Raw genomic sequence first — 57,671 nt, 5'->3', positions numbered from 1 at the left:
CATGATTACCAGCGCTTGCACAAACAATTCCCCGTTGTTTTTCATCCGAAGTTAAAGAAGACATTTTATTGTAGGCTCCTCTAATTTTATAAGAACGTACTACTTGTAAATCTTCTCTCTTAAACAGAATTGTTGCTTCTAATTCTTTTGATAAGTTAAAGTTTTTGCTCAACGGAGTTTCAAAAGCAACTCCTTTTAAGTTTTTTGCAGCTGTTTTTACGCTTTCTAAACTTGGATAATAATTTGACTTTGTTTGCATGGGTCGAATATAAAAAGAAAACCTGTCAGACAATTAAATCTGACAGGTTTTTATAAAAAAAATCTTTAGTTAATTATGCCGTTTTTACAACTTTCATTGCTGTCATAGAAGCTCTTAATTGCTCTCCTACTTTTTCTACCGGATGATTTCTAATAATTTTGTTAATTCTAATTAATTCTTGGTTATCAACTCCGTTTTCTGAGCTAAAAGATTTACCAATAACGTTTGTAGAAACTGCTTTCATAAAATCAGTTAATAAAGGCTTACAAGCATGGTCAAATAAGTAACAACCATATTCTGCAGTATCAGAAATTACACGGTTCATTTCTGCCAATTTCATTCTTGCAATTGTATTAGCAATTAATGGCGTTTCGTGTAAAGACTCGTAATAAGCAGAAGCTGCAATAATACCAGATTCTGTCATTGCCTCAAAAGCCAATTCTACACCAGCTCTTACAAAAGCAACTAATAAAGTTCCATGGTCAAAATATTCTTGTTCAGAAATTTCTTGATCTGTAACTTGTTGTTTTTCAAAAGCAGTTTCTCCTGTTGCAGCTCTCCAAGTTAATAAGTTTTTATCATCATTTGCCCAGTCTTCCATCATTGTTTTAGAGAAATGACCAGTCATAATATCGTCCATATGTTTTTGGAACAATGGACGCATAATTTCTTTTAATTCTTCAGAAATTCTAAAAGCTTCTACTTTTGCAGGATTAGACAATCTGTCCATCATATTGGTGATTCCTCCATGTTTTAAAGCTTCTGTTACAGTTTCCCAACCATATTGAATTAATTTAGCTGCATAACCTGGCTCAATACCTTCTTCTACCATTTTATCAAAAGATAAAATTGCTCCTGTTTGCAACAAACCACATAAAATAGTTTGCTCACCCATTAAATCAGACTTTACCTCAGCAACAAAAGAAGATTGTAACACACCTGCTTTATGACCACCTGTTGCAACTGCATACGCTTTTGCTTGTGCCCAACCTTTTCCTTCTGGATCATTTTCTGGGTGAACCGCAATTAATGTTGGTACACCAAATCCTCTTTTATATTCTTCTCTAACTTCTGATCCTGGAGACTTTGGCGCCACCATAATTACAGTTAAATCTTTACGAACTTGCATTCCTTCTTCAACAATATTAAAACCATGTGAATAAGATAATGTAGCTCCTTTTTTCATTAAAGGCATTACTGCATTTACAACATTTGTATGTTGTTTATCTGGCGTTAAATTAATAACCACATCTGCACTTGGTAACATATCTTCGTAACTACCAACTTCAAAATTATTTGAAGATGCGTTAATATATGACTGTCTTTTTTGATCGATAGCAGCTTGTCTTAAGGTATAAGAAATATCTAAACCAGACTCTCTCATATTTAAACCTTGGTTTAAACCTTGTGCTCCACAACCTACAATAACAATTTTTTTCCCTTTCAACGCTTCTACTCCGTCTTCAAATTCTGAAGCGTCCATAAAACGACATTTTCCTAATTGCTCTAATTTTTCTCTTAATGTTAATGTGTTAAAATAATTTGACATTTTTATTGTTTTTGTTTGTTGGTTTTAGAGTAAAGATGATAGAAAAAAGAAGATAGACAAATCTTACTTGTAATAGATTTATTTCTTGTCTCTTCTCTTTTTTCTCTTCTCTTTTTTCTTTGACTTATTTTTAGTTGTTGTATGTTTCTAATAATGCTGATATCTTCATTTCTTCTTTAGTAACCGCAATTAAACCAGAACGGGTATATTGCATAATACCAAATACGCTTAACTGGTTGTATAACGCTACAATTTCATCTTTCTTGCCCGATTTTTCTAAAACAAAAAACTCTTTATTAACCGTTACAATTCTTGCGTTGCTTTCTTTAATTATATTCTGAATTTGACGCTCTTCGAACAACAATTCTGATTTTATTTTAAATAAGCCCGAAATTTGATAGATAATCTCATCCTGATCATGGTAGTAAGCTTTTATTACCTCTACTTGTTTTTCTATCTGACCAATTATCTTTTTAACATTAACTTCGATCATATTTACAACAATCGTAAATTTAGCCACTCCTACAATTTCTGATGGAGAAATATTTAAACTTTCTATGTTGATGTGTCTTCTTTGAAAAATTGCTGAAATTCTATTCAACAATCCAACATTATTTTCTGTATAAACAGATATTGTAAATAATTGTTTTTCTGTACTCATGCTTTTAAGTTCAAGGTTTAAAGTTTAAAGTTTCAAAGTTGCCACTCTTCTCTTTAATCTTTGTTCTTTATTCTCTTTTCTTAATTCTCTTTTACTCTAATCTTATATCAGAAACACTTGCACCTGTAGGAATCATAGGAAATACATTATCCTCTTTTTCTACACAAACTTCTAAAAAATAAGCTTCTTTACTTTCCATCATTTCCTTAACAGCATCTGCTAATTCTTCTCTTTTAGTAACTTTTCTTGCTTTTATATAATACCCTTCTGCAATGGCTACAAAATTTGGATTTACCATTTCTGTTGATGCATATCGTTTCTCAAAAAATAACTGTTGCCACTGGCGCACCATTCCTAAGAAATCGTTATTTAAAACCACCACTTTTACAGCCGCTTTTTGCTGAAAAATAGTTCCTAGTTCCTGAATCGTCATTTGGTAACCTCCATCTCCAGAAATAGATACTACTTCTCTATCTGGCGCTGCCATTTTTGCTCCAATTGCAGCAGGCAAACCAAAGCCCATTGTACCCAAACCACCAGAAGTAATATTACTTTTAGTTTTATTAAATTCAGCATACCTACAAGCAATCATTTGATGCTGACCAACATCTGAAACGATGGCTGCATTACCTTTACTTTGTATGTTTATTTGATTTAAAACCTCACCCATTGTTAACCCTTCTTTGGTTGGATGTATATCGTTTTTTATCACTCTTTCATATTCAATAGCATATAAATCTTTAAATTTCTGATGCCATTCTGTATGAGAATTTTTATTTATTAATGGTAAAATTGCTTCTAAGCTAGCTTTTGCATCACCTAAAACTGCAACATCTGTTTTAACGTTTTTATCTACTTCTGCAGGATCTATTTCAAAATGAATCACTTTTGCTTGTGTAGCATACTCATCTAACTTTCCTGTAACCCTATCATCAAAACGCATTCCGATTGCAATTAAAACATCACATTCGTTTGTTAACACATTTGGCGCATAATTACCATGCATACCAACCATACCAACATTTAAAGGATGTTTTGTAGGAATTGCAGAAGCTCCTAAAATTGTCCATGCAGAAGGAATTCCTGCTTTTTCAATTACTGCTTTAAATGCTTCTTCTGCTTTACTTAAAATAACTCCCTGACCCCAAACTACTAATGGTTTCTTTGCTGCATTTATTAATTCTGCTGCAGCTTCTAAAGACTTAACATCTGTTTTAGGAACAGGAACATAACTCCTTACTTTTGTACATTTTTCATAAGAAAAATCAAATTTTTCTAATTGAGCATCTTTGGTAATATCAATTAAAACAGGTCCTGGTCTTCCGCTTCTAGCAATATAAAATGCTTTTGCAATAGCTTCTGGAATATCCGATGCCTTTGTTACTTGACAGTTCCATTTGGTAACTGGTGTAGAAATACCAACAATATCGGTTTCTTGAAATGCATCACTTCCTAATAAATGAGAAAAAACCTGACCTGTAATACACACCATTGGTGTAGAGTCTATTTGTGCATCTGCAATACCCGTAATTAAATTGGTTGCTCCAGGTCCTGAAGTTGCCATAGCAACCCCAACTTCACCAGAAATACGCGCATAACCTTGAGCAGAATGTGTTGCACCTTGCTCATGACGTGTTAATACGTGATGAATTTTATCTTGATACTTATACAACTCATCGTAAACAGGCATAATTGCCCCTCCAGGATAACCGTATAAAATCTTAACTCCTTCTTCTATAAGGCATCTAACAATTGCCTCACTACCAGAAATCCTTTCTGTAGTTTTAGTTGTGCTTTGCTTATTTTTTATGGTTTGTGTTTCCATAGTTTTATCTTTTAAATACCTACAAGGTTATTAAAGCCTTGCAGGATATCTTGTCTCTTTTTTTATCTTGATTCTTGATTCTATTGTAAAACTACAAATCAGTTACACACCCTTTAGATGCAGATGCTACTGTTTTTGCATATTTATACAAAATACCTTTTGTATGTTTTAATGCTGGTGCAACCCATTTAGCTTTTCTTTCTGCGAGTTCTTCATCAGAAATTAACACATTTATTGAATTGTCTTCTGCGCTAATTCTAATTTTATCTCCCGTTTCTAAAATTCCGATTGTTCCTCCAGATTGTGCTTCTGGTGTAATATGTCCAACCACAAAACCATGGGTTCCTCCAGAAAAACGACCATCTGTAATTAACGCTACAGATTTCCCTAAACCTGCTCCCATAATTAAAGAAGTTGGTTTTAACATTTCTGGCATTCCTGGTCCTCCTTTAGGTCCAACATACCTAATGACGACTACATCTCCTCTTTCTACTTCTCCGTTAGAAATACCTGTGTTTGCTGCTTGTTCACCATCGTAAACAACTGCTTTTCCTTCAAAAAGCAATCCTTCGTTTCCAGAAATTTTTGCAACAGCTCCTTCTGTGGCAAGATTTCCATAAATAATTTGAATATTTCCTGATGATTTTAATGCTTTATCTTTTGGATGAATTACATCTTGATCTTCGAATTCGATTGCCTCTACATCTGCCAAATTTTCGGCCAATGTTTTACCTGTTACGGTCATACAATCTCCATGTAAATATCCATTCTCTAATAAATATTTCATCACAGCAGGCGTACCTCCAATTCCGTGTACATCTTCCATTAAGTATTTACCAGATGGTTTTAAATCTGCAATTAACGGAGTTCTGTCCGAAACTCTTTGAAAATCTGCCAATGTAAACTCAATATCAGCTGCATGTGCAATTGCTAAAAAGTGTAACACTGCATTTGTAGATCCACCTAAAGCATTTACAATTGCAATGGCATTTTCTAAAGACTTTTTAGTGATAATATCTAAAGGCTTTAAATCTAATTCTAATAAATTTTTAATAGCTAAAGCAGTTCTTTCTGCTTCTGATAATTTATTAGGATTTTCTGCTGGTATTGATGAGTTATAAGGTAAAGAGAACCCCATACATTCTATTGCAGAAGCCATTGTGTTTGCAGTATACATACCACCACATGCTCCAGCCCCTGGAATGGCTCTTTTTATAATTTCTCTATATTCATCTTCTTCTATTTCTCCTGCTACTTTTTGACCTAAAGCCTCAAAAGCAGAAACAATATTTAATTTTCTTCCTTTGTAATTTCCTGATGCAATGGTACCACCATACATCATAATTGATGGACGATTTAAACGCAACATTGCTATAACAGCTCCTGGCATATTTTTATCACATCCAACTACAGAAACTAAAGCATCATAACTTTGAGCGTTTACAACTGTTTCTATAGAATCTGCAATAATATCTCTAGAAGCTAATGAGTAATTCATACCAGAAGTTCCCATAGAAATACCATCTGAAACTCCAATTGTATTGAATCCTAAACCGACTAAACCTGCAATATTGCTTTCTACCTTGACTTCTGCCGCCAAATTATTTAAATGCATGTTACACGGGTTACCGTCATAACCTGTACTTGCAATACCTACTTGTGCCTTTTGCATGTCTTCATCCGTTAAACCTACTGCATATAACATTGCTTGTGATGCAGGTTGAGATTCATCTTGCGTTAATCTGCTACTGTGTTTGTTTAGTTTCATTATTGTTTTCTTCAATTTGTTGTCTAAATTACTATGTTTCTCTGTTTTTATTGAATAATATTCAATAGTATTCTTTAAATTCAGGTGTTAAAAAAACACCATAAATAACTGATATAAAGATTATTAACCCTATTTAATTATGATATTCAATCATTGAAATAAATTCATAAAAAAAACCTTCCGTTTAAATGGAAGGTTTGTTTATAAAAAATATAAATAGCACTTCCTTATCATGTCGTAATAATTACGATGACGATGATAATAGAAATAATATTTAATATCTGTTTTTTCACGTGTTCAAATATTGTAATTTTATTTTAAATATACAACTACTTTTATTCTTAATAACAAAATTAAGCAAATTAGGCTAGCCCAGATTGAATGGTTTGTTTGAGCTCTTTTTTGTTTTTTTCACAAAAAAAGCGAGTAATGAAAGCTGGAAATAGCTTCTAAATAATAGTGCTTTGTCCCATATGAATGTTTTGAAAATTCATATTACTGTCTTCTTGATTTGCAATATAATCGGCAATAAAATCGCCTACTTTTGCGGTAGACGCCGAGTACTGATTTTTACCTTTTAAATCTGGAGTTGTAATGCCTAAATCTAACGATTTTTCTACAGCTCTTTGTATTGCATCTGCTTCATCATGCAAGCCTAAATATTCTAACATTGTAGCTGCTGATAAAATGGACGCTAAAGGATTGGCAATATCTTTTCCGGTTGCTTGTGGGTATGATCCGTGAATTGGCTCGAATAATGCATTTTTTTCGCCTATTGAACTCGATGCTAAAATTCCTATAGAACCTCCAATAACGCAAGCTACATCAGAAATAACATCTCCAAAAAGGTTTTCTGTTAAAATTACATCAAACTTTTTAGGGTTTAGAACAATTTGCATTGCAGCATTGTCTATAAACATAAAATCTAAGGTAACATCTTTGTATTCTTTTGCAATTTCTGCAACGGTTTTTCTCCATAAACGAGAGGTTGCTAAGACATTTGCTTTATCTACTAAGGTTACTTTTTTCTTTCTATCTTGAGCTGCTTTAAATGCTAAATGTGTAATTCTAGAAATTTCTTCTACGGTATATGAACATACGTCATAAGCAGACAACCCATCTTTACTTACTTCTTTTTTTCCGAAATAAATTCCGCCAGTTAATTCTCTATAAATAACAATATCTGTTCCCGAAATAATATCTTTTTTAAGAGGTGAATTCTTTAATAGCTTCGGATATGATTTTATAGGTCTTACGTTACAGAATAAATCTAATTCTTGTCTTAATTGCAAAAGACCTTGTTCTGGTCTTATTTTTAAGGATGGATCATTATCGTATTTAGATTCTCCAATTGCTCCAAATAAAATGGCATCTGCTTTTCTACAGATGTCAATAGTTTCTTGCGGCAAAGGAGTACCTGTTTTATCAATTGCACAAGCGCCCATTTGAGCTTCTTTATATAAAAAAATATGGTCGTACACCTCTGCAACTGCGTCTAATGCTTTTTTTGCTTGCGTAGTTACTGCTGGTCCTATACCATCTCCGGGAATTACTGCAATTGTATATTTCATTCTGTACTTGTAATCTAAAAATTAATTTGTAATCAAAGGTAGTTGATTCTTTTAAATAGTGCACTTAAAATTTACAACTACCTATGAAGACAAAGTTTATTTTTATATTGTTGTAACTTTAGAGGTTTTACTTACTTCTTTCATAATTGCATGAATATCCTCGTCTTTTACTTCTTTTTGTTTATCGGCAGTGTTTAAGAAAGCTTCATAAGCAACATCTAATTGTACTTTTGTTAACTCATAACCTACCTTTTTTGCTCTGTACGCTAAAGCAGCTCTACCGCTTCTTGCCGTTAATACAATAGCACTTTCTGTAACACCAACATCTTCAGGATCCATAATTTCGTATGTTTCTCTGTTTTTTATAACCCCGTCTTGATGAATACCAGAACTATGCGCAAATGCATTTGCACCCACAATAGCTTTGTTTGGTTGCACAGGCATCCCCATACTTTCTCTAACCATAATACTTGTATCGTACAATAATTTTGTATTAATACTTGTTTCTAGGTTTAAATATGGATGTTGTTTTAACACCATTACTACTTCTTCTAAAGCTGTATTTCCCGCTCTTTCTCCGATACCGTTAATAGTACACTCTATTTGACGCGCTCCATTTATAACACCTGCAATAGAATTTGCAGTTGCCATACCTAAATCGTTATGACAGTGACAAGAAAGAATAACATTATCTATTCCTTTTACGTTTTCTCGCAAATACTTAATTTTAGCCCCATATTCTTCTGGCAAACAATATCCGGTTGTATCAGGAATATTTAATACCGTAGCTCCTGCTTTAATAACTGCTTCGCAAACTCTTGCTAAAAACTCATTATCTGTTCTACCGGCATCTTCTGCATAAAACTCTACGTCTTCTACAAAAGATTTAGAATAAGAAACTGCTTTTACTGCACGTTCTATTACTTTTTCTCTCGTTGAATTAAATTTAAATTGAATATGAGAATCACTTGTACCAATACCTGTATGGATTCTTGGATACTTAGCATATTCAAGTGCTTGTGCCGCCACTTTAATATCATTTTCTACAGCTCTGGTTAAACCACAAACTGATGCATTTTTTACAATTTTTGCAATTTCTGAAACCGAAATAAAATCACCAGGACTTGAAACCGGAAAACCAGCTTCAATAACATTAACACCTAATAAATCTAATCTCTCAGCAATTACTAATTTCTGTCTTGTATCTAACTTGCACCCAGGGACTTGCTCCCCATCTCTTAATGTTGTATCAAAAATTTGAACCTTGTTATCTTGCATAATTTCTGTAAAGATTATCTTATTTAAACTCAAATGTATATATTGAACTTAAAATAAATAGTTATTTTTACCATTCCGTACGATTTCTAATATCATTTACAAAAACTTAAATTATTAATAATCAGTTTTTTATGAGTAAAAATGTTACATCAGCCAATCAACAAAATGATGCTCTTTTTGTTTTAATTAAGTCTTTAACTAAATCAGAAAAGAGGCAATTTAATTTATATGTAGGTAGATTAGGTGGAAACATCGATGCTAAGTTTTTCTCTTTATTTAAATTTTTAGAAAAACTGAAAATTTATGATGAAAAAGTAATTATTGGAAGTGGAATTGTTTCTAAACAACAACTTTCTAATTTAAAAGCGCATTTATACAAGCAAATTTTAATTAGCCTTCGTTTAAACCCTGCTCATAAAAATGTTCGAATTCAAATTAGAGAACAATTAGATTTTGCAACTGTTTTATATCAAAAAGGACTATACAAACAAAGTTTAAAACTGCTAGAAAAAGCCAAACACATGGCTTTAGATACAGAAGAAAAAAATATTGCTTACGAAATTGTAGAACTAGAAAAAGTAATTGAAACACAATACATAACCAGAAGTTTAAGCAACAGAGCAAACCAACTTTCTATTGAAGCAAAATCACTAAGTCAAGACAATGTAATTGCCAGTAAACTATCTAACCTATCATTACAACTATATAGTCATTTAATACAAAATGGGTATGTAAAAAACATCGAAGAACTGCAATTTGTAGACAAATACTTTAATGACAGAATGCCTAAGTATAACTATAAAAAACTAGGTTTTAGAGAAAAACTATGGTTATACAAAGCACATTTATGGCATAGTTTTTTGGTACAGGATTTTTTATTGAGCTATAAATACGCTAAAAAATGTGTCGATTTATTTGACTCTCCAAAATTAATAAACACACACCCTGTTTTTTACTTAAAATCTAAAAACTACCTATTAGAAGCGTCTTTTTTAGTTAAAAAAGTATCTACATTTAAAAAAGAATTAACTCTTTTTGAATCTGAAATAGATCAAAAAGAAATACCGATGAATACTAACACAGAGTTGTTAATATTTTTATATCTGTATTCTAACAAGTTACACTTTCATTTTTTAGAGGGATCTTTTGAAAAAGGAGAATACTTAGTTGATATTATCAATAATAAAATTGATAAATACAAAAACAGACTAGACAACCATTACATTGTTCTATTGTATTACAAAATTGCCTGTTTGTATTTTGGAATGGGCAAAAACAAGCTATGTATTATCTACTTGCAAAAAATTATTAAATCTAAAAACATAGGTTCCGCAGAAGATTTACAATGTTTTGCTCGTATATTAAACTTAATTGCACATTATGAATGCGGTTTAGACTACGACCTAGAAAGACAGTTTGTAGATACTTATAAATTTTTATTAAAAATGGAAAACCTACAAGAAGTTCAAAAGGTTTTTTTAACTTCTATTAGAGATTTAAGTGATGTTTTTCCGCATGAAATTAAAAATGAATTCAAAAAAATTCATGCCAAGTTAAAGACCTTCGAAAATCATCCGTATGAAAAAAGAGCATTTTTATATCTAGACATATTATCTTGGCTAGAAAGTAAAATACAGAACAAACCTATCGCTTTAATTATTAAAGAAAAAACAAAACAAATCGTCAAATAATAGGAAAACAATATTTGAAATAGCTTAATTTTAATAATTCTATATAAATTGATTAAAAACAAGAAATAATCTCTACTAGAAGGCTAAAAATTAAATAATACTCCTATTTTTGTCTTGTGAATTTATCGTATACACATACTAATTCTTCTAAAACTACAAATGTAGTTTATACTTCTATGCGCACAATTATCCGCACAACTACAACAATTACCCTTTAGGGGTTCTACTATATTCATATCACCACAGGTTATATATTGTTTCGAATAACAACGAAACAAACTCAATAAAATATTAAATTACTCAAACTATTCATTAGAAATGAAAGTATTAAAATTTGGCGGCTCATCTGTCGCAAACACAGAAAACATACAAAAGGTCTTAGCTATTGTTAAGGAAGCGTCTAAAAACCAAAAAGTTGCAGTAGTAGTTTCTGCTTTTGGCAAAACAACCAACAATCTTTTAGCAGGTGCTAATTTAGCTTTAAACAATATTGATTCTGCAAAACAAATTATTAATAGCCTTAAAGAATTGCATTTTAATGTTATTGATGATTTAGTTATTAAAAACAAACAAGAAGTTTCTGAAGAAGTTACCTTATTATTTAATAGACTAACCTCTATTTATGAAGGAATCTTTTTATTACAAGAATTGTCTGACAAAACGTTGGCAAAAGTTTCTAGTTTTGGCGAAAGACTTTCTTCTTACATCATAGCAAATGCTGCTAAGGAGTTATTTGATGCAACACATAAAGAAAGTAGAGATTTAGTAATTACTAATGACGAATTTTTAAATGCACAAGTTAACTTTAAAGTTACAAATAAAAATATTGTTTCATTCTTTGAAGAAAACAATCATCAGGTTACTGTTTTAGGTGGCTTTATTTCTTCTAATGTTTTTAATGAAACAACTACATTAGGAAGAGGTGGTTCTGATTTTACTGCTGCTATTTATGCTGCCGCTTTAAATGCGGATGAATTACAAATATGGACAGATGTTAGTGGTATGTTTACTGCAAACCCTAGAGTTGTAAAACAAGCATATCCAATTTCAGAAATTTCTTACGAAGAAGCAATGGAACTATCTCATTTTGGAGCAAAAGTTTTGTATCCGCCAACCATACAGCCTGCCTTAAGAAAAGAAATTCCTATCAGAATTAAAAATACATTTGAACCAGAAAGTGCCGGAACCTTAATCTGTAAACATCCTAAAAACGGAAATGAAGTAAAAGGAATTTCGCATATAGAAGATATTAGTTTAATCACTTTAGAAGGTGGTGGAATGATTGGTATTCCTGGTTTTTCTAAGCGTTTGTTCGAAACACTTTCTGTAGCAAAAATAAATGTTGTTTTTATTACTCAAGCTTCATCAGAACACTCAATTTGTGTTGGTGTTTATGAAAACGATGCTGCAAAAGCAAAAGAGCTTTTAGATGAAACTTTTAGCATAGAAATAGATAAGAAAAAAATAAAACCAATTATTGTAGAAAATAATTTGGCAATTATAGCTGTTGTTGGAGAGAGCATGAAAAATTACCAAGGTTTAAGCGGACAAATGTTTAGCGCCTTAGGTAGAAATAATGTAAATGTTAGAGCAATTGCTCAAGGTTCATCAGAAAAAAATATCTCTGCAGTTATTAATAAATACGATGCAAAAAAGGCATTAAACACCCTACACGAGCAATTTTTTGAAGAAAAAACAAAACAATTAAACTTATTTGTAACAGGTGTTGGTAATGTTGGTGAGCGCTTTTTGGCACAAATTCATCAACAAAAGAAATTTTTAAGAGAAAACTTAAAATTAAGTATTAAAGTTATTGGAATTGCCAATTCTAGAAAAATGTTTTTTGATGATAATGGTATCGATCTAGATAACTGGAAAGAAGCATTAGAAAACGGAGAACCAACAACTTTAGACAGTTTTCATAAAAAAGTAAAAGAAAGTAATCATATTAATAGTGTTTTTATAGACAATACTGCAAACCAGCAAGTATCAGAAATCTATGAAAAATATTTACGCGATAGTATTTCTGTAGTAACTTGTAACAAAATTGCATGTGCTTCTAGTTTTGATAATTATAAAACTTTAAAACAAGTTTCTAGAAAATACAATGCTTCTTTCTTATTTGAAACAAACGTTGGTGCAGGTCTACCAATTATAGATACTTTAAAGAATTTAGTAAACTCTGGCGACAGCGTCAATAAAATTCAAGCGGTTTTGTCTGGAAGTTTAAATTTTGTGTTTAATAACTTTAATGCAGATTCAACGTTTCATGATGTGGTTGCTGCAGCTCAAAAAGAAGGTTATACAGAACCAGATCCAAAAATTGATTTAAGCGGTGTTGATGTTGCTCGTAAAATTTTAATTTTAGCTAGAGAAAGTGGTTATAAAATGGAATTAGAAGACATTGCAAAAAATGCCTTTTTACCTGAAGAAAGCTTAAAAACAACTAACAATGATGATTTTTACGCTTCATTAACTAAAAACGAAGCACATTTTCAAAATATATTTAAAGAAGCAAATGACAAAGATTGTCGCTTAAAATATGTTGCAGAATTTGCTGACGGAAAAGCAAATGTTGGTTTACAACACATTCCATCAGATCATCCTTTTTATAATTTAGAAGGAAGTGATAATATTGTATTATTCTTTACAGACAGATATCCAGAAAACCCTTTAATTATAAAAGGTGCTGGTGCTGGTGCAGATGTTACTGCTTCTGGTATTTTTGCTGATGTAATTAGAATAGCAAATAAATAAAAAAGCATTCAGTTGGCAGTAGCAGTTTTCAGTTAGCAACTGACTGAAACCTGAGGCTAAAAACTGCAAACTAAAAAATATGGATTATTTAAAAATTTTTGCTCCCGCTACTGTTGCTAATGTTTCCTGCGGATTCGATTCTCTAGGTTTTGCTGTTGACGAAATTGGAGATGAAATGACCTTTACAAAAACAACTGAAAAAGGCGTTAAAATAACAAATATTACAGGCGCAAATTTAACCTATGATGTTGATGAAAACGCGGCAAGTGCTGTTGTTAAAAAAATACTGAATGAAGCAAATGCAGATTTTGGAATTGAATTAACAATTCACAAAGGCTTTTCTCCAGGAAGTGGATTAGGAAGTTCTGCCGCTAGTGCTGCAGGTGCTGCTTTTGGTGCAAATCAGTTATTAGGGAACATTTATTCGGACTTAGAGCTAACTAAATTTGCCATGTTTGGTGAAGAAGTTGCTTGCGGAACTCCAATTGCAGACAATGTTTCTGCAGCTATATATGGTGGTTTTGTTTTAGTGAGAAGCTACAGTCCTTTAGAAATTATAAAATTACCAGTTCCTAGTGAATTAAGAGTTGTGGCCATTCATCCGCAGGTAGAAGTAAAAACTAAAGATGCTAGAGAAGTTTTACCTACAGAAATAGCTTTGAAAGACGCTGTTACGCAATGGGCAAATGTTGGTGGTTTAATTAGCGGTTTATATTCAGATAACTATAATTTAATCAGTAATTCTTTGGTAGACATTATTGTAGAGCCTCATAGAAAAAAATTAATTCCGTTTTTTGACGATGTTAAAAACGCAGCAACAAAAGCAGGTGCTTTAGGTGCGGGAATTAGTGGTTCTGGTCCAACAATTTTTGCGCTTTGTAAAGGGGATAAAATTGCCAACGAGGTTTATAAAAGCATCGAAGAAAGTTATAAAAACACAGGTATTGACTTTGAAATGTTTATTTCGAAAGTGAATCACGAAGGAATAAAAATATTAGAATAATCGTCATTACAAAGGAAGAATGACTGAAGTAATCTCTTTCTAACAAACAGATTGCTTCGTTTCTCTCGCAATGACAGACAAAATCAACAAAAATGAACTATTACAGTCTACATCATAAGTCGCCAATATCAACTTTTAAAAATGCAGTTGTAGAAGGCTTAGCAAAAGATAGAGGAATTTATTTTCCAGACAACATTCAACAACTTTCAAAAGACTTTATTGAAAACATTTCTGATTACACAAATCATGAAATTGCGTATGAAGTAATAAAACAGTTTGTAGGTGATGAAATTCCTGCTGAAAAGTTAAAAGATATTGTTGCAAAAACAGTTTCTTTCGATTTTCCTTTGGTAAAGGTTGATGATAATATTGCTTCTTTAGAACTGTTTCATGGGCCAACCATGGCCTTTAAAGATGTTGGTGCTAAATTTATGGCACAATGTTTAGAATATTTCAATAAAGATAATGACGAAGAAGTTACTGTTTTAGTAGCAACTTCTGGAGACACTGGTGGCGCCGTTGCTAACGGATTTTTAGGTGCAAAAGGCGTAAATGTTGTTATTTTATATCCGTCTGGAAAAGTAAGTGATATTCAAGAAAAACAATTAACAACTTTAGGTCAGAATATTACTGCACTAGAAGTTGATGGCGTTTTTGACGATTGTCAAGACATGGTAAAAACTGCTTTTTTAGATGAAGAAATTACAAAAACATTAACCTCTGCCAACTCTATAAATGTTGCGCGTTGGTTACCACAAATGTTTTACTTTTTCTTTGCTTATAAAGAATTACACAAAAAACATAAAGATTTAATCTTTTCTGTACCAAGTGGAAATTTCGGAAATATTTGTGCAGGAATTATGGCTCAAAAATTAGGTTTACCTATTAAACACTTTATAGCATCTACAAACGTAAATGATACCGTACCTAATTATTTAATAGACGGAGTTTACAAACCAAAACCATCTAAAGCAACTATTTCTAACGCTATGGATGTTGGTAACCCAAGTAACTTTATCAGAATACAAGAATTATTTAATAATGACTTAGAAGCCCTTAAAAGTGCTTTTTCTTCGTATAGTTTTTCTGATGATGAAACTCGTGCTACCATGAAAGAAATTTATAACAATTCTGGTTATGTTGCAGATCCTCATGGAGCTGTTGGTTATTTAGGTTTAAAAAAACATGGATTAAAAGAAAATGAATTCGGAGTTTTTCTTGAAACTGCACATCCCGTAAAATTCCTAGATGTTGTAGAAGAAACTTTACCAGTTAAAGTAGAAATACCAGCACAGATTAAAAAGGTAATCAATAATAAAAAAGTAGCTTTTAAAGCATCAACTTATCAAGATTTAAAGGATTTCTTACTAAAAAAATAAGAAACCTAACTTTTATAAAAAGTAAAAAGTCCTAACAATTTAAATTGTTAGGACTTTTTTTCGTTAATAATATATCTTTTAAACCCAGTAAAAGTACAACTCACTTATTTTTATAATATACTTTCTGATATAAAAACAATATGGTAAACAAGATTACAAAAAATAATATTGTTTCAATATTCCCAGAAACTTCGCTTTTAAGAATTATTAAATTTACCATCTCTAAACCTTCTAATTTTAACTATTATTTTAAAAATACCTACTTGTTTTAAGCCAAATCTCTATTTAATTAATACCTGTTTTACTTTTCCTTTATCACCAAAAATGATATTCAGTTTACGCTCTTTAAAATTGATTACATATTTTTTACCAAGGTAAAAAGTCCAAACATTAGAATTTACATCATTAAATTCATCTCCTAAAAACTGTAAGACCTCTTTCTTTGTCATTTGAAGAATCAGTTTTCTTTTAATTAAATCTTCAGCTAAAGATGAGCGAGACTCTCTTCTAGAAAACCAATCTTCTTTATTAAATAATCTTTTTTTTCTTTTTAAACATGAGACCATAAACTATCATTAAAGTTTTAACTTGATTCAATCAATAGTTTCTACAGGTCCAATTGCATCAATTGGTTTAATTTCAACCCTTCTGTTTAATTGTCTTCCGCCTGCATTAGCGTTAGAGAATTTAGGTCTAGATTCACCATAACCTTTAGGCGTTAATCTGTCATTAGCAATACCTTGCTTAATCATGTATTTTCTTACACTTTCTGCTCTTCTTTGAGATAAGTACAAGTTGTATTTATCACTATTTCTATCATCAGTATGACCTTCAATAACAAATTTAACATCTGGTATTTTTTTCATTAACATAATAATTTGATCAATAGTACTGTAAGAAATTAATTTAATTTTATCGCTATTGGTATCAAAATAAATACTAGTTGCTAATAATCCAATTTGTTGCGTAATATTAACTGGAGGTACGGCTTCTTGCTTAGGACAACCTCTGTTTTCTACAGGACCAGGAGTATTTGGACATAAATCTTTTGCATCCATTACACCATCTCCGTCTGAATCTTCGTTTAAAGGACAACCTTCATTTGAAACAGGACCATACTCTAAAGGACATTTATCTTTATAATCTGGTAATCCGTCTTTATCTGCATCTACAGCTTGACCATTACCATAAACCATTGCACCTTTAGGGGTGTTTGGTTCTACATCTAATTGATCCATTACACCGTCATTATCTGTGTCAATAATTTTAAATTGATCTCCAGGAACTGGATCTTTAGCCCAAATGATGTATTCTTTTTTCTTTCCTAATTTTAAAACAACCCCTAAACTAGTAACAAAAAAGTTTTCCCAGTTTTGTTTGTCAGAAATTGCTGCGTCTAAATGATCTTCATTATTAAAGTACATTCCTGTTCTAAACTCAACATCTAAGCGTCTGCTTATTCTTCTTTTAATACCTAATTGTGTAGATAAATAGATAGAACTTGCTTCACTTACACTATTTCTGGCTGGGTTATATCCAAAATCTGCATCAGAGATTTTTACGTAAGAACCATCTGCTAATCTATCAAATAAAGCAGAATCGTATTGGTGGTATCCAACACCAAAGTATCCAGAAATATTCCAATTTCTTGTGTCTCTTCTATAAAGGTTAGAAAAACTTACAATTAAGTTTAATTCTGCACCATAAGCGCTCCCTTCAAATTTCATGTTGTCTCTAATAACACCATTTGGTACGTAAGCAAGACTGTATGTGTTAGAAAAATATTGAGCTCCACCAGACATTTTGTTGTAGGTAGCTTTAAATTCTAATCCTAATATTGGATTAAACATTTTATCTACATAAACATACCCTCCAAAATTCCAATAATTAGTATCATCACTGGTACCAATAGAGCGTAAATCTCCATGCATAATAAAATTACTAAATCCACCTCCAATAGCCCATGTGTTACTCTCTTTAATAACATCTGTAACTTTTACATCTGTACTATCTTTGTGAATAATTTTGCCATCATTAGATTGACCAAAAGATTGAGCAATAATAATAGTACTAAATAGAATAAATAAAATATTTCTCATCTGTTTTGTTTTATATAAGTTCAAATTCAATTTATTTATTATCTTGAATTGTAAAAAGAACTTTACGTTTTTCTTTAGAGAACATTAGTATCTCAAATAAATTTTCACAATCATTACAAGCATATTTTTTAGAAAGAATTGGTATTCCTTTATAAAAAGAACTTTTATGTAATCGATTAATTTTTTTTGAATTACAGATAGGGCAACTTTTTAAATGGTATTTACTTGATTTTGCTCTAATAAGTAGTATTCCATAAATAATGGCAATAATCAGTAATATAATTACTCCTGAATCAATAGGTAGTCCCGGAGGTGATGGTGGACCAATTGTTGGTGGCCCTCCTAATTGTAGTGCAATCATCTTTATCAATTTTTTTGTATTTTATTTTTTTAAAAAGACTTATTAGAAAAGAGTTTAGTTTTATGGGGATGCCACTAAAAATTACAATTAAAAAGGAAAAATTTTCTAAAAAAGTCTTTCTAATTAATCTTTTCTAATATAGCCTTATAGGTAATACTTTCTGTTTACTTAATAAAAAAGTTGTTATTCTATAACAACTTTTTTATTAATTGTACCCTTATCAGTATTTATTTTTACAATGTATACACCAGTTGGTATGTGTTTTTTAATGTCTAATTGGTAAGATGTTTTCTGTTCTTTAATATTCCAGAAACTTACTTCTTTACCAAGAATATCAAACAACTCTACCTTGTTAAGGATTACATCTAAATCTTTAGAAACCACAATACTATGATTTTTATTATCTGCATAAATACGAGTAGTATTAGATAAAATATCTCCCTCTAAACCAAGTACACTATTTTCTACAAAAGCAAGTACAAAGCGTTCTGAATAAACACCTTTATCTAATGTTAAAGTGATTTTTCCGTCAGTAATACGATGAGAAGTTCCTGATAATTTATCAGTAATGTAAATATCTCTAGAAATATTTTGTTTCTCATCAATCATAATATCTACTTCACCAGAATATCCCATTGTAATTTCTAAAGGAACTTCTAAGTCATCAGAGATTGATTGTACACCAGCAATTACATATTTTTTGTCATCATTAGAAAACTTCCAATACATATCTGTAACATCAACTCCATAAGCCTCTGAGTCTGCTCCGTTATCGTAACCAAATGAATTTGTTTCTTGAAAAGAGATTCCTATTTGATGGTGAAGTAATAATTCTTCAGCATTTTTATATTCAAACCCTAATTTAATAATAGGCAGTAAGTTATTAGTACTTGCCGTTTTGGCTGCACTCCTTTTTTTACTTCCTTTAAAAAATACAGATTCTGAGTTTACTCCTCCTTCTTCAGTAACAAATGCTCTTTGGCTGTTATTAAAGCTAATATTTCCCCCTGTTCCATTTCCTTCCACAAAGAATCCTTGTGCTATTGCTATATAAGGCTTTGGCTCTTTATAAACACTTGGATCGTCTCCTAAACCAGAAGTACCATTATTATTATTACTTGGAAGTGAACTATTTGCAGCTAACCCCATCGTTAAGTTTAGAGTTGCATAACCACCTACATAACCACCAAATATATGACCATCAATTCCGGTTCCCTCTCCATTAGCACTTTTTTGGTGATCCCAGAAATAAAGTGTCTGCTCTATAGAACCTACATTATCTTCCATAAACTTTCTTGCATTCATTGCTGAAGGAAAAGGATTACCAATTAGATAATCTTCTTCTGCATTTATAGGTGTAGAAGTATCAAATTCTCCATCATTAGGTACACCTACAAAAGTATAATTCTGCGGTCTACCAGGTCCTTTAAAAATGAATCCATCACCACGAGATATAGATCCCGATCTGTACTTATGTACCCAATTAGATCTTCCGTTAGTTCCAGGAGCATACGTATATATCCAATAGTCTGCTAATGAAATAGGATCTGTAGCAGCTCCATCATAACCTTGAATAAACTTAATATCTTTTGCCAACGTAGTACCAATAATAGAGGTAGCATCTAATGGTGTAGTACCATCTTTTAAAACATCTTTTACCGTGAATTTATAATCAACTATATTTGAAATAACAGGAGAACTCATATAACCATATCTATATAAACTAGGTATTTCTGAATTTTGTTCTACCAATAATTTACCAGGAACAGTAGGTAAAGTACTTGTAACTGTACTACCACCAGTATGCGTTTGCACTAATTGCGAAGTACCTGCTAAACGAATATTACCATCTAAAATAAGATCATTAGTAACTACTAATAACTGATCGGTTACCGTTAAATTAACAGCTGTATTTACCTTTAATTTTCTAGCACTTAATCGATTACCTGTGTGCTCAAAATCTTGATTGATTACTACAGAACGAGACCTGTCTGGAAAACCGTTAGTCCAAGTATTACTATTAGAATTTGAAGTAGTAATATTTATTGTATGTAAACCTAACAAAGTATTTGCCTCTGTACTAGATGTTTTAATTTCTGAAATTAAAGGATCTTGTGGATGTCTTCTTGGAATAACAACAGTGCTACCAGGATTATTTACAGCCTGATAAGGTGCTATATTATCATCTATAAAAGCTACCCATTCTGAAGCTTTATAGTCTTTATTAGTTGTTAAGGTTTCATCTATTCTTACAAACGACGTATTGTTTGTAATGCTAGAAATTACATCATATCTATTTTCCCATGAAAAACTTCCTTCTGCTGTTGAAAGTGTAATAATATCATCACCTCCATTAATATCTGTTAATGCATCATTTATTACAATTGTTGCATCAGCTGCTATTTCTGAATTTAAAATTATTGAATTACTAGAATTTTTAAATAAAACAGAATTACCAGCTTCTAGTATGGTACCAACTGTATAAGAAACATCTGGAGCAATACCTGTTTGATCTCCTGATTTATCTTTGTACAATTGTACTTTAATGGTATTTGCAGGGATATCTGTTATACCTATATTGGTGATTTCAATCCATCTTTCCTTAACCGCATCAGTATCAGCACCAAATTGATATACTTGTGTAATCATTGCATCTGCTGAATCTGGTACATCTCTATAATCTACATCTCCTCCAGTAATTACATCTCCATCGGTGTCTGTAAAGTTATCTGCTTGTGTATTGTCATACTCTCCATTTACATCCGTATATCCTTGGTCTGTATCGCCTGTTTCTATTGCATCTACTAATCCGTTAGTGCCTACAACACCTGTTACAACACCATTACCATCATTTGCTAATCCACTTCCTGATTCAATAACATCAAAAATACCATCGTTATCAGAATCTAAATCTATATAATCTGCAGTATCAGCACCGTCTGTATTTACAGGTACAATAAGAGCTCCAATAACACCAGAACAATTTATTCCGGTACAATCAGGATCATATGCATCATCTAAACCATCCTTATCGGTATCTGCTCCTGAAGGTGCTACATAACCTAAAGTAGTTTGTGCTTCTATATTGTCTGGAATTCCATCATTATCTGCATCTAAGTCTAAGTAATCTGGAATACTATCTCCATCTGTACTTGTTGGTGTTAGACCTGTATTTGCTGTTGTAGGTATACCATTTGAACCTGTGTTATCTGCATTGTTATCATCATCATCTGCTTTTCCATCATTGTTTGCGTCTGTTCCTCCTGCTTCTGTTACATCTGGAATACCATCGTTATCTGAATCTAAATCTAATAAGTTTAATTGACCATCTCCATCTGTATCATCTGTACTTGGGTAAGAATCTGGTTTACCATCATTGTTAGCATCATCTCCTGTAATAATTAATACACTTGAAGTGTTTTCTGATACTCCATCTTGCCCAACATCTCCATCAACAGCATCACTAAATCCATCGCTGTCTATATCATCTGTTAAAGTACCATTAGCATTAAGACCGTCTACTTTACCATTACCGTCGGTATCTAAACCTCCAGCTTCTACGATATCTGTAATACCATCATTGTCTGAATCTAAGTCTTGGCTATTTGGTACGCCATCGCCATCGGTATCTAGATTTGCTAAACTGTTACCTCCATTATTTACATCATAACGATCATCTAAACCATCGTTGTCAGTATCATTGATTAAGGTACCATTAGCGTTTAAATCATCTACTTTACCATTACCATCTGTGTCTTCTCCTCCTGCTTCTACAATATCTGCAATACCATCATTGTCTGAATCTAAATCGAAATGATTTGGTACACCATCGCCATCGGCATCATATACATCCGGAATTCCATCGTTATTAGAATCTGTATAGTTCGTTGTACTTCCGTCTCCACCGTTTCCGTTATCGGTTGTGTCTTTGTAGTTTGGTATGCCGTCGCCATCTTCATCGCCATCTGCAAAATTTACTCCGTTTTCTGCAGTATCAGGAATTCCATCATTATCGTCATCTAAATCTACGCTATCTGGAATACCATCATTGTCATTATCCTGTACATCTCTATAATCTACATCTCCACCAGCATTTACATCACCATCGGTATCTGTAAAGTTATCTGCTTGTGTATTGTCATATTCTCCATTTACATCCGTATATCCTTGGTCTGTATCGCCTGTTTCTATAGCATCTACTAATCCGTTAGTGCCTACAGTACCTGTTACAACACCATTACCATCATTTGCCAATCCACTTCCTGATTCAATAACATCAAAAATGCCATCGTTATCAGAATCTAAATCTATATAATCTGCAGTATCAGCACCGTCTGTATTTACAGGTACAATAAGAGCTCCGATAACACCAGAACAATTTATTCCGGTACAATCTGGATCATACGCATCATCTAAACCATCATTATCTGTATCTGCTCCTGAAGGTGCTACATAACCTAAAGTAGTTTGTGCTTCTATATTATCTGGAATACCATCATTATCTGCATCTAAGTCTAAGTAATCTGGAATACTATCTCCATCTGTACTTGTTGGTGTTAAACCTGTACCTGCTGAAGTAGGAATACCATTTGAACCTGTGTTATCTGCATTGTTATCATCATCATCTGCTTTTCCATCATTGTTTGCGTCTGTTCCTCCTGCTTCTGTTACATCTGGAATACCATCGTTATCTGAATCTAAATCTAATAAGTTTAATTGACCATCTCCATCTGTATCATCTGTACTTGGGTAAGAATCTGGTTTACCATCATTGTTAGCATCATCTCCTGTAACAATTAATACACTTGAAGTGTTTTCTGATACTCCATCTTGCCCAACATCTCCATCAACAGCATCACTAAATCCATCGCTGTCTATATCATCTGTTAAAGTACCATTAGCATTAAGACCGTCTACTTTACCATTACCGTCGGTATCTAAACCTCCAGCTTCTATGATATCTGTAATACCATCATTGTCTGAATCTAAGTCTTGGCTATTTGGTACGCCATCGCCATCGGTATCTAGATTTGCTAAACTATTACCTCCATTATTTACATCATAACGATCATCTAAACCATCGTTGTCAGTATCATTGATTAAGGTACCATTAGCGTTTAAGTCATCTACTTTACCATTACCATCTGTATCTTCTCCTCCTGATTCTACAATATCTGCAACTCCATCATTGTCTGAATCTAAATCGAAATGATTTGGTACACCATCGCCATCGGCATCATATACATCCGGAATTCCATCATTATTAGAATCTGTATAGTCTGTTGTACTTCCATCTCCACCGTTTCCGTTATCGGTTGTGTCTTTGTAGTTTGGTATGCCGTCGCCATCTTCATCGCCATCTGCAAAATTTACTCCATTTTCTGCAGTATCAGGAATTCCATCATTATCGTCATCTAAATCTACGCTATCTGGAATACCATCTTTATCATTATCGTTATTTTCGGCATCTCTATAATCTACATCGCCTCCAGTATTTACATCTCCATCGGTGTCTGTAAAGTTATCTACTTGTGTATTGTCATACTCTCCATTTACATCCGTATATCCTTGGTCTGTATCGCCTGTTTCTATAGCATCTACTAATCCGTTAGTGCCTACAGTACCTGTTACAACACCATTACCATCATTTGCCAATCCACTTCCTGATTCAATAACATCAAAAATGCCATCGTTATCAGAATCTAAATCTATATAATCTGCAGTATCAGCACCGTCTGTATTTACAGGTACAATAAGAGCTCCGATAACACCAGAACAATTTATTCCGGTACAATCTGGATCATACGCATCATCTAAACCATCATTATCTGTATCTGCTCCTGAAGGTGCTACATAACCTAAAGTAGTTTGTGCTTCTATATTATCTGGAATACCATCATTATCTGCATCTAAGTCTAAGTAATCTGGAATACTATCTCCATCTGTACTTGTTGGTGTTAAACCTGTACCTGCTGAAGTAGGAATACCATTTGAACCTGTGTTATCTGCATTGTTATCATCATCATCTGCTTTTCCATCATTGTTTGCGTCTGTTCCTCCTGCTTCTGTTACATCTGGAATACCATCGTTATCTGAATCTAAATCTAATAAGTTTAATTGACCATCTCCATCTGTATCATCTGTACTTGGGTAAGAATCTGGTTTACCATCATTGTTAGCATCATCTCCTGTAACAATTAATACACTTGAAGTGTTTTCTGATACTCCATCTTGCCCAACATCTCCATCAACAGCATCACTAAATCCATCGCTGTCTATATCATCTGTTAAAGTACCATTAGCATTAAGACCGTCTACTTTACCATTACCGTCGGTATCTAAACCTCCAGCTTCTATGATATCTGTAATACCATCATTGTCTGAATCTAAGTCTTGGCTATTTGGTACGCCATCGCCATCGGTATCTAGATTTGCTAAACTATTACCTCCATTATTTACATCATAACGATCATCTAAACCATCGTTGTCAGTATCATTGATTAAGGTACCATTAGCGTTTAAGTCATCTACTTTACCATTACCATCTGTATCTTCTCCTCCTGATTCTACAATATCTGCAACTCCATCATTGTCTGAATCTAAATCGAAATGATTTGGTACACCATCGCCATCGGCATCATATACATCCGGAATTCCATCATTATTAGAATCTGTATAGTCTGTTGTACTTCCATCTCCACCGTTTCCGTTATCGGTTGTGTCTTTGTAGTTTGGTATGCCGTCGCCATCTTCATCGCCATCTGCAAAATTTACTCCATTTTCTGCAGTATCAGGAATTCCATCATTATCGTCATCTAAATCTACGCTATCTGGAATACCATCATTGTCATTATCGTTATTTTCGGCATCTCTATAATCTACATCGCCTCCAGTATTTACATCTCCATCGGTGTCTGTAAAGTTATCTACTTGTGTATTGTCATACTCTCCATTTACATCCGTATATCCTTGGTCTGTATCGCCTGTTTCTATAGCATCTACTAATCCGTTAGTGCCTACAGTACCTGTTACAACACCATTACCATCATTTGCTAATCCACTTCCTGATTCAATAACATCAAAAACACCATCATTATCTGCATCTAAATCTATATAATCTGCAGTATCAGCACCGTCTGTATTTACGGGAACAATAAGAACTCCGGTAACACCAGAACAATTTGCGCCGGTACAATCTGGGTCATACGCATCATCTAAACCATCCTTATCGGTGTCTGCTCCTGAAGGTGCTACATAACCTAAAGTAGTTTGTGCTTCTATATTATCTGGAATACCATCATTATCTGCATCTAAGTCTAAGTAATCTGGAATACTATCTGCATCTGTACTTGTTGGTGTAAGACCTGTACCTGCTGAGGTAGGAATACCGTTTGAACCAGAATTGTCTACATTGTTATCATCATCATCTGCTCTTCCATCATTGTTTGCGTCTGTTCCTCCTGCTTCTGTTACATCTGGAATACCATCGTTATCTGAGTCTAAATCTAAATGATTTGGAATACCATCATTATCCGTATCTAAAGCCGCACAATATTTAAGTTCAAATAATTGCGTTGTAGCTTTACTATCGTCTCCACTTTCTTTACCTACTACAATAATAATTTCATTTAAAGGACCTTGAGAAGATATTAAGACCGCATTAGATGGAGCATTTGCTCCGATAGCGTTACTTAAAACAGATTGCCCTGTAATTATATAGCTTCCCGAAGCTAGTGTACTATTGCTAATTGTTAAAGCAGTATTTGAACCGTTTAAATTGGCTAAAAAATCAGTTCTGTCAGAATGATCTAAACCACCCCATTTAAATTCTACATTAAATACCGGTTGTGTAAAAGTTATTTTATACACTGCAGCACTAATAGTTGCTGCATTTGCAGGATAAAAAGAACCTGTAGGGAAATTAGTAAAACTAGGTTGCGCATTTATATAGTTCCCATTTACCCCAACCGTAGGTCCTTGGCTAGAAACACCCGCTGCCCATTGAGCAGCATTTATTAATTCATAACTAAAAGTAGCACTTGTACCTCCAAAAGAATAAATATTTGCAACATTACCAGAAGCATTTCCTCCATTTGTATTTGTTGAAGTGTTTGTAAAAGCTTGTCCTAAATCTATGTAAGAAGTAGAAGGACAACTAAAGCCTTCATCAGTATCTAAGATACCATCATTGTCATCATCTAAATCTACGCTATCTGGAACACCATCTTTATCATTGTCATTATCTTGAGCATCTCTATAATCTACATCTCCACCGGTATTTACATCCTTATCTGTATCTGTAAAGTTGTCTGCTTGTGTATTGTCATACTCTCCATTTACATCCGTATATCCTTGGTCTGAATTGCCTGTTTCTATATCATCTACTAATCCGTTAGTACCTACAACACCAGTTACAACACCACTTCCATCATTTGCCAATCCACTTCCTGACTCAATAACATCAAAAATACCATCATTGTCTGCATCTAAATCTATATAATCTGCAGTATCGGCATTGTCTGAGTTTACAGGGTTTATTATTGCTCCGCTTACACCAGAACAATTTGCGCCGGTACAATCTGGATCATACACATCATCTAAACCATCATTATCGGTGTCTGCTCCTGAAGGTGCTACATAACCTGTTGTAGTTTGTCCTTCTATATTATCTGGAATTCCATCATTATCTGCATCTAAGTCTAAGTAATCTGGAATACTATCTGCATCTGTACTTGTTGGTGTAAGACCTGTACCTGCTGAGGTAGGAATACCATTTGAACCAGAATTGTCTACATTATTATCATCATCATCTGCTCTACCATCATTATTAAGATCTGTTCCTCCTGCTTCTATAACATCTGGAATACCATCGTTATCTGAATCTAAATCTAAGTAATCTGGAATACTATCTCCATCTGTATTGGTTGGTACAATAGTACCTGTACCAGCTGAAGTTGGAATACCATTTGAACCTGTATTGTCTGCATTGTTATCATCATCATCTGCTCTTCCATCATTGTTTGCATCTGTTCCTCCTGCTTCTGTTACATCTGGAATACCATCGTTATCTGAATCTAAATCTAATAAATTTAATAGACCATCTCCATCTGTATCATCTGTATTTGGGTAAGAATCTGGTTTACCATCATTGTTAGCATCATCTCCTGTAACAATTAATACATTTGAAATATTTTCTGATGTACCATCTTGTCCTACATCACCATCAACGGCGTCATTAAAACCATCGCCGTCTGTATCTGTAAATACACCATCTACAACACCATTATTATCAGTATCAGTACCTCCTGCTTCAATAATATCTGTAACACCATCATTATCTGAATCTAAATCTTGGCTATTTGGTACTCCATCGCCATCTGTATCTGGGTTACCTATACCACTACCTCCATTATCAACATCATAGCGATTATCTATACCGTCGCCGTCTGTATCATTTATTAAGGTACCGTTAGCGTTTAAATCATCTACTTTACCATTACCATCTGTATCTTCTCCTCCTGCTTCTACAATATCTGCAATACCATCATTATCTGCATCTAAATCTTGGCTATTTGGTACGCCATCATTATCGGTATCTATATTTGTAAGATCTGTACCTCCATTATTAGAATCATATAAATCATCTAAACCATCGTTGTCCGTATCATTTATTAAGGTTCCATCTGGGTTTAAGGCATCTACCTTACCATTACCATCTGCATCTGTACCACCAACTTCTACAATATCTGGAACACCGTCATTGTCTGAATCTAAATCTAAATGATTAGGGATACCATCTCCATCTTTATCTAAACTACTAACAACACCATTTACAATAGTAGAGCCATTTTCTGCTGCATAGTCTGGATCTCTGTAATTTATTATTCCATCATTATCTGAATCTAAACTTGGATCTGCAGATAAACAAACGTAAGGAGATAAAGGAAAACTAAGGCTTCTTGTAAAAGATAAATTAGAAGAACCTATATTACCAGCTTTAAGAAAAGGGTCTCCTTGTCCTTGCACTACTCCGTCATAATCTAATCTATAAAAAGAAGTTCCGTTTTCATTAGTATTATCACTAGTTACACCCCTTGAAGTTCTTAAAGTAAATGTATATTGACCTTCTACAGTTGTAATAAATTCTAAATTAAGAACATCATCTGCATCGGTATAAGGACCACCACTTTGTGATACAAAACCAGACGGTCCTGTTAAAGTCCAAGTAGTTCTAGTTTCGAAAGCATCTAAATCTAAAAATAGAGTTATTTTAGATTCTGTAAGATATGTAGGGCCATCAGGACATAGTTCTTCTATATCTAAAATACCATCATTATCATCATCTACATCTGCTATATCTAAAATACCATCATTATCTGAATCTGTATTTGCAAAATTTACATTATCTCTATAATCTACTTCTCCTCCAAAAGATAAATCATTATCAGTATCACCTAAATTACTTGCATTTGGTGGGTTTATACCATCATTTACTGTAAAGCCAGAATTTAAAGAATCATCATTATCATCAAAATTATCGTCTAAACCATCATTATCTACATCTGTATTAGCCAAAACATTATCAGTATCACCATTTTCAGCAATATCAAGAATACCATCATTATCTGAATCTGAATCTAAATAATCTGGAGTATCAGTACCATCTGTATTTACAGGTGTTATTTTAAGTATTCCTGTTGATGTATCTTCGTAAGAATCATCAATACCATTGTTATTGTTATCTGTTATAGAAGTACCAATACCGCTTGGTGCAATGTAACCATTTGTAGGTTGTGCTTCTATATTATCTGGAATACCATCATTATCTGCATCGATGTCTAAATAATCTGGAATAGCATCTCCGTCAGAATTTATAGGAGTAACTCCACTTACAGCAGAATTAGGCACACCTTTAGTAGTACCAGAAGTACCTACAGATCCATCTGCCTTACCATCGTTATCTAAATCTAAACCACCTGCTTCTGCAACATCAGAAATACCATCATTATCTGAATCTAAGTCGTAAATATTTAAAACTCCATCTTTATCTGTATCTCCAGAACATATACCTCTTAAAATACTAAATGCATCTAAAGCAATATCTGCCCCTAATTCTTCTGGATTAGTTTGTACTAAAACAATATCTATATTTTTTGTTGCTGGTGCAGTAAAATCTGTTTCGTTTAACTGCCAATTTTGATTACCCTGTGTAATATTATTTAAACTAAAATTAGGTATTCCTGCAGGTGTACTTGTACCAGCATTATAAAATTCAAACGAATAAGAACTAACATGAGGATCTGTATTTGAAATTTCTGCTGCATAAACCGCTACAGAATAGGTTACACCTTCTACAATAGATACGTTACCAATAGAAACAATTTCTCCAAACCTACCATTTCCATTATAATCCGTACTAAGTACCCTACAATTATTATTAGGATCGCCTATAAATTCTGGAAATGCATTAAAAACAGCAGCTTTACCTGATGGTACCGGATGCAAACCTTTAGTAGACTCTACAACACCCGTTGTTGGTTGCCAACCTGTTATTGTTGAAGGATCTAAAAGATTAACACCCCCACCTTTTGGTATGTTAAAACTAGGACTAAATAAACAAGCAGCGTCATCAACACCAGCATCGGTAACAAAACCAGCTGCCTCAAAACCTTCTGTAACAACAGGCACAGAATACGTGAAAGTCCCACATTCTTCAGTATCTAAAACACCATCGTTATCATCATCTAAATCGCAAATATCATTAATACCATCGCCGTCATGGTCACCTGCTGTAGGTGTACCTACTATTGCCCCATCGGTACATGGATGATCTACAACGGTTGTTTCAGAATCATCAAAAACCAGATTAGAAAACCAGACATACCCTGTTACAGCACTTCTTGCTGTTACACTAAATTCGAAGGAAGATTTCAACCCAAGATTTACCCCAACCCAAGCTTCTTGATCAGCTGGCGAATGGTTGTTGGTTCCTGAAATTGCTATAAAATTACCTGCCGTAACACCATCTATAGAAGTACCTTGGTTTGTAGCAACAACTAGATCTGCGAGCGGATTATTGGATAGTTCATAACTCACAACATCACTTTGGCGGTACTCTACTTTTTCAGTACCAGCACCGTTCCCAGGATTAGTAGTAGTATTATCTATATCTTTAAATCCCCAATTAACGAGCACCTTAATAGGCGTACCACCTGTTGCCGACGGCGTTCCCGATACTAGAAATTCAATTTTAAAATCTACAACAGTATCTTCATAACTACTGCTATAAGTACCATTTGCACTACCTACCCCAGGATTACTATTATTAAGTAATATTTGACTTGTCCCATTCTCAAAATCTATCGGAATATCAACGTTAGGGTTTCCATTTAAAGTTGCTCCAAGAGCAGTGATACGCATATCAAAACTAACCGTATTATAAGTTCCTACATTTTGGTAATATGCCACATCTCCAATATCAGAACTAGCCCCTCCAACATTAAACACAGTTCGTGAACCAAAGGTCATTGGCGTGCCACTTTGCGCATTAACATTACTAAATACAAAAGCGAAACATACTATGATAAATAGACTGCTTTTTAAAAATAAAAATTGAAATGTTTTTTTCATAATGAAATATATTAAATACCAATACCTTTTTACTAATTTGTTAACTTATTTAATGAATTAAAGTGCTTCCAAGAGACTTTTTTTTTATTAAGCATATTCAATTTTTAATTACTGCTCCTTAAAAAAACTATTTTAATCTACCACTTTATATCTTCTTTTAACGTGAACACAGAATTACAATTAACCTGTACCCCTGTTGTTTTAAAATGACTTATTTTCCGTGTAATTTCCCTTACACCAATTAATATCAAACACCTTTTAGACCCCTATTTATTATTTACGTCACATTATTTAAACTAAAATTAGGGATTCCTGCAGGTGTACTTGTACCAGCATTATAAAATTCAAACGGATAAGAACTTACATGAGGATCTGTATTTGAAATTTCTGCTGCGTACACTGCTACAGAATAGGTTACACCCTCTACAATAGATACATTACCAATAGAAACAATTTCTCCAAACCTACCATTTCCACTATGATCTATATCAAGACCTCTACAGACATTTACAGCATCACTTGCATCTGCTGCAAACGCATTAAAAACAGCTGCCTTACCTGATGGTACCGGATGTAAACCTTTAGTAGATTCTACAACACCCGTTGTTGGTTGCCAGCCTGTTATTGTTGAAGGGTCTATAAGATTAACACCCCCACCTTTTGGCACATTATAAGGCAAAAATGCACAAGCAACGTCATCAACACCAGCATCGGTAACAAAACCAGCTACTTCAAAACCTTCTGTAACAACAGGCACAGAATATAAGAATCCCATAAATTCATCTATATTTAAAATAGTATCATAGTCAAAATCATCTTCTGGCAAGGTACCTCCACAAGCTGCCATTGTAGTTGTAGCTAATTCTTTTACAGTTAATGTGGTTTTTGTAATTTCTTTTGAAGAAATAATTAAACTACTCGTTGCTACACCTTCGGATAAATTTTTCCAGAAATTATTAAATTCCTGTAAAAAACCAGTATATTTAACGGCTTCATTGTTAATAGTAACGTAGTTAACTAATTTGTAATTGTTTTCTGCTTTTTCAATTTCGTTTGCAGATGTAAGAGGTGTGAAAAATAGAAAACTCCACACAAAAACAGGCATAGATGCCCTGTTTGTTAAACTCAATAAGAACTGTCCCAACATCTTTTATTTTTATAAATGTTTAAAATTAATTTACATTATTATACAAAATATAATGTTAGGGGACTTATTGCAAAAATATGTTTTATAAATACTTAACACCCCTTTTAAAAAGACGAATTGTACTTTAAAAGAGACATTAAAAAATTATTTTACATTATTTTTAGACTTTTATCTATTTTTTTTAGACATTAGTAAAATATAGACTATTAATTTAGGCTGTTACAATATATTAAAGTTTAATTTTACAATGATTAAAAACCTCTAATGAAATCGATATTTTTTTACTTACTTTTATGCTTATCTATACTTACAAAAGCGCAAACAAATATTGACACTGTAACTATAAATAAAAAACTAACTAAACTTCAGCTAGAAACTGCAATTGTACCTATTGACACTACAAAAAATAGAATTTACAAGCTTCTACATCAACTAAACCACATAAAAAACTCGTTTACAAAAGAAGAAAGAGCAACAAAGACAGGCAAAGCTATAAAAAAAATATACACCAACACCGTACTTAGTTTAATAGAAAATGTTTTTTTTAACGAAGGTAAAATAGATTCTATTAAATATTATCATTCTTTATTAGAAAAAAACAATAGTGATTACTACTCGTTAGGACGAACTATGAAATATGTAGGTTTTCTAAATAATCAAAAAAATGATATCGCTAATGCAGTAAAAAACTTTAATAAAAGTATTGATTACTTTGATAAAGCAAATGCTAAAATAGATGAATTAGAAACTATATTAATGCTAGCTGCAATCTATATTTCCTATGATTTACCGAGTTACGTAGAAGAAACCATTGCTATTTTTGAAACTCGCTTTAATAGTTACAAAAAAGAGCTTACCCCTGAAGATTATAGACTTGTAGAAATTTCATTTAAAACAATGAAAGCGTCTTGGATATCTGCAGGAGGTGATTGTAAAAAAGCGCTTTCTATTATAAAATCGATTAATTTAAATGGAGTTAATGATATAAATACGTTAGCAGATTATTACGAAGAAAGTATGTTTGTACATCTTGATTGCGGCAATTACGACGAAGCTCTAACTTGCTTAAAAGAAGCATATGATGAAAAATATAATAATTTTAAGGAATTTGAACAATTTAAAAACGGCCATTACTTAACTATTTACTTAGAAAAAAAAGACTTAGAAAAAGCTGCTTATTATGTAGATCTCCTAAAAAAAGATAGCACCATTAATGAGAACACAGATATCTCTATAAACAAATCATATTCTAACTTTTACAAAGCTACAGGCAACTATAAATTAGCGTTACAATACAAAGAAAAACATCATCACATATTAGATTCTATTAATTCATTAAAATCTAAAATTACAAACGATTTAACTATTTACAAACTAAAACTAAATAACGAAGTTGTAAAGCTAAATGCACAAAATAAGAGCCAAGAAATTATCAACAAAAGAACAAAAGAATACTTAATTTATGTTTTTATTGCAATAATTTACATCTTGCTATTTACTTTCTACAGAATCTCTCATATCAGAAATAAAAAGAGGTATATATTAAATTTAGAGTTAGAAAAAAATAAAGAAATAGTTGCCCTTAAAAACTTATACATACAAAATCTATCACACGAAATAAGAACACCAATTACTATTATTATTGGTTACTTAAGCTTGATTAGACAAAATATTTTTGATAGCGCTAAAATACTCGATTATACAAACAAAACACTTAAAAGTAGCGAACAATTAACCGCTTCTCTTAATGATTTTTTAACCTTATTAAAATTAGAAAACAAAAAAATAATATCGAGTACAGAATCTAAAAACTTAGGTGCTTTTCTAAAAAAAATAGTTTATTCTTTTGAAGGCAACGTAACTTTAAAACGTATAAATTTATATTACAAAACAAATATAAAAGCCACCAATAAGAATTTAACCTACGATTACAATAGTCTTACCAAAATTATACATAACCTAATTACCAATGCTGTAAAATACACACATACGGGCGAAACTATTTATGTAGAAACTTTAGTGAATAAAAACGAATTATTAATTACCATAAAAGATACTGGTATAGGAATCTCTGAAGAAGAAATTCCTCATATTTTTTCAAGATTCTTTCAATCTAAAGAACACATAAATTCTGGTGGCTTTGGTATTGGTCTTTCTTTAGTTTCTGAATTAATAAAAAATTTAAACGGAAAAATAGACGTAAAAAGTAAAAAAAATAAAGGCACTACATTTACAGTAACATTACCGCTTGATAAAAATAATGACCTACAGGTTACAGAAAACACCTCTGACTATATTTTAATTAACGAAAAAGAAGACTCTGAAAAAGAAAAAAATTCGAAAAAAAGAAATTTACCTAAAATTCTAATAGTAGACGACAATACAGATATTTTAATTTACTTAAAAGAATTACTTTCTACAGAGTTTAATTGTTTTACCTGTTACAATGGTAAGGATGGATTAACGTTAGCTAAGGCATATCAATTTAATTTAGTTTTATCTGATTTATACATGCCTATTATGCAAGGATTTAAATTTAAAGAAGAATTAAACAAATTAGACAATTATAAAGAAATTCCTTTTATATTGATGTCTGCATCACCACCAGAAGAAACAGAAGCTTTAAAACTTACTCTTGGTATTGATGACTTTATAGTAAAACCATTTAAAGCAAAAGAAATTCAATCTAGAATTTATAATCTCCTAGAAAATAAAATATACAGAGACAAATTGCAAAACATTAACTATGATGACATAGAAATGACTAGTTATAATTCTGAATTTGTTAATAAAGTAAGATCTATTATTTTAGAAAACTTAAACAACTCAGAGTTTTCTGTAAATGACTTAGCCATAGCCTGCAATTATAGCACAAAACAATTGGGAAGAATTTTACAAGCAAAAACAGGCTTATCTACTGTAAAAATTATCTTAGAAATACGTTTATTAAAAGCCTATGAATTAATTTTAAAAAATGAATACCAAACAATAAAAGAAGTTACGTTTGCTATTGGCTTAAATAGTACAGATTATTTTAATAAAGCTTTTACAAAAAGATTTGGCATAAAACCTAGCGAACTAATCAAATAACAAAACAGCAAACTTATAAATATTAATATCACTTAGAAAAAACCTTTCTAAATGTAAAAAATCCTAACAATTTAAATTGTTAGGATTTTTTTGTTGGCCTACAAGGACTCGAACCTTGAATGTCGGTACCAAAAACCGGTGTGTTACCAATTACACCATAGGCCAATACTCTAATGCGGGTGCAAATTTAAACCTTTATTTAGAACTTGCAAACATTTTTTTATTTTTTTTACATTTAACAAACATTTAAGATGAAATTATCACTTATAAAAGCGCTTCTCAACTATTTTTATTCATATTTATTAGTAAATTCGCCACAACTTATTAAAAGACTATGACATCAGCAAATTTTAAAAAATGGAACATCATCTTAGGATGGGCTACATTTGTAATTGCTTTAATTACATATACCCTAACCTTAGAGCCAACTGTGAGTGCCTGGGATTGTGGAGAATACATTTCTACCTCAGTAAAATTAGAAGTTGGTCACCCACCAGGAGCACCTTTGTTTCAAATGTTGGGCGCATTTTTTGCAATGTTTACGTCTAGTTTAGATCAAATTGCTAAAATGGTAAACTTTATGTCTGCCTTGGCGAGTGCATTTACGATTTTGTTTATGTTTTGGACAATTACCAACCTAGCAAAAAAACTGGCTTTAAAAACAGGTGAAATTTCCGAAGGAAAATACATTGCCATTTTAGGAAGTTCTATTGTAGGCTCTTTAGCATATACGTTTTCAGATAGTTTTTGGTTTAGTGCCGTAGAGGGTGAAGTATATGCAATGTCATCATTTTTAATGGCTTTATTATTCTGGTTAGGTTTAAAATGGGAAAGCGAAATACATACTGCTAGAGGTAACAAATGGTTAATTCTAATTAGTTTTGTTGTTGGTTTATCATTTGGAGTACACATTCTATCATTATTGGTAATACCTGCCATTGTAATGCTATATTTCTTTAGAACATATAAAGAAATCAATTTAAAAACAACTGCAATTGCAACCATAATTTCTGTAATTGCGTTAATGTTTGTTTTTAAATTCTTATTCCCGTTTACCTTAAAATTCTTTAGTGCTTCTGAGTTGTTTTTTATCAATTCTATAGGAATGCCTTATAACTCTGGAAGTATTATAGCTGCCTTAATTTTAGTAGCATTGTTCTATTTCGGATTAAATTTTACACGCAAAAAAAACAAAATACACGCAAATACTTTAATACTTTCTGTATTGTTTATTATGATTGGTTTTTCTTCTTGGATGATGCTACCAATTAGAGCAAATGCAAATACTACTATTAACGAGAACAATCCTTCTAGTGCTCGTGAATTATTAGCCTATTATGATCGTGAACAATATGGTGATGCCAATGTTTTTTATGATACCTATTACTCTAATGCATACGAAAGAACACAAGATGCAAACAAGCCTTACAAAGACGATAAACCTAAGTATGAGAAAAGAAACGGTAAATACGAAATTGTAAACAACTACAAAGGCGTAGTACCAAATTGGTCTGATAAACACAAAGGTTTTATACCTAGAATGGTAAATTCTGCATCAGAAAAAATGTACAAATCTATTGCCGGAATTCCGCAAAAAAGTAAACGTAGACCCACATTTGCAGAAAACATTAAGTTTATGATGAGCTACCAATTTGGCTACATGTACGGACGCTATTTTATGTGGAACTTTGTAGGAAGACAAAATGATATTCAAGGAAACTTAGATGTCTTTAACGGAAATTGGCTTAGCGGAATTAATGCCATTGATGAAGTTCGATTAGGTTCTCAAAAAGACCTTCCATCACAAGTACTAAACAATAAAGGAAGAAACAAATATTACTTTTTACCTTTAATTTTAGGAATTATAGGATTGCTTTACCAAATTAAATGGGATAAAAAGAATTTCTTTACACTTTTCTTATTCTTTGCTTTTACGGGTTTTGCTATTATTTTTTACACAAATCCAAGGCCTTTTGAACCAAGAGAAAGAGATTATGCAGTTGTAGGAAGTTTTTACATTTTTGCCATCTGGATTGGTTTTGGCGTACTTGCTTTATATGAATATTTAAAGAATTTTGCGAATAAAAAAATGGTTGCCATTGCAGTTTCTTTAGTTTCTCTTTTAGCAGTACCAACCTTAATGGCTTCTCAAAACTGGGACGATCATGACAGATCTAATAGATACACAACACATTTAAATGCACAAGCTTATTTAGAAAGTTGTGATGAAAACGCAATAATGTTTACCATTGGAGATAATGATACTTTCCCACTATGGTATATGCAAGAAGTAGAAGGCATTAGAACAGATGTTAAACTGGTAAACACCTCTCTTTTTGCAACCGATTGGTATATAGATCAAATGAAACGAGCTACTTATAAAGCAGCTCCTATTCCATCGCAATTAAAACACGATCAATATAAATACGGAACTTTAGACGTTGCTTATTCAATGGATCATCCTCGTTTTAAAGATTCCGTAATGACCATTAAAAACTTTATGCGATGGATTGCTTCTGATAGTGATGCTACGTATGTTGAAACAGAAAACGGTCAGAAAGAAAAGTTTTATCCAACTAATAAAATTAGAATTCCTGTTAACAAACAAATGGTCTTAAAAAACGGAATAGTAGCTCAAAAGGATGCAGATAAAATTGTGCCTTATATTGATATTACTATTGATGATAGAGCCTTATTTAAAAATAGAATTTTAATGTTAGATATTCTTGCCAATAATAATTGGGAAAGACCTATTTACTTTACAGGCGGCGCAAATGCTGCCGAAGAATATCTTTGGTTAAAAGATTACTTACAATTAGATGGTTTGGCTTATAAATTAGTACCTATTAAAACACCAATGGCTAAAAAGAGTTTGTTTGACATGGGAAGAATCGACCCAGAGAAAATGTATACAAACATTCAGAAATGGAATTGGAGAAATATTAATGACGGTAAAATCTATTTAGACGAACAAACTAAAAGAAATTCTATTTCTTTACGTAATAGCTTACTGCGTTTATCTGAAGCTTTTGGTAAAAAAGGTGATACTGTAAAAGCATTAGAAATTTTAGATTTATCTCTAGATAAAATGCCAATTAAAGACTTTGATCACTATAGCTTATCTTTAGGGTATCCAGAAGCTTACTATCACTTAAAAGACTCTAAAAAAGCAAGAGAAACATCTAGAGTTTTAATTGATTTATTTAAAGAAAAACTACTTTGGCTAAGTACTTTCTCTAAAGAAGATACAGAACTTATTTTTGACGACATAGACACAACCTTGTACATGTACAGAAACATTATTAGTCAGGCTGAAGCCGGAGAGGTTGACAAAGAATATTTAGATGCTTTACAAAACGAATTTATAGACATTGTAAAGCTCTTTAATCACCTCATTCCTGATGAAGAATAATAGTTTATAAATGAAAAGTTATTTCCCCAGAACGCCACGTTTTATTATGAGATTATTCTCTAAATATACGTGGCGTTTTAACGCCCAGAAAAAAGAAATTTTTCTAACTTTTGATGATGGACCAACCCCAGAAGTAACCCAATTTGTTTTAGCCGAATTACAAAAATACAAGGCAAAAGCCACCTTTTTTTGTATTGGAAAAAACATACAAAATCATCCTGATATTTTTAAGAATATAATTACAAATGGGCATGCTATAGGAAACCATACGCAAAACCACTTAAAAGGTTGGAAAAACAAAACCGCAACTTATGTTGAAAATGTTTTAGAATGCGAGAAAACAATTGAACAATTTAAAAAACCAGAATACTCAAAACTTAAAACTCAAAACTTAAAACTTTTCAGACCGCCTTACGGAAAGATAAAAAAAGCACAAGCTAAAGAACTCATAAAAAGAGGCTATAAAATTATTATGTGGAGTGTTTTATCTGCTGATTTTGACACAACGATTTCTAATGAAAAATGTTTAGAAAATGCTTTAAAAAACACCAAATCAGGTAATATTATTGTTTTTCATGATAGTGTTAAAGCTGCCGAAAGAATGCAATATGCACTGCCAAAAGTATTAAAACATTTTTCTGATAAAGGGTTTGTTTTTAAGTCGATATAGAAATTACAGAATGTCATTTCGAATGAGCTTTTTAACACTTCAACAAACTCAGTGTGACATTGTAAATTTTCATTAATATTACTATTCAATATATTAGTTTGAGCTTACCGAAGACTTTATGGCTTCTTATCTATTTAATTGTTTTTTCCCTTTGTCATTCCTGTGAAAACAGGAATCCATACTTAATTTGATATAGATTCCTGCCTACGCAGGAATGACAATTAGTTGCTAAAATCATTTTACACAAAATCTACTTTATAATAACATAGTATATTTTACTATAAGTAGCCAATAAAACGCCCAAATTATCATTTCGAAATGAGCTTTTCGCGATTGAGAAATCTTATAATTTTCCTTCATTTTAATAATCGCATCTCGATACTAATTTCATAAAAAAATGAAATTTACTCGATGTGACAAAAAGTGAAAATAGAGATTGCTTCGTGCCTCGCAATGACGGATCGTTTTTTACACTACCTACCAAATAGAAACACAGAAAACATAGTGTATTTTGCTTTTAAAAAAGGAAATCATACCTCCAAATGTCATTTCGAGATGAGCTTTTCGCGATTGAGAAATCTTATAACTTTCCTTAATTTTAAGGATCGCATCTCGATACTAATTTCATAAAAAATAAAATCCACTCGATTTGACAGTAAGCGAAAATAGAGATTGCTTCGTGCCTCGCAATGACAAAGGTTAGCAAACAAGCTCTAGCCCTGATTGAACCTTTCGACAATGCTCAAAACAGGCTATCTGTTTGAGCTCTTTTTTACTGTCAGTTCGAGTGAATTTTGAAGAATGAAAAATTTGTATCGAGAACAGAAGTAAAAAAAGCGAGTAGTGAAAGCAGGAAATAGCTTCTAAAAAAATTAAAGGTATTCTTGTATCAAACCAATTAAGGTATTTGCGTCTTGCAAACCAGTTTGACGCCATTTCATTTGGCCATTTTTATAGATCATAAAAGTAGGGTTTCCCTTTACTCGCAAAGCATCTGCCAGTAGTTCATTCTTTTTAATATCTATCTTAATTACTTTGGCTTTTTCACCCAATGCAGCAGCTACATCTCTTAGGGTATGTACTGCGTTATCTGCATCATTCCAATCTGTATAAAAGTCGATTAAAACAGGTTTTTCAGTACTAATTATATCACCAAATTTTGCCATAATATAAATTTTTTAAAAGAGGGAAAATGTGTAAATATCTATTTGTAACTACACAAATATAAAGAAAAGTAATTAAATGGTCTGATTATCAAGCTTTCTTCAATTCTATCACCGTAATTTCTGGCCAAATTCCTACTCTACCCGGAAATGCATGATACCCAAAACCTCGGTTTACATTAATATATCTACCGTATTCTTCGTACAAACCTGCCCATTGTTTGTACACATATTTAGAAGGACTCCATTTTAACCAACCCGGAATTTCGATACCCATTTGCAAACCATGTGTATGACCACTTAAAGTAAGGTGATAATTAAAAGGATCTTTTTTTACTTTATATTCCCAATGACTTGGATCGTGAGACATTAATATTTTAAAATCTTCTTTTTTGATGTTTGCAGAGGCTTTTGCCAAATCGCCTGCTTGGTTAAATCCTTTTCCCCAATTTTCTACACCTACTAAAGCAATTTTTTGTCCGTCTTTTTCTAAATAACGATGCTCATCTAACAATAAATCGAACCCTATTTTTTGATGAATGTCTTTTACTTTTTGAAAGTTGTCTATTTTATCTTGCGGATTCTCCCAATCCATATAATCGCCATAATCATGGTTACCAAGAATGGAATACTTGCCTTCTTTAGCTTCTAATTTATCAAAAACATCCATCCAATTATCCATTTCATCGGCTTTATTATTTACAATATCTCCTGTAAACAACATGATATCCGATTTTTGCTGATTGATTAAATCGACTCCGTATTGTATTTTTTCTTTATTGGTAAAACTACCAGAATGAATATCGGAAATTTGAGTGATTGTAAATCCATCGAAAGCATCAGGTAAATCTTTAAAACTCAATTGATATTTTAAAACTTTGTAATTGTATTTCCCTTGAATAATTCCGTAAATAAAAGCTGCAAAAGGTATTGACGCCAAACCTAAAGCTAATTGAGAAATAAACTTTCTTCTACCTGCCAAAGCTTTTGTTTCTCCGCTAGAAACGGCAGAAAATAATTTTAACACCCAACGATATGCATCTTCTCCAAAAAGTAATATGATAATAACAAGTTTAGGTATAGAAACAGTTAACAACAACCCCATTGCCATTTGAAACTGTGGCGTTTGCCCCTCGCTTCTAGAATAGGTTATAATGTTTACAAAAAAATTAATATAAACCGCAATGCTTACTAATAGAAAGGAATAACGAACTATTTTACTTTTAGAAACCATTTTAAATGCTTGAAATGTATAAATTTCTACGAGTACAATAACAATTGTTAATATGATTAAAGGAAAAACCCAACGTGGCATAGTTCTATTTTAAAATGGTTGCAAAGATAACTGTTTAAATATCGAATGGATTTTAACGTCTTGTTAAAGTTTTGTACCTTTCTCGAATCTCAAAAAACACTATTTTTGAGGTCAAATTATCATCATTTAAACCACAAAACCAATATAATGTCAGATCAAAAAAGAGTTTTTTTAGTGGATGCTTTTGCATTAATCTTTAGAGGATATTATGCTTTTATAAAGAACCCAAGAATCAATTCTAAAGGATTGGATACTTCTGCAATTATGGGGTTTATGAATTCTCTTTTAGACGTTATTAAGCGTGAAAGACCAGATCATTTAGCGGTTTGTTTTGATAAAGGCGGAAGTGTGGACAGAGTAGAAATGTTTGAAGCTTACAAAGCCAACCGAGATGAAACTCCGGAAGCCATTAAGTTAGCTATACCTTATATACAAGAAATTTTAAAAGCCATGCACATCCCTATCATGGTTAAAGAAGGTTTTGAGGCTGATGATGTTATTGGAACCCTTTCTAAACAAGCAGAAAAAGAAGGCTACAAAACCTATATGGTAACGCCTGATAAAGATTTTGCGCAACTAGTTTCTGAAAATATCTTTATGTATAAACCTCGTTTTGGTGGTGGTTACGATATTTGGGGAGTAGATGAAGTAAAAGAAAAATTTGGTGTAGAAAACCCAGAACAAGTAATTGATTTTTTGGGAATGATGGGAGATTCTGCTGATAATATTCCAGGTTTACCAGGTGTTGGAGAAAAAACAGCTAAGAAATTTTTAGCTGCTTACGGTTCTATGGAAAACCTGTTAGCAAATACCCATGAGCTAAAAGGAAAAATGAAAGAGAAAATAGAAGCAAACGGAGAATTAGGTTTGCTTTCTAAACAACTGGCAACAATTATGTTGGATGTTCCGGTAACTTTTGATGCCAAAGACTTTGAATTAGACCAACCAGATAAAGAAAAAGTAACAGAACTTTTTAACGAATTAGAATTCAGAAATTTATTAACGAATTTCTTACGAACTTTTGCTGTTGAAAATGCTGAAAAATCAAATTCTGTAGAGGATAACAAAAACATGGACTCAAGTCCGTTGCAAAGTAAAAAAGCAGCTCCAGAAGGGCAGTTTGATTTATTTGCGACTCCTGGAAGCGGAAGTGTTTCTGAAGAAGCAATTGCATCTGGTTTTAAATCGATAAAAGATACGAGTCATTTTTACCAACATATAGATTCGCCTTTTGCTAGAAAATTATTACTTAAAAAATTAATGGAACAAACTTCGGTTTGTTTTGATACAGAAACGACGGGTTTAAAAGCTTTAGAAGTAGAATTAATAGGTATTGCTTTTTCTTACGAAGTTGGTAAAGGATATTATGTTTCGTTCCCAGAAGACCAAGAAGAAACAAAAGCAATTTTAGAGGAGTTTAGACCGTTTTTTACATCCGATGGAATCGAGAAAATTGGGCATAATTTAAAATATGATATCAAGGTTTTATCCAATTATGATATGCCTGTAAAAGGGAAATTATTTGATACCATGATTGCGCATTATTTGATCAATCCAGATATGCGTCATAATATGGATATGCTGGCAGAAACGTATTTAAATTACCAACCGGTTTCTATTACAGAATTGATTGGTAAAAAAGGAAAAAATCAACTTTCTATGCGTGTTGTTCCGCTTGCAGACCAAACAGAATATGCCGTAGAAGATGCAGATATTACGTTTCAGTTAAAACAATTGTTTACAAGCGAATTAGAAAGCGGAAATGTAACCAATCTTTTTAATGATATAGAAACGCCTTTAGTTTCGGTATTAACTGCCATGGAAATTGAGGGAATTAACATTAATATCGATTTCTTAAAAGAGTTATCTGTTGCCTTAACGGATGATATTGATAGACTAGAAAAAAATATTTACGAGCAAGCAGGTGAAGAATTTAATATTGCTTCTCCTAAACAATTAGGAATTGTTTTGTTCGAAAAAATGGAGTTGGTTAAGAAACCAAAAAAAACAAAAACGGGTCAGTATAAAACAGGAGAAGATATTTTATCTTTCTTAGCAAAAGACCATAAAATTATTAGAGATATTCAAGAATATCGTCAGTATAAAAAATTACAAAGTACGTATGTAGATGCATTGCCAAATGAAGTAAACCCGAAAACAGGAAGAATTCATACGGAATATATGCAAGCGGTTGCTGCAACGGGAAGATTGAGTTCTAACAACCCAAATTTACAGAACATACCTATTAGAACAGAACGTGGTAAAGAGGTTAGAAAATCGTTTATACCTAGAGATGAAAACTACGTGTTGTTAGCGGCCGATTATTCTCAAATAGAATTGCGAATTATAGCAGCTTTGAGTGAAGAGGAAAACATGATCGAAGCTTTTAAAAACGGTGAAGATATTCACGCTTCTACCGCTGCTAAAGTTTTTAATGTTCCTTTAAATGAAGTTACTCGAGAGCAAAGAAGTAACGCTAAAACAGTCAATTTCGGAATTATTTATGGTGTTTCTGCTTTCGGATTAAGCAATCAAACAGATTTATCTAGAAGCGAAGCCAAAGAACTAATTGACACCTATTACGAAACGTATCCGAAGTTAAAAGCATACATGTCTGCACAAGTAGATTTTGCAAGAGAACATGGTTATGTAGAAACGGTTTTAAACAGACGTAGATACCTAAAAGATATCAATTCTAGAAACGCTATGGTTAGAAGTGGCGCAGAAAGAAATGCTGTAAATGCGCCTATACAAGGTTCTGCAGCAGATATTATAAAATTAGCCATGATTAATATTCATAACCGTTTTGAAAAAGAAGGTTTTAAATCTAAAATGTTGTTGCAAGTGCATGATGAATTGGTTTTTGATGCGCATAAAGAGGAATTAGAAATTATTAGACCGATTATAAAAGACGAAATGGAAAATGCTTTTAAAATGAGTGTTCCTTTAGATGTTGAAGTTGGAATTGGAGAAAATTGGCTACAAGCGCATTAAATATAAAAAATGGAATTAGATTATATTGAAAATATAGATGGTCACGATCAAAATATTGTACGACTTTACAATTTTGATAAAGAAGAAGCAATTCTTTTTAGAGACTTATTGGTAGATACTGTTATTGATAAAAAACAAAAGTTAAATTTAGCACAGGTAGATTTTATTACGCCACGTAATTGCAATTTAATTTTCGGCCTATTCAAATCTGATGAAGGCATTTTATCCAAAGACAATGAAACTTTTTTCTGCATTCTAACCTTAGATGGTTTTGCAAACATGGCAAGACTTTTAGAGCCTTTTTGTAAAAAAGAATCTAGAGGGTATGAATATTTATATGATATTGACAACCCTACAGATTTATTATTTTGCCCAACCGCTACTTATTATGATGAAGAGAGTGAACCTGAAGACGAAATAATGTTTTAAAAAAATCCCTTTCTAAATCGATAATTCTTATCAATTTAGAAAGGGAAAAACCAACAACTTAACTTAGTAATCTCTTTTTTACTGTATATCTGTTTTTAATCATTATTAAAAAATCTGCGATTATTTGCGTAATCTACGAGACATATAAAGTCGTAATTAGGAGATCATCCCACTGATTTCCGCAGAGGAAAAATAATTATTTTTTATCATAAAAAATTGCGGTGCCACTATATTGTTATATTTTTTAGATTCATGATGTTTTACAGACAATCAATCTCTTTTATTTTAACAATTCAGGATGGCTAAGAATTAATTCTATTTTTTTAATAATTACCGTAATTTCATTCATTTGCGCTTCTATATTTCTAAAATAAAGACTAATATCTCTATTTACCCAACTTTCTGAAATAACTCTTGCCCCCAAACTAATTCTTAAAACAGCACTTTGTAAATCATTTCCGTATTTTACATTTACCGCTTGTCCAATATGACATTTTTGAGCAGCAAGTCTAATAATTTTTAAAGAAGATCCTTCAAACTGTTTCGATAAATCAGAATTTAACAAAACATACAGTTTTTTTACATTGTCTACAGACAACACTTCTTTGTTTTTAAGGATGAAAAAAGGAAAAATGGTACGGATATTTCTAATTCCAAATTCTTTATTATCGTACTTATTTTCATTTGCTTCGTCACAAAGAGCTTCTAAAAAAGTAGCTTCTTTTATAGAATCTTCAACAAAATTGCAAAACATTTCAATTCCCATATTTCTATATAAAATTGGTGTTTTGTAATATCTGTCCATCTCTACAATCGCTGCTTTCCAACGCATATAAGAACCAATATTAAAGCCTTCGGATAACTCCTTAGAACACACCCAAGACACTGGCCAATCTGAATGATTGTAATATTTGGTTAACCCCTTTGGCAAGGTGTTTTTGGCAGTTTCGATTAATTTACTAACTGTTTCAGGAAAAATTAAAGCTCCTGAGTAAGGAGGCCCTGTAAAATATTTACTTCCTGTTATACTAACAATATATCCTTTACTTAAATAACTTTTTAAATCTGCAGGATCTAATCTAAGTTGGGCAGCATCAATAAGAACTTGTATCGATAAATCTTTTAAAGTACTTAATTTATCCATCATATTTTCACTAGGCGATTGATACCCTAGCTTAGAATGATCCATCACATGCAATACAATATGACGACCTAATTTATTGGTATCTGAAATGGCTTTAAAAACTTCCTCATCTAATTGTGCTGTTGTTTTTAACTTCCCTTTTTCATCTCTAAAAGGTATTTTAATCAAATCGATATCTCTAAACCCTTCTATTCTTTCTCCTTTTTTAGCAGGATAATTAAGAGCTGTATTGTTTTCAAAATGACAACCTTTTAACGCACCAGCTACACCACTACCTGTTTCATCAGAAGCTACTAAAACATGTGTAATCTCTTTTTCTGTAATAATTTGGGTAATCGCGGCTATTTGAAGCGAAGAATCTGTACCTGACGGAGAAAAAAGTATTTGACAAGCATCATTTAACTTAAATATTTTTTTTAGGTTATTTTTTAATGATTCAGAAAATTCGATAGCCGTCTTCTGAAAACCATTTTTTAAACTATCCTTAATTAATATACTTCTTACTTTATCTGTTTTATCATAAGCAAAATTAGAAACACTTGTTGCGGTAGAAGAAGCAAAAGTAAAAGCTTCTGGTCTTGGAAAAGGTCTGCAACCATATTTATTTAACAAATCTACTTCATCAATATTCAATCTAAAATCTCCACCAGCCATCAATAAATATTCTGTTGGTTTTGCCAGATTATCTATAATAGGTTTCCAAGATTTTTTAAACACTTTATCAGCAACATTTAAACCATGAATAGCTTCTAAAGACTCGTGTTTTAATAAATTCTCTGCATTTAATCCTTGTTCATTTTTAATCAAATCAATTAAAAAATAATCTAAATTTTTTAATTTTTCTTTGTCGTCTTTTGGCAATAATTTATAAAAAATTCTTGTTACTTCTAACGCTGCAATATTACACAATGCCGTACCATGTTTTTCTGCTCCCAAAGCTTTATACCATAGTTGCCATTCTATACCGTATCTTAAATAAACCAACGCTAAAACAGGATTTTTTAAGTATAAAGAACCAATTACAATAGACTTATTAGGCACAATTTTAAAAATACTAGGCTCTGTACTAGACGTAATAATATTTATATTGTTAACTTTAGGTACGGTGTTAAATCTTTTTAAAACATGCACTAGATAATTCACGTTTTCTTTTTCAAATAAAGATGTTCTTTTATATTGATCTTCTATAGGTATATTATTTGTCATAAGTACTTTCATTTAAACGTTCTAAGAACGTTTTCGCTCTTCTAATGAGACTATTTTTCTGATTTTTTAACCAGTAAATAATTCGTTTTTTTGGGAATGTAAAATTCTGAAAAAAAAGGTTTATATTATTAAATAAGTGTAAATTATTTTATTTTTATTAATTTCTAAATTTTTATTTACTACTATTTGTTTAAAACCATGTTATCTGCAAACTTGGTTCTGAGTATATTTTCTATAAAACTAGGTATATTCTTTGGCAATCTAGACTGCACATCTACAAAAACAACATCTGATTTTGCCTTACATAACAACATGTTTTGTTCGTTTTCAATTTCAAATTGAAAACTAAAACGCACTTTTGGCATTTCTTTAATGGTGGTTTTTATGGTAATCAACTCATCAAAGTGTGCAGGTTTTTTATATTTTATATCAAAAGAAATTACAGGCAGCATTATTTGGTGTTCTTCTAGCTTAATTTCATCTAAATTTAATTTTCTTAACAACTCATTACGTGCCTGATGGCAATAAGTTACATAATTGGCATGATATACGTACCCCATTTTATCTACTTCCCCGTAGCGAGGTCTTAATTGAAATACATCAGTAATCATTACTTGTTTTTTCTAATTTACCAGAACTAAGTTGATGCCCCATCTGAAGCTCTTTAGTATCTAAATAAAATTTATTAAATACATTTGAAGGGATAATTAACGGCACACGTTTTACAACCTGAATACCAATTTCTTCTAAACCAACAATTTTATCTGGATTATTAGTTAACAATTTGACTTTCTGCACACCAAGAGCATTAAGAATATCGGCACCTATTTGATAATTTCTTTCATCGGCAGCAAACCCCAATTCTAAGTTTGCTTCTATAGTGTTTCTACCTAATTCTTGTAATTTATAAGCTTTCATCTTATTCATTAAACCAATTCCCCTGCCTTCTTGTTGCAAATACACAATTACACCAACGCCATTTTGCTCAATCATTTTCATGGCCTCCATTAATTGATCTCCACAATCACACCTTAAAGAACCAAACAAATCTCCCGTAGCGCAAGCAGAATGAATACGAGTTAAAACAGGTTTATTTTTAGTAAATACTCCTTTTATAAGCGCCATGTGTTCTAACCCTGTTTCTTTTTCTTGAAACGGAATCAATTCAAAATGCCCATATTTAGTAGGCAGCTGCACCCTTTCTCCTTGTACAATTGTAGTTTCTTTATGCGTCATTAAATAAATTTAAAAAATGAAAATTAATATTAGTGACTACAGGCGTGTGCATGCCCTTTTTTGTGCTTGCGACTATGTTTTGCACAACTAATACCATTATCGGTAATATTACCATCAACAAATTCTAAAATAACGTCTGCAGAATTACCAGAGCAACCTCTTATAACACCAATACCAGCAACAACTAATTTACTCATGGCACTATCGCCAATATTACCTGCCAACATAAATGTAACACCTTCCTCTAACAAAACACTAATAATATTAGATTTACACCCACATTTACCGTCGGACTCTAACAGTTTTAAATCTTCAATTTCATTAGCATCAGAAAAGGTATAAATTTCATAAAACTTACAACGTCCAAAATGATCTTCTACTTTATTGTCTTGATTGATGGGTATGGCTATTTTTTTCATAATGATTCATTAATTTTTACAATATTTCTAGAGACACCTTTTTTGCGTCTTCCTTTTCTAAAAGGTCTGTTTTCTGGACTTGCATCCAAATCTGATTTTGTCTTGCGACATTTCCCTAATTTCATTCCTGTTTTTGGCCCCAACCCTTCAGGACCTTTTCTATTAAAATTTGGCATCAGTTAATCATTTAAATTTACTAATTCGTTTTTATCATCACTTGGGCAATCACCACATACAGCAGTATCTTTAACACCATCAACTAACTTAAAACAGGTTTTGCATTTGTACCAATCTTTTTCAAATTCAAAATTACCTCCTTTAATAATTATCGATTTTCCTTCTACAAATCCTTGTCCTATTTTTTTTAAAGCACTGTTATAAATTCTAGTCAATGTAGGTCTAGAAACATTCATCTTTTTTGCAGCATCTCCCTGTGAAAGGTTGTCGTAAACAACCAACTTAACAGATTCATATTCCTCATACTGCATAACTACATGCTCTGTATCACAAAAACGAATCCCAAAAGGCTTAAAACCAAGCATTTTTGGTGGATCTTCAACTTTTCTTTTCTTTTTAGGTCTTGGCATTTCTAAAATTTAATACAAAGATAATGAACCTACGTTCATTATAAAATAAAAAATAAGAGTTTTTTTCAAAAAAAAGAGATCCCTACAAACAAAAAGAGAATCTACTTTATTTCTTATCAAATTAAGTAAACCAATTTGTGCTATTTTATCTTTAAATTTGCAGTCTATAACATAAGCAATGAGCATCATTTCTAAAGACATACAAAAAGCAGTACAGCTACTAACCAATGAAGAATTGGTTGCTATACCCACAGAAACCGTTTATGGATTGGCAGGAAATATTTTTAGCGAAAAAGCCATCAAAAGCATTTTTTCAACAAAAAAACGTCCGTTTTTTAACCCATTAATTGTACATATTCCTTCTGTAGCTTCTTTAGAAGGAATCGTAACACATGTTCCCGAAAAAGCAAAGTTATTAGCTGCAGCTTTTTGGCCAGGTTCTATGACCTTGGTTTTAAAAAAACACAAAAACATTCCGGATATTATTACTGCTGGTAAAGATACTGTTGCGGTTCGCGTACCAAATCACCCTGTAACATTAGAATTATTAAAACAACTTCCCTTTCCTTTAGCAGCACCAAGTGCAAACCCTTTTGGAAGCATTAGCCCAACAAAACCAGAACACGTAGAACGTTATTTTAAAAATGATATTCAACAAGTTTTAGATGGCGGTGCTTGTACAAATGGAATTGAATCTACTATTATTGGTTTTATAGATGATGAACCTATTATTTACCGATTAGGTGCATTGGCTTTAGAGGATATTGAAGCGGTTGTTGGTAAAATTTCTATAAAAAACAAAGACGACGTAAGTCCGGATGCGCCAGGCATGTTGGCAAGACATTATGCACCAACAACCCGTACTTTTTTGGTTGATGATGTTGCTAGCGAAGTAAAAAATCATTTAGGAAAAAAAATTGGTGTATTGGTTTTTAAGAATACTTTAAGTGATGCTTCTCTAACTGAAATAGTCTTATCAGAAAAAGGGGCTTTGCATGAAGCAGCCTCAAAATTATATGCTTCTTTACACGAATTAGATGGTAAAAATTTAGATGTAATTATTGCAGAACGCTTTCCTGAATCTGGTTTAGGTAAATCTATTAACGACAGGTTGCAACGTGCAACTTTTAGCCTTTAACCCTATAACTTGTAAATTTGAATTATTTCCAAAATTTTAAAGCAGATATTTCTAAAATAGAACTTCCAGCAAAATTTACATTCCCATTTTATTACCAACCTCATCCTCTGGCTAAAATTGCCACCAAAGAGCTGCAGGAATATTTAGAAAATCAAACTGATTTTATACATAATTTTGGACTTACAGAAGTAGAAAACGAATTGCCAATTGGTAAAATGTTTGGCGTTTTAGTAGTTAAAAATCAACAAAACGAAATTGGCTATTTAGCCGCTTTTTCTGGTAAATTAGCAGATAAAAGTTTGCCTAAAAAATTTGTGCCTCCCGTTTTTAATATGAGAACAGAGGGGAGTTTCTACATAAAAGGAGAACAAGAAATAGATTTAATAAACGAACAATTATCTATTTTAAAGAAAGATAAAAGTTATTTAAAACTAAAAAAAACTGTTCAAAAACTATCCAAAAAAATAGAAAACGATTTAATGCTGGAGAGAAAAAAAATGAAGCTTCAGAAAAAAGATAGAAAAAACAGAAAAACAATAGGAGCATCAACTTTAAATGAAGCTGATTTTACTATACTTAACCAAAAATTAATTCAAGAGAGTTTTAACAACCAGTTCTATTACAAAGAACTTGTAGAATACTACGAAGATAAAATTGCTAAAAAAATAACAGAATTGGCTCTTTTTGAAGATAAAATTGCCTCTTTAAAAAAAGAAAGAAAAGAAAAATCTAACTACTTACAACAAACGCTTTTTAGTAAATATGCTTTTTTAAACAATAAAAAGGAACTAAGAAATTTGTTAGATATTTTTAATAACCCAAACATAAAACCACCCGCAGGTTCTGGTGAATGTTCTGCACCCAAATTATTACAACACGCTTTTTTAAACAATTTAACACCTGTTTGCATGGCTGAATTTTGGTGGGGAATTTCGCCTAACACAGCAATTAGAAAGCACAAAAATTTTTATCCTGCCTGCCAAGGCAGATGCAAACCCATTTTAACACACATGCTACAAGGCATAAAAATGGACGATAATTTATTATTAGAAAACTTAGCAGAAAAACAAACTTTAGAAATCATTTATGAAGATGATGTTTTACTGGTTGTAAACAAACCAACCGAGTTTTTATCTGTACCTGGTAAAGATATTTCAGACTCTGTGTATACTAGAATTAAAGAAAAATATCCGAATGCCACAGGGCCATTAATTGTACATAGATTAGACATGTCTACTTCTGGAATTCTATTGCTAACTAAAACCAAAGAAGCTAATAAAACACTACAGAGTCAATTTATAAACAGAACTGTAAAAAAACGATATGTTGCTTTATTAGATGGAAACTTAACTGAAGAGAGTGGAAAAATACAACTTCCTTTACGGGTAGATTTAGATGACAGACCCAAACAGTTAGTAGATTTTGAGTTTGGAAAAAATGCTGAAACCGATTGGAAAATCATCAAAAGAGAAAATGGAAAGACAAGAGTTCATTTTTACCCTATTACAGGACGAACACATCAATTAAGAGTACATGCTGCCCATAAAAATGGATTAAACACACCAATTATTGGTGATGATTTATACGGAAAGAAAGAAAATAGATTGCATTTACATGCAGAATTCATTGAATTTTCGCACCCTACAACTTACAAAAAAATGCGTTTTACGGTTGCTCCTGACTTTTAGAAGAATAAAAATTGATTTTAAATCATTTTAAGGACAAACAACCTTAAATACAAGACAAACAAGTTATTTTAAAATACAAATAAAACTACCACTCAACATACTATTTATCATAAAAAAAGAAAATAGGCTGCATTTATATATTGATTTTATTAAACTATTAGCTTCATTTACAATTATACAGTGCTCTTAAGAAATAATGATTGATACAACTTTAGTAATACTTATACTAAAGTTAAAAAAAACTAAGACTTCAAAATATCTAAAAAAAGACTTCTATCAATTTCCTTGGCACCTAAACTAGCTAAATGATCATTATAAATTTGGCAATCTATTAATGAATATTCTTTATTTTTTGCTAAATAAATAAAAGCCAATTTAGAGGCATTAGAAACTTTACTAAACATACTTTCTCCACAAAAAATAGCATTGATCTCTAAACCATACAAACCACCAACTAATTTATCATTCTGCCAAACCTCTACAGATTTTGCAATTCCTTTTTCATGTAAATTAATATAAGCCTGCTCCATATCATCAGTAATCCAAGTTCCAAAACCATCATTTCTTTCAATATTTTTACAATGATAGATTACCTCTTTAAAAGCTTTGTTCTCGGTTATTGTAAATTGATTTTTGTGAATCAATTTTTGCATCGATTTAGACACTTTTATTGCATCAGGATATAATACCATTCTTTTATAAGGACAATACCAAACAATAGGCTCTCCTTCAGAAAACCAAGGAAAAATTCCGTTTTTATAAGCATAAATTAATCGCTCTTCAGATAAGTCTCCACCTAAGGCTATAATTCCATCATTTGTGGTAAACTCATAAGGCGGAAATTCTATTTTATCTGTAAGCCAAATCATACTATTATCTTTATGGCTAAATTAAGGAATTCTTAAAAAAGTAGGAATCTAAATTATTGTTCATTTAATAAAAATTAAGTCCTTATTTTTGCAATCTATTTAAAGAAAAAGAGCAATCTAAAAATGGCAAAGAAAACAAGAAAGAAAACGAAAACACACAGAGCTAAATTAATGCATAGCTACTTTCATAGAACAGGTTTTTACTTGTTTATATGGGAAAGTTTAAAGAAAGCATTTTGGCCAATTGTTATTGTTGTTGTGAGTTTAATTCTGTTTAATAAATATGTATATAATATTAATGATGGCTTGCATCATTTTACACAAACGGTTTCTAGACTTACCGTTTTAATAACCTTCTTTATTTCTGAAACTTTACTAGGATTGGTACCGCCAGAAATGTTTATTGCTTGGTCTAAAAAAACATCAGAACCTATTTTAAATTTAACAATTTTAGCCACTTTATCTTATACCGGTGGTTTAATTTCTTATTTTATTGGAAAAACTGCTTTAAAAATAAAGTCTGTAAAAGATTATTTAGAAGTAAAAATGGCCGAAAACTTAAAAAACACGCGTAAATGGGGTGGTATTTTAATTTTAGTTGGTGCTTTATTACCATTGCCTTTTTCTATAGCTTGTATTGCTGCAGGTATGATTAAATATCCATTTAAAAAAGTTGTCTTTTTTGGTTTATTTCGTTTTGTAAGATTTGCAATATATGCTTGGGCAATTTTTCAAGTTGTACACTAAACAATCCGTTTAAAAATAATTATCTTTGCTGTATGGGATTAACAAATAATGATATTTTAAAAAAACTACGTGTAGCTCATAAATTACGAGATACAGATATTGTAGAAATTTGTGCTTTAGTAGACTTTAAAGTAAGTAAAGCAGAATTAGGTGCTTTATTTAGAAGTGAAGACCATCCAAAATATATGGAATGTCAAGATCAAATTTTACGTAATTTTCTAAACGGATTGGTTATTCATTTACGTGGGCCAATGCCTAAAAAAGGAGAAAAAAAATAATTTTTAAATTGTTAGACCGCTTCGATTTTAGCAAGAAAAAAACAAAATATTAGATAAAAAAAAGAGTGTAAATTAAATTTACACTCTTTTTTTTATCTAGAAATCTAACTTTCTAGTAATCTAATTTATTTTCTAGAAAGGTAAATCATCTGGCTCTTCATCTGTAATTTTAGATGCTGGCTCAAAATTATCTGCAGGAGGTATATTACCACTAGCTGCACCTTGAGATAAACTTTCAATTCTCCAACCTTGAATAGAGTTAAAGTATTTAGCTTCACCTTGTGGGTTAATCCACTCTCTACCTCTTAAATTGATTGCAACTTTTACATCTTGCCCAACTTTATAATTGTTTAACAAGTCACATTTATCTTGTACAAACTCTATCATTATCATTTGTGGATATTGATCGTCTGTTGTAACTACTAATTCTCTTTTTTGAAACCCGTTAGCTCCAAAAGTTTGAACGTCTCCAATTAATTTTACTTTACCAATAACTTCCATAATTTCTAATTTAATAAAAGTACTTTCCAAGCACTTTCTACATCATTCTTTTTTAAATACGCTTTCGCAAATGTATGTTTTTTTGTGGTTTCTAATCCAATAAATTCAGAATGTTCTTCCTTAAAGTTATTAACATCCTCTGCTGTTGGTAATTGTTCTACATTACCAAGCATCCCTAAATCATTACCTGTTAAAACAGTACTATTTCTAATTTCTAAAGGAATTTGATCTACTCCAATCCCTAAAGAAGCTATTGGTTTTGGTATTTCAAAAAAACCATCTTTGGCTCTTGTGTAGTAATTACCACCTGCTCTAGCTACTAAATCAATTTTATGTTGATCTATGCTACCATCATCAGCTAAAACAGTTTCTGAAATATGTACTTTTACAACCTCGCAAACTACTAAATTCCCTGCACCACCTTCATCACCTGTAAAAATAATATCCTTTACTTTACATTCTAATTGTACTGGAGATTCTGCTACTCTAAATGGTTTTATTTTATCCGAAGGCAACATCGTAAACCCTGCTTTTTCAAACTCATTTACCCCTTCTGGATATTCTGTAGAACTTAAAGACATTTGTTGTACCATGGCATAATTTACCACATTTATAACCACCTCTTTGGTAGCTACTACATTCTCTAAAGTATGTTTTATAGTATTATCTTTTACTCTTCTTGCGGGAGAAAAAACTAATATTGGCGGATTTGCACCAAAAATATTAAAAAAACTAAATGGTGATAAATTCGGATTTCCGTCTACATCAACTGTACTTGCAAAAGCAATAGGTCTTGGTGCTATGGCTCCCAATAAATAACCATGTAATTTGTGAGTAGAAATGTCTTTTGGATTGATAGAAAGCATAAACAAATTTTTAGTTACGTAAAGATACTATCTAATCTTTAAATGAGTTATATACAAGAAACCTTATATTTGTTTTAATGAAAATTTTCTCTAATACTCTTTTATTTAAACGAATTACAATTTTTGTTTCGTTAATTATTGTCTCGTTAATTCTATGGAATACGTATACGTTCTTTCAAAAATTTAAACATGAAGAGCGTATTAAAATGGAAATTTTAGCAACTGCTCAAAAGGAAATAGCCAGTGACACCAACTTAGACGCAAATGTAGATTTGCCTTTAAAAATAATTGAGAACAACAGTAATATTCCAATGATTTTAGTGAATGACCAGGGAGCGATAGAATATTTTCAAAACCTTGACTCTGTAAAAGCTTTAAAAACTAGTTATTTAGAAAAACAATTGCTAGAAATGAAGGCAGAAAACGAGCCCATTGAAGTGAGTTATAAGGGGAAAAACAAACAATTTATTTACTACCGAAATTCGGATTTATTAAATAGACTTACCTACTACCCTATTGCATTAATTTTAATTCTTGTACTCTTTCTAAGTGTTATTTATATGTTTTACAACTCTAACAAAGTTGCAGAAACTAATAAACTTTGGACAGGTATGGCTAAAGAAACAGCACATCAAATAGGCACCCCTTTATCTTCTCTTTTAGGATGGATTGCCATTTTAAAAATGGAAAAAGTAGATGATAAATATGTAGACGAAATAGAAAAAGATGTTAGCAGACTAAACACCATTGCCAATCGTTTTTCTAAAATTGGTTCTACTCCAGAATTAAAAAAAGAAAATGTGGTTGCTATTACAAAGCAAGCTTTCGATTATTTAGAATCTAGAAGTTCTAAACAAATATCCTTCTCTTTTATCACTACTGATGATGAGATTTACACAAACTTAAATACCGAATTATTTGGATGGGTTGTAGAAAACCTCATTAAAAATGCCATTGACGCCATGTTAGGCAAAGGAGAACTAAAACTAAACATAGAAAATACTTCTAGAAAAGTAAAAATCACCATTTCTGACACTGGTAAAGGAATGCCTAAAAAACTATTTAAGCAAATTTTTAAACCTGGATTTACCACTAAAAAACGTGGTTGGGGCTTAGGCCTATCTCTTTCTAAACGTATTGTTTCTGATTATCACAAAGGAAAAATATTTGTCCAAAAATCTGAAATTGGAAAAGGAACTACTTTTGAAATCCTTTTAGACAAAGTATAGTTGAATGGTTTTTGCTATACACCCTAAAAAGTGTATCTATTTAATGCTTGTTGCAAACACTAAAAAACTTGCCAACACCCAACTTTATTGATAAAATTAACACCCTTTAGGCACCAATAGGTTCTAAAATTAGCACTTTTCTTGCTTAAAAAATAGTTATTCAACCTATTTTATCTAATTACAAAAGCATTTCAACTACACAAAACTGCATTTTAAATACATAAAAAAACCACTCGAATAAAAACACCACATTTTTTTAAACCTCATCACTAAATTTGTAGCTCCAAACGATATTAAAAATTTAAAAACCAGCTATATATGAACATCTTAAGGTTTAAAAAATTAAAGAGAGCATTTTTATTTATTATTCTATTTACTTTTTCTCAGATAAGTTATGGTCAATTAAGCGACTTACACTTTTTGCCACCTTTAAAACAATACGGCAATAACCAAGCTATTAAGCAGCAAAAAGTGTATTTATCAACTCCAGAAACAAATAGTTTTGATGTTAAAATTTATCAAGGTACCAATACTACAGCTATTGCCACCTTATCTTTATCTAAATCTACACCTGTAACTTATGGTTTAACTAACGGTGATAACAATATAACTCTGGTATCTAATGCAAACACCGGAGTTGTTTTAAAAAATAGTGGTTTACGCTTTGAGGCTCCCAATGGAGAAAAATTTTATGTGAATTATAGAGGTCGTT

At 31.9% G+C, this 57,671-nt stretch carries 38 protein-coding genes and 1 tRNA gene (2 of these 39 only partly in view); 15 read left to right on the top strand and 24 right to left on the bottom strand.

Going from position 1 to position 57,671, the window contains the following annotated elements; all coding sequences use genetic code 11:
* The 7 genes from ilvA to WG951_RS12570 all read right to left on the bottom strand — a co-directional run.
* Positions 1-259: the 5' portion of a threonine ammonia-lyase IlvA gene (gene ilvA, locus WG951_RS12600; protein WP_105049470.1), read on the bottom strand. The gene continues 1,004 nt to the left of window position 1, outside the view; 259 of the gene's 1,263 nt are visible here — the first part of the coding sequence; it begins with the start codon at positions 257-259; its stop codon lies off the left edge, out of view.
* Between the two features lie 73 nt (positions 260-332).
* Positions 333-1,808, bottom strand: coding sequence for a ketol-acid reductoisomerase (gene ilvC / locus WG951_RS12595; RefSeq protein WP_105049471.1), 1,476 nt, complete (start codon positions 1,806-1,808; stop codon positions 333-335).
* Positions 1,809-1,938: 130 nt separating this feature from the next.
* Positions 1,939-2,469 (bottom strand): acetolactate synthase small subunit, encoded by a 531-nt coding sequence (ilvN, locus tag WG951_RS12590; protein WP_105049472.1) that lies wholly within the window; start codon positions 2,467-2,469, stop codon positions 1,939-1,941.
* 91 nt (positions 2,470-2,560) lie between these two features.
* Positions 2,561-4,294: a biosynthetic-type acetolactate synthase large subunit gene (gene ilvB / locus WG951_RS12585; protein ID WP_105049473.1), complete on the bottom strand. Its 1,734-nt coding sequence runs from the start codon at positions 4,292-4,294 to the stop codon at positions 2,561-2,563.
* Between the two features lie 91 nt (positions 4,295-4,385).
* Complete coding sequence (ilvD, locus tag WG951_RS12580; RefSeq protein WP_105049474.1) at positions 4,386-6,062, bottom strand: dihydroxy-acid dehydratase; 1,677 nt, start codon at positions 6,060-6,062, stop codon at positions 4,386-4,388.
* 449 nt (positions 6,063-6,511) lie between these two features.
* Positions 6,512-7,633: a 3-isopropylmalate dehydrogenase gene (gene leuB, locus WG951_RS12575; protein ID WP_105049475.1), complete on the bottom strand. Its 1,122-nt coding sequence runs from the start codon at positions 7,631-7,633 to the stop codon at positions 6,512-6,514.
* 102 nt (positions 7,634-7,735) lie between these two features.
* A complete protein-coding gene (locus WG951_RS12570; protein ID WP_105049476.1) occupies positions 7,736-8,911 on the bottom strand; it encodes a 2-isopropylmalate synthase in 1,176 nt (391 codons plus the stop codon).
* Positions 8,912-9,042: 131 nt separating this feature from the next.
* On the opposite strand from WG951_RS12570, the gene WG951_RS12565 reads away from it, so the two are divergent.
* From WG951_RS12565 to thrC, 4 genes are all read left to right on the top strand, one after another.
* Positions 9,043-10,602, top strand: coding sequence for a hypothetical protein (locus tag WG951_RS12565; RefSeq protein WP_105049477.1), 1,560 nt, complete (start codon positions 9,043-9,045; stop codon positions 10,600-10,602).
* 318 nt (positions 10,603-10,920) lie between these two features.
* A complete protein-coding gene (gene thrA, locus WG951_RS12560; protein ID WP_105049478.1) occupies positions 10,921-13,359 on the top strand; it encodes a bifunctional aspartate kinase/homoserine dehydrogenase I in 2,439 nt (812 codons plus the stop codon).
* A gap of 79 nt (positions 13,360-13,438) precedes the next feature.
* Entirely contained in the window at positions 13,439-14,362 is a 924-nt protein-coding gene (locus WG951_RS12555) for a homoserine kinase (protein ID WP_105049479.1), read from the top strand.
* Positions 14,363-14,454: 92 nt separating this feature from the next.
* A complete protein-coding gene (gene thrC / locus WG951_RS12550; RefSeq protein WP_105049480.1) occupies positions 14,455-15,741 on the top strand; it encodes a threonine synthase in 1,287 nt (428 codons plus the stop codon).
* Between the two features lie 281 nt (positions 15,742-16,022).
* On the opposite strand, the gene WG951_RS12545 is transcribed toward thrC, so the two are convergent.
* From WG951_RS12545 to WG951_RS12525, 5 genes are all read right to left on the bottom strand, one after another.
* On the bottom strand, positions 16,023-16,307 hold the full coding sequence (locus WG951_RS12545; protein ID WP_105049481.1) for a hypothetical protein: 285 nt from the start codon (positions 16,305-16,307) through the stop codon (positions 16,023-16,025).
* 27 nt (positions 16,308-16,334) lie between these two features.
* A complete protein-coding gene (locus WG951_RS12540; protein WP_340914353.1) occupies positions 16,335-17,840 on the bottom strand; it encodes an OmpA family protein in 1,506 nt (501 codons plus the stop codon).
* Positions 17,841-17,871: 31 nt separating this feature from the next.
* A complete protein-coding gene (locus WG951_RS12535; protein ID WP_105049482.1) occupies positions 17,872-18,201 on the bottom strand; it encodes a hypothetical protein in 330 nt (109 codons plus the stop codon).
* A gap of 183 nt (positions 18,202-18,384) precedes the next feature.
* A complete protein-coding gene (locus WG951_RS12530) occupies positions 18,385-30,831 on the bottom strand; it encodes a T9SS type A sorting domain-containing protein (RefSeq protein ID WP_340914350.1) in 12,447 nt (4,148 codons plus the stop codon).
* A gap of 277 nt (positions 30,832-31,108) precedes the next feature.
* Positions 31,109-31,936: a hypothetical protein gene (locus tag WG951_RS12525; RefSeq protein WP_146105287.1), complete on the bottom strand. Its 828-nt coding sequence runs from the start codon at positions 31,934-31,936 to the stop codon at positions 31,109-31,111.
* 306 nt (positions 31,937-32,242) lie between these two features.
* Between WG951_RS12525 and WG951_RS12520 the strand changes: the two genes are divergently transcribed.
* Positions 32,243-35,068, top strand: a complete 2,826-nt coding sequence (locus WG951_RS12520) for an ATP-binding protein (protein ID WP_105049485.1) — start codon at positions 32,243-32,245, stop codon at positions 35,066-35,068.
* A gap of 93 nt (positions 35,069-35,161) precedes the next feature.
* Here the strand turns inward: WG951_RS12520 and WG951_RS12515 are convergent.
* A tRNA-Gln gene (locus WG951_RS12515) sits at positions 35,162-35,233 on the bottom strand.
* Positions 35,234-35,402: 169 nt separating this feature from the next.
* On the opposite strand from WG951_RS12515, the gene WG951_RS12510 reads away from it, so the two are divergent.
* Both WG951_RS12510 and WG951_RS12505 read left to right on the top strand, forming a co-directional pair.
* Positions 35,403-38,480: a DUF2723 domain-containing protein gene (locus WG951_RS12510; protein ID WP_105049486.1), complete on the top strand. Its 3,078-nt coding sequence runs from the start codon at positions 35,403-35,405 to the stop codon at positions 38,478-38,480.
* A 10-nt stretch (positions 38,481-38,490) separates the two neighbouring features.
* Positions 38,491-39,150 carry a polysaccharide deacetylase family protein gene (locus tag WG951_RS12505; RefSeq protein WP_211296733.1) on the top strand — a complete coding sequence of 220 codons (660 nt, stop codon included), beginning with the start codon at positions 38,491-38,493 and terminating at the stop codon, positions 39,148-39,150.
* An 872-nt stretch (positions 39,151-40,022) separates the two neighbouring features.
* Here the strand turns inward: WG951_RS12505 and WG951_RS12500 are convergent.
* Together WG951_RS12500 and WG951_RS12495 are read right to left on the bottom strand one after the other, a co-directional pair.
* Positions 40,023-40,316, bottom strand: coding sequence for a thioredoxin family protein (locus WG951_RS12500; protein WP_105049487.1), 294 nt, complete (start codon positions 40,314-40,316; stop codon positions 40,023-40,025).
* A gap of 88 nt (positions 40,317-40,404) precedes the next feature.
* Positions 40,405-41,628, bottom strand: a complete 1,224-nt coding sequence (locus tag WG951_RS12495) for a metallophosphoesterase (RefSeq protein WP_105049488.1) — start codon at positions 41,626-41,628, stop codon at positions 40,405-40,407.
* A 147-nt stretch (positions 41,629-41,775) separates the two neighbouring features.
* Between WG951_RS12495 and polA the strand changes: the two genes are divergently transcribed.
* Together polA and WG951_RS12485 are read left to right on the top strand one after the other, a co-directional pair.
* Positions 41,776-44,622: a DNA polymerase I gene (gene polA, locus WG951_RS12490; RefSeq protein ID WP_105049489.1), complete on the top strand. Its 2,847-nt coding sequence runs from the start codon at positions 41,776-41,778 to the stop codon at positions 44,620-44,622.
* Between the two features lie 9 nt (positions 44,623-44,631).
* The gene (locus tag WG951_RS12485; RefSeq protein ID WP_105049490.1) at positions 44,632-45,051 is read left to right on the top strand and encodes a hypothetical protein; all 420 of its coding nucleotides are present in this window, start codon (positions 44,632-44,634) and stop codon (positions 45,049-45,051) included.
* A 280-nt stretch (positions 45,052-45,331) separates the two neighbouring features.
* Here the strand turns inward: WG951_RS12485 and WG951_RS12480 are convergent, their stop codons facing one another.
* The 6 genes from WG951_RS12480 to WG951_RS12455 form a co-directional block, all read right to left on the bottom strand.
* A complete protein-coding gene (locus WG951_RS12480; protein ID WP_105049491.1) occupies positions 45,332-47,401 on the bottom strand; it encodes a hypothetical protein in 2,070 nt (689 codons plus the stop codon).
* Positions 47,402-47,583: 182 nt separating this feature from the next.
* Complete coding sequence (locus WG951_RS12475) at positions 47,584-48,012, bottom strand: acyl-CoA thioesterase (protein ID WP_105049492.1); 429 nt, start codon at positions 48,010-48,012, stop codon at positions 47,584-47,586.
* Positions 48,002-48,637, bottom strand: a complete 636-nt coding sequence (ribA, locus tag WG951_RS12470; protein ID WP_105049493.1) for a GTP cyclohydrolase II — start codon at positions 48,635-48,637, stop codon at positions 48,002-48,004. The genes WG951_RS12475 and ribA overlap by 11 nt, the downstream gene beginning before the upstream one ends.
* A gap of 29 nt (positions 48,638-48,666) precedes the next feature.
* Positions 48,667-49,056: a NifB/NifX family molybdenum-iron cluster-binding protein gene (locus WG951_RS12465; protein WP_105049494.1), complete on the bottom strand. Its 390-nt coding sequence runs from the start codon at positions 49,054-49,056 to the stop codon at positions 48,667-48,669.
* Positions 49,053-49,232 carry a DUF5320 domain-containing protein gene (locus tag WG951_RS12460; RefSeq protein ID WP_105049495.1) on the bottom strand — a complete coding sequence of 60 codons (180 nt, stop codon included), beginning with the start codon at positions 49,230-49,232 and terminating at the stop codon, positions 49,053-49,055. Before WG951_RS12460 ends, WG951_RS12465 begins: the two co-directional genes overlap by 4 nt.
* 3 nt (positions 49,233-49,235) lie before the next feature.
* Positions 49,236-49,643, bottom strand: coding sequence for a DUF134 domain-containing protein (locus WG951_RS12455; protein ID WP_105049496.1), 408 nt, complete (start codon positions 49,641-49,643; stop codon positions 49,236-49,238).
* A 178-nt stretch (positions 49,644-49,821) separates the two neighbouring features.
* Between WG951_RS12455 and WG951_RS12450 the strand changes: the two genes are divergently transcribed.
* Positions 49,822-50,781, top strand: a complete 960-nt coding sequence (locus tag WG951_RS12450) for an L-threonylcarbamoyladenylate synthase (protein WP_105049497.1) — start codon at positions 49,822-49,824, stop codon at positions 50,779-50,781.
* Positions 50,782-50,798: 17 nt separating this feature from the next.
* Complete coding sequence (locus WG951_RS12445) at positions 50,799-52,469, top strand: RluA family pseudouridine synthase (RefSeq protein WP_105049498.1); 1,671 nt, start codon at positions 50,799-50,801, stop codon at positions 52,467-52,469.
* A 242-nt stretch (positions 52,470-52,711) separates the two neighbouring features.
* On the opposite strand, the gene aat is transcribed toward WG951_RS12445, so the two are convergent.
* A complete protein-coding gene (gene aat / locus WG951_RS12440) occupies positions 52,712-53,338 on the bottom strand; it encodes a leucyl/phenylalanyl-tRNA--protein transferase (protein WP_105049499.1) in 627 nt (208 codons plus the stop codon).
* Between the two features lie 123 nt (positions 53,339-53,461).
* Here aat and WG951_RS12435 point away from each other — a divergent pair, with 123 nt between their 5' ends.
* Complete coding sequence (locus tag WG951_RS12435; protein ID WP_105049500.1) at positions 53,462-54,085, top strand: YqaA family protein; 624 nt, start codon at positions 53,462-53,464, stop codon at positions 54,083-54,085.
* A 32-nt stretch (positions 54,086-54,117) separates the two neighbouring features.
* Positions 54,118-54,363 (top strand): DUF1456 family protein, encoded by a 246-nt coding sequence (locus WG951_RS12430; protein ID WP_105049501.1) that lies wholly within the window; start codon positions 54,118-54,120, stop codon positions 54,361-54,363.
* Between the two features lie 132 nt (positions 54,364-54,495).
* Here the strand turns inward: WG951_RS12430 and WG951_RS12425 are convergent, their stop codons facing one another.
* Together WG951_RS12425 and WG951_RS12420 are read right to left on the bottom strand one after the other, a co-directional pair.
* Positions 54,496-54,864, bottom strand: a complete 369-nt coding sequence (locus WG951_RS12425; protein ID WP_105050589.1) for a DUF3127 domain-containing protein — start codon at positions 54,862-54,864, stop codon at positions 54,496-54,498.
* Positions 54,865-54,869: 5 nt separating this feature from the next.
* Positions 54,870-55,730, bottom strand: a complete 861-nt coding sequence (locus WG951_RS12420) for a flavin reductase family protein (RefSeq protein ID WP_105049502.1) — start codon at positions 55,728-55,730, stop codon at positions 54,870-54,872.
* Between the two features lie 77 nt (positions 55,731-55,807).
* On the opposite strand from WG951_RS12420, the gene WG951_RS12415 reads away from it, so the two are divergent.
* Together WG951_RS12415 and WG951_RS12410 are read left to right on the top strand one after the other, a co-directional pair.
* Complete coding sequence (locus tag WG951_RS12415; protein ID WP_105049503.1) at positions 55,808-56,959, top strand: sensor histidine kinase; 1,152 nt, start codon at positions 55,808-55,810, stop codon at positions 56,957-56,959.
* A gap of 318 nt (positions 56,960-57,277) precedes the next feature.
* A protein-coding gene (locus WG951_RS12410; protein WP_105049504.1) for a T9SS type A sorting domain-containing protein crosses the window boundary here: on the top strand, positions 57,278-57,671 show its 5' portion. 4,772 nt of this gene lie beyond the right edge of the window; only the first 394 of its 5,166 coding nucleotides appear in the window; it begins with the start codon at positions 57,278-57,280; its stop codon lies off the right edge, out of view.

It is taken from the genome of Polaribacter butkevichii (genome assembly GCF_038024105.1).
Taxonomy (GTDB): domain Bacteria; phylum Bacteroidota; class Bacteroidia; order Flavobacteriales; family Flavobacteriaceae; genus Polaribacter; species Polaribacter butkevichii.
Note: the sequence above shows the minus strand (reverse complement) of the source record. Positions and strands in the feature narration are given on the sequence as shown.

What these genes read in the sequence shown, in the direction of transcription:
- WG951_RS12510 (WP_105049486.1), top strand. Translation starts at nt 35,403, where the DNA reads ATGACATCAGCAAATTTTAAAAAATGGAACATCATCTTAGGATGGGCT.
- leuB (WP_105049475.1), bottom strand. Translation starts at nt 7,633, where the DNA reads ATGAAATATACAATTGCAGTAATTCCCGGAGATGGTATAGGACCAGCA.
- WG951_RS12450 (WP_105049497.1), top strand. Translation starts at nt 49,822, where the DNA reads ATGAGCATCATTTCTAAAGACATACAAAAAGCAGTACAGCTACTAACC.
- WG951_RS12465 (WP_105049494.1), bottom strand. Translation starts at nt 49,056, where the DNA reads ATGAAAAAAATAGCCATACCCATCAATCAAGACAATAAAGTAGAAGAT.
- WG951_RS12545 (WP_105049481.1), bottom strand. Translation starts at nt 16,307, where the DNA reads ATGGTCTCATGTTTAAAAAGAAAAAAAAGATTATTTAATAAAGAAGAT.
- WG951_RS12520 (WP_105049485.1), top strand. Translation starts at nt 32,243, where the DNA reads ATGAAATCGATATTTTTTTACTTACTTTTATGCTTATCTATACTTACA.
- ilvN (WP_105049472.1), bottom strand. Translation starts at nt 2,469, where the DNA reads ATGAGTACAGAAAAACAATTATTTACAATATCTGTTTATACAGAAAAT.
- thrC (WP_105049480.1), top strand. Translation starts at nt 14,455, where the DNA reads ATGAACTATTACAGTCTACATCATAAGTCGCCAATATCAACTTTTAAA.
- WG951_RS12535 (WP_105049482.1), bottom strand. Translation starts at nt 18,201, where the DNA reads ATGATTGCACTACAATTAGGAGGGCCACCAACAATTGGTCCACCATCA.
- WG951_RS12455 (WP_105049496.1), bottom strand. Translation starts at nt 49,643, where the DNA reads ATGCCAAGACCTAAAAAGAAAAGAAAAGTTGAAGATCCACCAAAAATG.
- WG951_RS12475 (WP_105049492.1), bottom strand. Translation starts at nt 48,012, where the DNA reads ATGATTACTGATGTATTTCAATTAAGACCTCGCTACGGGGAAGTAGAT.
- thrA (WP_105049478.1), top strand. Translation starts at nt 10,921, where the DNA reads ATGAAAGTATTAAAATTTGGCGGCTCATCTGTCGCAAACACAGAAAAC.
- WG951_RS12505 (WP_211296733.1), top strand. Translation starts at nt 38,491, where the DNA reads ATGAAAAGTTATTTCCCCAGAACGCCACGTTTTATTATGAGATTATTC.
- ilvC (WP_105049471.1), bottom strand. Translation starts at nt 1,808, where the DNA reads ATGTCAAATTATTTTAACACATTAACATTAAGAGAAAAATTAGAGCAA.
- WG951_RS12495 (WP_105049488.1), bottom strand. Translation starts at nt 41,628, where the DNA reads ATGCCACGTTGGGTTTTTCCTTTAATCATATTAACAATTGTTATTGTA.
- ilvD (WP_105049474.1), bottom strand. Translation starts at nt 6,062, where the DNA reads ATGAAACTAAACAAACACAGTAGCAGATTAACGCAAGATGAATCTCAA.
- WG951_RS12425 (WP_105050589.1), bottom strand. Translation starts at nt 54,864, where the DNA reads ATGGAAGTTATTGGTAAAGTAAAATTAATTGGAGACGTTCAAACTTTT.
- WG951_RS12540 (WP_340914353.1), bottom strand. Translation starts at nt 17,840, where the DNA reads ATGAGAAATATTTTATTTATTCTATTTAGTACTATTATTATTGCTCAA.
- WG951_RS12435 (WP_105049500.1), top strand. Translation starts at nt 53,462, where the DNA reads ATGGCAAAGAAAACAAGAAAGAAAACGAAAACACACAGAGCTAAATTA.
- WG951_RS12430 (WP_105049501.1), top strand. Translation starts at nt 54,118, where the DNA reads ATGGGATTAACAAATAATGATATTTTAAAAAAACTACGTGTAGCTCAT.
- WG951_RS12420 (WP_105049502.1), bottom strand. Translation starts at nt 55,730, where the DNA reads ATGCTTTCTATCAATCCAAAAGACATTTCTACTCACAAATTACATGGT.
- WG951_RS12500 (WP_105049487.1), bottom strand. Translation starts at nt 40,316, where the DNA reads ATGGCAAAATTTGGTGATATAATTAGTACTGAAAAACCTGTTTTAATC.
- WG951_RS12485 (WP_105049490.1), top strand. Translation starts at nt 44,632, where the DNA reads ATGGAATTAGATTATATTGAAAATATAGATGGTCACGATCAAAATATT.
- WG951_RS12530 (WP_340914350.1), bottom strand. Translation starts at nt 30,831, where the DNA reads ATGAAAAAAACATTTCAATTTTTATTTTTAAAAAGCAGTCTATTTATC.
- WG951_RS12415 (WP_105049503.1), top strand. Translation starts at nt 55,808, where the DNA reads ATGAAAATTTTCTCTAATACTCTTTTATTTAAACGAATTACAATTTTT.
- aat (WP_105049499.1), bottom strand. Translation starts at nt 53,338, where the DNA reads ATGATTTGGCTTACAGATAAAATAGAATTTCCGCCTTATGAGTTTACC.
- ribA (WP_105049493.1), bottom strand. Translation starts at nt 48,637, where the DNA reads ATGACGCATAAAGAAACTACAATTGTACAAGGAGAAAGGGTGCAGCTG.
- ilvB (WP_105049473.1), bottom strand. Translation starts at nt 4,294, where the DNA reads ATGGAAACACAAACCATAAAAAATAAGCAAAGCACAACTAAAACTACA.
- WG951_RS12525 (WP_146105287.1), bottom strand. Translation starts at nt 31,936, where the DNA reads ATGCCTGTTTTTGTGTGGAGTTTTCTATTTTTCACACCTCTTACATCT.
- WG951_RS12565 (WP_105049477.1), top strand. Translation starts at nt 9,043, where the DNA reads ATGAGTAAAAATGTTACATCAGCCAATCAACAAAATGATGCTCTTTTT.
- WG951_RS12480 (WP_105049491.1), bottom strand. Translation starts at nt 47,401, where the DNA reads ATGACAAATAATATACCTATAGAAGATCAATATAAAAGAACATCTTTA.
- WG951_RS12460 (WP_105049495.1), bottom strand. Translation starts at nt 49,232, where the DNA reads ATGCCAAATTTTAATAGAAAAGGTCCTGAAGGGTTGGGGCCAAAAACA.
- polA (WP_105049489.1), top strand. Translation starts at nt 41,776, where the DNA reads ATGTCAGATCAAAAAAGAGTTTTTTTAGTGGATGCTTTTGCATTAATC.
- WG951_RS12555 (WP_105049479.1), top strand. Translation starts at nt 13,439, where the DNA reads ATGGATTATTTAAAAATTTTTGCTCCCGCTACTGTTGCTAATGTTTCC.
- WG951_RS12570 (WP_105049476.1), bottom strand. Translation starts at nt 8,911, where the DNA reads ATGCAAGATAACAAGGTTCAAATTTTTGATACAACATTAAGAGATGGG.